We start from the raw sequence: 57671 nt of genomic DNA, 5'->3' as shown, positions 1-57671 counted from the left end.
TTCATGGATTTTCCCGATCTGCTCGCAGTCCCTTTTCGCCAAGTAGTCGTTGACAGTGATGACATGGACCCCTTTACCTTCTAAAGCCCTTACATAGCAGGGGAGGGAAGCGACAAGCGTTTTTCCTTCACCAGTTGCCATCTCAGAGATATTTCCTTCGGCAAGGACCAGTCCGCCAATCAACTGAACGTCGTAATGCCTCATGCCAAGAACGCGCTTCCCGGCTTCGCGGACGACAGCAAAAGCATCCAGTTTGATATCATCGACGGTTTTTCCGTTTTGAAGCTGTTTTTTGAACTCCCCGGTTATATTTTTCAGGTCCTCATCAGAGAAAGAGGAGTATTTATCTTCAAGGTTATTAATCTTTTCAACCATTTTATAGTACTTTTTGAGGTACCTAGAATCATTGGATGTGGCTTTTTGAAAAATCTTCAGCATTTTCTAATTCTCTCCTTAATATACAGGTGTAAGCCATCGTTACTTAATCTTATCAAAATCGACAATAAAAGACTATAGACTTCAATAATTAGTAAAATTATGCAACTTTTTGGACTTTTAAACGTCTATATATTATGTGAAAGGTTTCATATTACATAATTCGGGATAAAAGTATGATAGAATGCAACGAAATTGTAAAAAAATTTTATATGAAACTACGAAGTTAAATGATATAATCATCAAGGAATATTTTTATAAAGGCCAGTCTTTAAAACAATGGTTTACAAAAATATAGCAATATAAATTCAAAACAAACTGGATATGATATGTACGAGGAGGTTACGCATGATTTACTTCACTCTGGTGTTATGTTTCATTGCCTCTATTGTGTTGACACCAATCGTAAAAAAATTCGCACTTGCAATCGGTGCTACTGATGCCCCGAATCACCGCAAGGTCCATCAAAAAGTTATGCCACGACTTGGTGGTCTGGCTATCTATATAAGCTTCCTCATCGGATTATTTTTCCTTAAGCCCGAAGGCGGACCATTCATGCCGATTCTAATCGGCAGCATCATCATCATTGCAACTGGTATGCTGGATGATCTGGTTGAACTCTCAGCTAAACTGAAGCTGCTCGGCCAGCTGGTCGCAGCATGCATTGTTGTTTTCGGAGGGGTGCAGCTTGAATACATCAACCTTCCTTTCGGTGGAGAGCTTCATTTTGGATTCCTAAGTATTCCGATGACAATTATCTGGATCGTGGGGATTACAAATGCCATCAATTTGATTGACGGGCTTGACGGCCTGGCAGCAGGCGTCTCATCCATAGCGCTGATCATCATCAGCTTTATGGCGTTCCTGAAAGGCGATCCTTTTGTAATGAGTGTCGCACTGATTGTTCTGGGAAGTACAGTAGGATTTTTGTTCTATAATTTCCACCCGGCAAAAATTTTCATGGGGGATACGGGAGCTTTATTCTTAGGCTACATCATATCCGTATTATCCCTGCTCGGGTTCAAAAATATTACAATGTTCTCATTAATCATCCCTGTTATTATTCTCGGGGTGCCGATTTCTGATACCATCTTTGCCATCATTCGAAGATTCGTGAACAAGCAGCCATTATCCGCGCCGGATAAATCGCATTTGCACCATTGCTTGCTCCGTATCGGATTTACGCACAGGCAGACTGTTTTGGTAATCTACGCAATCGCAGCAATGTTCGGTATGGCAGCCATCATTTTCTCCATGGCAAAACTTTGGGGAGCAGTCATTGTCTTAGCCGTTCTAACACTTGCCATCGAATTGTTTGTGGAAAGTGTAGGATTGGTCGGAAAAGATTATCAGCCGATTTTAAAATTCGTGAGAACACGAAATGCGAATATGAGAAACCGATAAAAACCCGCAGCTGCGGGTTTTTTCTTTTGAAGCCACAGTATTTGATGCTGTGGCTTTTTGGTGCAATTACACACTTAAGGAAAGGAGGGAGGAATAATGTATTCAAACTGGGCGGGAATAGACACGTGATGTAGTGAAAGAAGGGACGAAGTGTTTATTCAGCGTAAATATGAACACAAAATGTGATAAGAGGTGGGGGAAGTGTTTGGACCGAGTGGGAATGGACGTTAAATGCGGTGGGAGGAGTAATAATGTGTTCAATTTGAGCAGAAACTAAGGTGGTCGGGGATCATGCCATCAGTGGCTTTGAATTTGGGGCTGGGCAGGGCGAATTCTTGAAGGATATCATGAAAAAAGCATTCCCGAAGGCCAAAGTTGAAGCGGTTTTTGATATTAATGGATAGGACCGGGTGGTTTTTTGTGAATTATAGCCTTCTTGCCCGTATAGGAGGAGGTTTTTTGGGAGCTATGCGCCGGAAATTGGGGTCTATGCGCGGGAAACGGATTCTTATGAGCCGTCTCATGTCCTCTATGCGCGAGAGTTATCTCCCTATGCGCTAAAACCCCCACGCTATGTGCTACTTAGAATAATTCTAATCTAGACCCAGCCTCGCCCAAACCCACCGCACCGCCCAGGCAAACACCGTCAACTCTTAAATCTGATACCCGCTATCCAATATCTCTGCATTTTCCCCAATAACTATGGACAAAATAAAAAAAACCGCTGGATGCCCAGCGGCCTTCATTCTTACCTAATGTTGTTTTCGTATAGAGCTTAATTATTCGAATCGAAATCGGAATTATTCTGTGCACTTTCTGATGGATCTGAATCTGTAGAAGATGAATCTTGGTCATCTGCATTCGCATAGCCGTCGCCTGCATTGATGCCAAGCTGCTGCTTCAGCATTTCTTTTGTTGTATCCAGTTTATCTTCATCCAACTCATAATAGTAAACCCCATCAATTGTTGCATCATTACCTGCAAGAGTGAAACTTTGGATATCAAGGCTGCCTTTCGTTGCGTAGCTTGCAAATGATTTCATTTCACTGAACGTCATGTTGGTTGTCATGTTATCGCCGATTGCTTGAATGATATCGTCGTATTTAGAGACTGCACCAACAGATGTAGCTTTTTTCATTACAGCTTTCATGATCTCTTGCTGTCGCTGCCCGCGTTGGATGTCGCTGTCCTGCTTTCTTGTCCTGGCCAATGCAAGAGCTTCTTCGCCATTTAATAGCTGTCTTCCAGGCTGAAGGTTGATGGCATTATGGTTGTCTTCAGAATCTTTTTCATGGAGTGTATAAGGCACGTCGGCTTCAACTCCACCTAACGCATCCACAACATCCATAAACGCGTAGAAATTCATCCTCACGTAGTAGTCGACCGGGATATCCAGTAAATTTTCCACTGTATCAATTGTAGCCTTAGGTCCACCATATGCATGGGCGTGTGTAATTTTCGTCTTTTCTTGAATCTTAGGGACATATACATAAGAATCCCGGGGGATGCTCAATAATTTTACGGAATTGTTCTTTTTATTCAAAGTTGCGAGAATCAATGCATCAGATCGTGTGCCTTTACCGAAATGGCGGGATTTACTGTCATCGATCCCAATGAATAGAATGGAGACATTATCTTCTCTTGGGTCAACCTTTGCTTGTCTAAGAGGTGATTTTTCACGATTAATCTCTTCGTGGGATTCATTGAAGACGGTTTCTGTTTTCTTGTAAAGGTAGGCAGCATATGTCGCTGCTGAAGATCCGAGTAAGAGAATCGGAAAAATTAAAAACCAAAAAATTCTTCTTCTACGCTTCTTTTTCCGGATTTGTTTCTTCGTCATTCTATCCATTAAGTAATGCTCCTTTTTGAAGTATTCACATTTCAGAAAAAAACCAATATTTTGTCAATTAAAAGCGCCAAAGGAAGGAGCCGATCAAAAATGGCCCTAAAGTATTTGGCGAAAAATGACACTTCATGATAATTTTACTATGTTTTGGGTGGTTCGTAAAATAGAACTTTTTACAGATGTGCCTGCAAATCGTTCAATCACTTCACATCTTCCTCCAAATACACCACATCCCCTTCAGTAAGGATGGCTTGGCCATTGGTGAGTTCTGTCATCCATTCGACAAATTTTTCTTTTTCCTGCTCAACGGCATACGTTTCCACTTCGACTTGATCGAGGTAATGGATTTCCTTGATGGGGTAGATGGATGAGCGGAGTTCGTTCTCCACTTTTCCAAGCCATGTGTAGTCGATCTTCGTACGCATGAGGCGCATGAGCCGGCGCTCGACGACGCCTGTAGCGTTGATGCCTTCAGACGTGGCTTTCCCGTAGGCGCGGATCAGTCCGCCTCCACCTAATTTTATGCCTCCGAAGTATCTGGTTACGACAACAACCGTATCCTTTAAATCGCGCTTTTTCAACACTTCGAGCATGGGGACTCCGGCTGTTCCGGAAGGCTCTCCATCGTCGTTTGCCTTTTGGATTTGATTGTGCTCGCCAATCATGTAAGCGGAGCAGTTGTGGTTTGCGTTGGGGTGCATTTTCTTGATCTTAGCGATGAAAGCTTGAGCGTCTTCCTCGGATTCTACTCGATTTATATAGGAAATGAAACGAGACTTTTGAATGATAATTTCATGGTCGCCTCTGCCTTTGACGGTATAGTAGCTTTGTAGCAAGAGAGGTTCTCCTTTCAATCACCGTGTAGCTTGAATACTTGCAAATTCGACAAGATCCGGTGCGGAATTTGTAAAAAAACATTACTTTTAATACTATACAAATTTCACCCCGATAAATAAAGGCATGTAACCGAATCTAAATGTATTTTCCTTTTTCAGGAATGAGATATTATAGATAGAACACTTTTCTGGAATAATAAGGATAAGTTTCAAAATTGATAATAGAATGTAATGAAACTTTAATCTTATGAAATTCCTGGCATGATATAATGTCCCTGTGCAGTTGAAGGACTTTTGCTGGAATAATAAATCCTGTCTGTACAGCGGCTATCATGGGATGGAACAGATAAATCGACAGGATTCCCCATATCTAAATGAAATGTTTTAAACTTGGAATTATTGGATATAGGAAATAAGTCCTACTAATGATAAAATAATTTTTATCTACCTATTTCGATAGACCTAACTTTTATAATTCCATAACTGAATAATAGTTTAGGAGATCATTTCGATATAAAATAGGAATAACCTGAGGGCAATCCTTGGAGGAAATCCCATGTCTTTGAAAAAAGTTGACACAAAAGCACTAGATGGAATAGTAGAAAAAATGATTGAAACAGTTGATGCAAGCAAGGGAGAGATCTTCCATATCGGCGAACAGTGCCGAAAAGACTATGAATCAATCATTGAAGAATTGAAAAATGTGAAAGCATTGGTCATCCAGGTGATCAATGAAGGCGACGACCTAGATGTAAAGGTCCGTTTTGCAAGAAAGCGGCTATTAGAAGTCAGTCAGCATTTCAACCAATATTCAGAAGATCAGGTTCGCGATGCCTACGAGAAGGCGCATGAACTTCAAATGAAATTCACAATGAATAGACAGATGGAAAAGCAATTAAGGGAACGCCGTGATGATTTAGAAAGAAGACTGCGCAGCTTGCAAGAAACGATTGACCGGGCCGAAAATCTTATATCGCAAATAACGATTGTCCTCAACTATCTGCTAAGTGATATGAAGCAAGTCGGCCAGGCACTCGAAGACGCCAAGCAGAAGCAGGATTTCGGATTGAAAATCATCGAGGCGCAGGAAGATGAGCGGAAGAGGCTGTCGCGTGAAATCCACGATGGTCCGGCTCAAATGCTGGCGAACGTCCTGATGCGCTCCGATCTTATCGAGAGGGTATATAAGGAAAGCGGTCCCGGCGAAGCATTAAAAGAAGTGAACAGTTTGAAACATATGGTTCGATCTGCATTATATGAGGTACGCCGAATCATCTACGATCTGCGTCCGATGGCGCTGGATGATTTAGGTTTGGTTCCTACCCTCAAAAAATATTTGCATACCATCGAAGAATATAACAAACTGACATCTATATTATTTACAAATATTGGACAAGAAAACAGGCTCCCTTCTAAATATGAAGTTGCCTTGTTCCGTTTAATCCAGGAATCGGTCCAAAACGCCCTGAAGCATGCAGAAGCAAAGGAAATCCATGTGAAGCTCGAAGTTCGCCCGAATCATGTCCTTGTCATTGTGAAGGATAATGGGAAAGGATTCGATGCATCAATGAAAAAACAGGGATCCTTTGGCATTATGGGCATGAAGGAGCGTGTGGAGTTGTTAGACGGCGAAATCAGCATCGATTCGAAAGAAGGCCAAGGAACACTCGTCATCATCCAAGTTCCGCTGGCCGCTTAATTGTTTGAAGAGGTAAGGGAGGCGTAGTCATTGACAACAAAAATCGTAATCATTGACGATCATCAATTATTCCGTGAAGGAGTAAAGAGAATTTTAGACTTTGAAAAAACATTCACTGTCGTAGCAGAAGGCGATGACGGAAGTGAAGCGCTCGAACTTTATGAAAAACATAATCCAGATGTCGTCATCATGGATATCAATATGCCGAATACGAACGGAGTAGATGCTACTCGCCAATTAGTGGACGAGTTTCCAGATTCCAAGGTCATCATCCTATCCATCCACGATGATGAAAATTACGTATCCCACGCATTGAAATCCGGTGCGCTCGGATATTTATTGAAAGAAATGGACGCAGATGCTCTTGTACAAGCTGTCAAAGTAGTAGCAGACGGAGGCTCATACCTGCATCCAAAAGTAACGCACAACCTGGTGAGCGAATTCCGCCGCCTGGCAAGCGAAAATCAAGTCGGCAGCGGCTATCAGCAGCCTGAAATCCGCCGTCCACTGCACTTGTTGACGCGCAGGGAATGCGAAGTCCTTCAGCTTTTGGCTGACGGAAAAAGCAACCGCGGTATCGGCGAAGCATTATACATCAGTGAAAAAACGGTCAAAAACCACGTCAGCAACATCTTGCAGAAGATGAACGTAAATGACCGTACACAAGCAGTCGTACTCGGAATTAAGAACGGCTGGGTAGAAGTTCGATAAAGTTTGCTTGCAGATGACTCTCTGGATCGCCAGAGAGTTGTTTCTTTTTTGTGGAAGTATTTTGGTAAACTATGAGGTATTAATGGTTTACAAAAATCTGTGAATTTTGGCTAATTATTATTCCTTTTTGTTTATTTTTATGTAATAATGGGAGAAAATAGGATAAAAGACTGAGGTGAGTAGTTTGGACACAAAAATGGCGATGGAAATGGATATTGAAGCTGTCAGGAGAAAAATGATCCAAACCGGCCTTGAAAAAGGTTTGACTCATTCCGATACCGTCCAGCTCAGCAAAGAACTGGACAAGCTACTGCACCGTGTTCAGTTATTCGTAAGTGGTATGAAATTGAAAAGATGATAGATATGTTGCGGCCTTCCTTTGGGATAGGCCGCTTTTTAGATTGGAGAGCTGATTGATGGGGGGCCTGCAGTGGAAACGGGGCGAATTTTGAGTATATTTGTGGTGAAATAGGGGGAGGCGGCGCCAATTCGGGCTTGATTCAGTCCAATTTTGTGGAATATCTAGAAAAAGAATGTGTAAACCATCGCGAATTAGGTCCGGGAGGGTCTGAATATGGGGTCCGATTGCCCCTATGCGCCAGTTCGGGAGCGCTATGCGCAAAAAGTTTCCGCTTATGCGCGAGACCAGACCGCCTATGCGCCGGCTGACCTCGCCTATGCGCCAAACCACCAATCCTATACGCGACCGCCCCAAATACAACAAACTAAAAAAGCAGCCCGCAAGCTGCTTTTTAATGTTTCCGCCGCGCAAAATCCACAAATCGAAATTTGTCCAATCTGTGCCGCGATTCGGTATATTGGAAGAGGGTTGCATCATCGAGATAGACATAGTTTTTCACGACTACAATATGATCATAGTCAGCCAAATCGAGGTACTTGCGGTCATCTTCTGTACATGGCTCGACGGTTATTTCTTTCTTCGCGAAGCTGATGGTCATGTTCAGCTCATTTTCCAAGTATTCATAAATGGAGTTTTCGCAGATTTCCTTCGTCAAAAGAGGGACGTGCTTCTTTTGGAAATAATCCTTGTCCAAAATGATTTTTTCCCCCTGGATGGAACGGGCGCGGAAAACTTTCCAAATTTCTTCCCCTGTAGTGACGTTCATTTGTTGTGCAATGCGTTCGTCTGCATTGACGAGCCCGAATTCATAGACAATCGTATGAATGTCGCGACCCAAAGAGTGCTGCAGCTCCTTGAAGCTGACGAGGCCGGAAATCGGAAAGCTCATTTTTGATATATCAAGGACGATGGACCCTTTGCCCCGGATTTTCTGGATGAATCCTTTTTGAGAGAGAAGGGTCAAGGCTTTTCGGATAGTTTCCCTTGACGTTTCATACATCTCACTGAGTTCATTTTCAGAAGGGAGCGTCTCCATAGCCTTGTACTTTCCATCAAGAATCTGCTGGGAAAGCTCCTCGTATATTTGTTTATATTTATTCTGCTTTGTCATATTATCACCAACTCCATTTTAGCACAGGTCCTATTGGAAGAAGACAACCGATTGGTGAAATGGTTGTGAATACGCCTTCTTTTCTTTAAAATAAGATTGCGGATTGTATAAGAAAGGTGTGTCTACATTGAAAATACATAAATGGCTCGCAGCCGGAACGATGTCAGCGGCGCTGCTGGTTTCATTGGCAGCTTGCAGCAGCGACGAAAAAGAAGATAAGAAATCATCTGCTCCAAAAACAGAGCAAAAAGCATCGGAAGGGGATGCTTCTGTGCCAAGCGATGGCAAGATGCAGAAACCTCCGATTAAAGAAGCTTCCAATATCCCGAAAGAAGAAAGTTTGGCGCTTCTGAAAGTGGTGGACGAGCATTTCCAAGCCTTCAACAATGAAGATTTGGATGCCTACATGAATACTATTTCCAAGAATCCGAAGTCCTTCAATTACGATGAGGAAAAGAAATATTTGAAAAATACATTCGACCATATGGATATCAAAATGAATCCGAAAAACACGATCATCATGAAATATGATGAGAAAAAACAGGAAGCCAACGTGTTTTCAGAAATTGCCACGACTGTTACAGATCCTCAATCCAAGCAAACCGTCAACAGCCTTACAAGGCAGATCAACACGTTCCATAAAGAAGATGGAGAGTGGAAAATGATTGCGACCTATGCCATGGAAGAAGGCTCCGGCCAAACAGGAAAATAATACTCGATATAAGAAATGGTGCCAGTTCAAGCTGGCACCATTTTTCTGCATTTATCGACAAAAACCGGGGCGTGTCCAGCTTCAGCGCCAAGCCCCTCGAAGTCATAAGTCCAAACTCTACGGAAATCAGGATTTCCTACGAGTTCCGTCTTAAGCTGGACGGGGCTTTCAGGGCGCTTCCGCTTTTTTTGGTGCCTGGTCACTTTTTCAATCGATATACAATCGACTCGTATGGGCGCAGGCTGATTTTACGGAAATCGTCTGATGAATCTTTGTAGTTAGAGATCAGGATTTCGCTGTCACGGCCCTCAACGTCTACCTCGCTTGGCAGCTCAAACACTGTTTCTTTTTCGTAGAAATTGTTCACGACTAGGAGTGTTTCTTCCTCTGTGTTTCGTGTGTATGCAAAAAGCTGTGGATCGTCGGCTAAAAGCAGCTGATAGTCGCCATCTGTGATGACATCGTATTGTTTCCGGAGTTCAGTCAGTTTTTGATAGTGATAGAAAATGGAGTCCGCGTCAGCTACAGCTTTTTCTACGTTGATTTCTTTATAGTTGGAAGCAGGTTCAATCCATGGCGTTCCATCAGTGAATCCAGCGTTTGCAGTGTCATCCCACTGGACAGGCGTCCGTGAATTATCACGGGATTTGTGGCGCAGAATCTCCAGGATTTCTTCTCTCGATTTCCCCTGCTCGAGCAGAATATTATAGATGTTCAAGGATTCCACATCGCGATACTCCTCAATAGAGTTGAATTTCGGGTTGGTCATCCCGATTTCTTCCCCTTGATAGATGTAAGGAGTTCCTTGCAGCATGTGCATGGCAGTCGCGAGCATTTTTGCTGACTCCACCCGATACTCTCCGTCATTTCCATAGCGCGAAACAATCCTTGGCTGGTCATGGTTGCACCAGAATAGGGCATTCCATCCGCCGCCTTCATGCATTGCAGTCTGCCATTCCGACAAGATTTCTTTCAGTTTGAGGAAATCAAAGTCAGCAACGCTCCATTTTTCACCGTTAGGATAATCGACCTTTAAATGATGGAAATTGAAGGTCATGCTCAGTTCATCTTCCGCTGGATTTGAATACCGAATACAATGCGGGATGGAGGTAGATGACATTTCACCGACCGTCAGCATGTCATATTTCGAAAAGACTTCCTTATTCATTTCCTTCATGAATTCATGCACACGCGGGCCGTCTGTGTAGAATTTGCGTCCGTCCCCTGGAGCAGTGGAGCCGTCGTCATCCGGGAACTCCTGATCTTTTGATATCAAATTGATGACATCCAGCCTGAATCCGTCGACGCCTTTTTCCGCCCAGAATCTCATCATGTCATAGATCTTGCTTCTGAGCTCTTCATTCTCCCAATTCAAGTCCGCCTGTGTGACATCGAATAGATGGAGGTAGTACTGGCCTGACTCTTCATCATACTGCCAAGCGTTCCCGCCGAATTTCGACTGCCAATTCGTCGGTTCCGATCCATCCGCTTTTGGATCCTTCCAAATGTAGAAATCACGGAAAGGGTTGTCCTTTGATTGCTTTGCCTGCTGGAACCATTCATGGTCAGTCGATGTATGATTGACGACGATGTCCATGATGATTTTCAGACCGCGTTTATGGGCTTCATCAAGAAGTTCGTTGAAATCTTCCATCGTTCCATACTCTTCGTGAATGCCAAAATAGTCGCTGATATCGTATCCATTGTCATGCTGTGGAGATTTATAGATCGGTGTGAGCCAAATGACTTCGACGCCTAGTTCCTTTAAGTAATCGAGCTTCTCTGTGATTCCTTTGATGTCCCCAACGCCATTGCCGGTCGTATCATTGAAGCTTTTCGGATAAATTTGATAAACAACAGCTTTTTTCCACCATGGTTGTTGATTCATTGATTTTCACCTCGTTGTTAAACTGTGTTTTGCTATTTTTAATAGGAAAAAGGGAAGCGGCTGCCTCCCAGTTTCATTTTTGAAAATTAAGCTTCTACATCATTTTTAGCGAATTTCGACCAGATGATCGTCAATACAAATGGGACAACGATTGCAACGGCCATGCCGATGAAGAAGACGCCCCAGTATTCATGCATGATGGAAAGGAATCCTGGAATTCCGCCAACCCCGATGGAGAAGGCTTTTACACCGCTGATGGCCAAAATCATTCCGGCAATAGCAGATCCGATCAATGCACTGATGAATGGATAGCGGAAGCGAAGGTTGACCCCGAACATCGCTGGCTCTGTAATGCCAAGGTAGGCAGAAAGAGCAGATGTACCCGCGAGTCCGCGCAGTTTTTCGTTTTCTTTTTTAACAACGAACAGCATGGCTAAGGCAGCTGAACCTTGTGCTATATTCGATAGTGCTAAAATCGGCCATAAGAATGTTCCTCCTTTATCGCCGACCAATTGTAGATCGACCGCAAGGAATGTATGATGCATCCCAGTGATAACCATCACTGCATACAAGCCACCGTAGATTAGACCGCCCAACCAAGCGAAATGATTGAAAATCCACACAACACCATCCGTTAAATTTGTGCCGATCCAGAATGTTACTGGACCGATTACAATGAATGTTGCAAAACCAGTGATCAATAATGCAACGGGTGCCACGACAAGTAGTTTAATCGAATCATGGACGCGTTTATTTAAGAACATTTCTATTTTTGCAAGTAAGTAGGAAGCAAATAATATCGGAAGGACTTGTCCTTGATATCCAATAGCTTGAACTTTAAGTCCAAATAGGTTCCAGTAAGGAATTTCGCCTTTTGCCTGTGCATCCCCGTAGGACCATGCATTCAAAAGGTCAGGATGGACGAGCATAAGCCCTAGTACAATCCCGAGCAGCGGACTTCCACCGAATCGTTTGACGGCTGACCATCCGATCAACCCTGGCAGGAAGACGAAGGCCGTATTTGCGATGAGGTTAATCATGCTAGCTAAGTCTTTCCAGTTTTTATGGACATCGATGAATGATTTTCCGTCGTAGAAAATATCCTGGCCAGTCAGGATGTTGTTCAGACCCATCAATAGACCGGCTGTTACGATTGCCGGCAGGATCGGAATGAAGATGTCCGCCAATACTTTGATCGCACGCTGAAGCGGGTTCAGGTTTTGAGCCGCGGCATCTTTGACATCCTGCTTGGATGCTTCGCCGATTCCTGTTTCTACAACTAAAATCTTGTATGCCTTATCGACAAGACCCTGGCCAATGACGACTTGGAACTGTCCATTGGAAGAGAAGGACCCTTTGACAATATCGATGTTCTCGAGTTTCTTTTTATCTACAATGCTTTCATCCTTCAGCACAAGGCGAAGGCGAGTGACACAGTGAGTAGCGGTCTGAATGTTTTCTTTTCCGCCAATTGCTTCAACGATTTGATGAACAGACTCTCTGCTTACGCTCACGAAAATTCCTCCCTTTGTTAAATAAAGTAACCGTTTTCAATTCTTTTATAAAAAAAGTTCCCTATAATAGCAGCTTGCAAACTTCAAAAATAATGCGCTTTCATAAAAGAATTGAAGTTGGATTTGTATATACATGTTATGAGCTTATTGTAATCCTGTATATACAAGTTGTCAACATAGAAATTACAAAGAGTTGAAATTCTCAATTGGAAATAAAGAGCACCTATTCAAATATTTAAATACACTGTAATATTTTTGAGAAATCATTTTTCTTTAATGGAGGATTACTATTTTGGCTAAAAAAGATCTGGTCATTGCATATGTTTTACTGATTTTCTTGGGGTCTCTCGGAATTCATAAATTCTATCTTGGAAAAGTAGGAATGGGCATTGCGTACATTTTCACACTTGGCTTCCTGGGCATCGGCTGCCTCATAGATTTATTTACACTGCCAGGTCAGGTTAGAAAGTATAACGAAGGTCAATAAGTTATAGAATAATATTATGGTGCCTTTGGCGCCCCGAAATATTTCGAGAGTAGACATATTTCGGGGAGTCGCAGGCACTTTTTGTATTAGTAAAAAACTAGTGCAAAGCCCATTCAATTCAGATAAAATGGAAAACATATATATCAGTACATGCCCATTAAAGATAAAGAGAGGTACTCCTATGAAAACGGCAATTGTTACGGATAGTACAGCGTATATTCCGAAAGAATTGCGTGAACAGTTCGATATACATATGATCTCCCTGAATGTCGTGATGGGAGGGGAGTCCTACCGCGAGGAAGTCGACCTTCATGCAGAGGATTTCTTCCAGGAAGTCAAGAAAGAGAATAAGCTGCCGACGACATCCCAGCCAGCCATCGGGGATTTCGTCGACCTTTTTGAAAAATTAAGCACGAACTATGATGCGGTCATCAGCATCCATTTATCCAGCGGGATCAGCGGCACCTATCAAGGAGCGGTTACTGCAGGAGAGATGGTCGAAGGAATTGAAGTCTACGCTTTTGATTCCGAAATCAGCTGTATGGCTCAGGGATTCTATGTCCTGGAGGCAGCCAAAATGGCGAAGCAAGGGGAATTGCCAACTGTCATCATTGACCGCTTAAATGAAATGAAGAAAACCCTCCGTGCCTATTTCATGGTGGATGACCTTGTCCATCTTCAGCGCGGTGGAAGGCTTTCTGGCGCACAGGCCTTTATCGGAAGCCTGCTTCAAGTGAAGCCGCTCCTGTATTTCCAGGACAAAGTCATCGTTCCTTTTGAAAAAATCCGTACTCGGAAAAAAGCGATGAAGCGGATTGAAGATCTCCTTGCAGAAGACGCTCAGTCTGGCAGCGAGTACCAAGCCTGCATCATCCATGCGAATCGCGAAGCAGAAGCGAACGAGTGGAGAAATGAACTGAAAGAAAAATATCCGAATGTAGAATTCATGATCGGCTATTTCGGAGCGGTCATCGGGACACATCTTGGCGAAGGCGCCATGGGCCTCACTTGGGTGAAAAAATAATCAACAGCAGCGCCAGTGCCGACCAAGCCTGGCGCTTATTTTTAACAAAAGGAGCTGAAATATTGAGATTCATTGTTCAAAATGAAACATTAATCCCCGAGCCGCTTGCCCCAAAGGAATTACCCCATGAATTAAAACCCATCGCACAATATGAGGAACTCCCTCACAAACCTCAGCAGCCATACCATTTCTCAAAGGAACTCCAGAACCTCCTGACAGGAAAAGCCCTCCTTCTTGATGAAATTCCATTTCCAATTGAACTGCTACACGACCACTACCTCCATGGTTATGTCTCCTATCAAAAAGGTATCGAAAACGGTTGTTGCCAGCGATGCGGCACAAGCAAACTCCATCTAATCACAAAAATGCAGTGCTCCCGCTGCCATCACAAGTGCCGCTACTGCCGCAACTGCATCATGATGGGAAGGGTCTCAGAATGCACCCCGCTCATAACATGGACCGGACCTCCCCCGGAACAGCAATATGAAAACATTCTCCAATGGGAAGGACATCTCTCACCTGGACAGCAGGAAGCATCCGATAAACTCATTAAAGCTATTCATAAGAACACAAATCTTCTCGTCTGGGCCGTGTGCGGAGCGGGAAAGACGGAAGTTCTCTTCGCGGGAATTGAAGAAGCAATCACAACAGGAATGCGTGTCTGCATCGCAAGTCCGCGAACCGATGTCATCCATGAATTGACGCCTCGCCTTCAACGAGCATTTCCGGAAGTCCCGGTCGTTTCACTTTATGGGGGAAGCGAACAGAAGTGGGACTACTCTCCGCTGACCATCGCTACTACCCACCAGCTGCTTCGATTCCGATCTGCTTTTGATGTCATGGTCATCGATGAAGTCGACGCTTTTCCCTTCAGTATGGATGCGGCGTTGAAATTCGCGGCAGCCAAAGCACAAAAACCCGAATCAAGCACTATCTACCTCACTGCAACGCCCAACCGCAGTCTGCAGCAGCAAGCCAATCTAGGAAAGCTTCCATATGTAAGGATCCCCGTCCGTTACCACGGTCATCCGCTCCCTGTCCCTGTTTTTAAATGGGGGACCGATTGGCAGAAGAAGTTCTCCAAAGGAAAAATTCCACTCCCATTAAGAAAATGGACAGAACAACGGCTTGCAAGCAAAACACAAGCTTTCATTTTCTTTCCAAATATCGAAACGATGCAAAAAGCACTTCCTTTATTTCAAAAACTAAATCCTTCTATAGAATCTGTACACGCTGAAGATCCAGAGAGAAAAGAAAAGGTCCAAAAAATGAGAAACGGAGAGATTCCGATTCTCTTGACGACCACAATCCTGGAAAGGGGAGTGACAATCCCGGGCCTGGATGTGGCGGTTGTAGGAACGGATGATCCGACATTCAAAGAAGCAGCGCTCGTCCAAATCTCCGGCCGGGTGGGAAGAAGTGCATCTCAGCCAACAGGAAACATTACGTTTTTTCACTTCGGAAGGACATATGCAATGGAAAAAGCCAAGCTTCATATTTTAAAAATGAATAATGAAGCGAAAAAGAGGGGGTGGCTCAAAGAATGAGCGGACATTGCCTGTACTGCCATGAACCCGTCTATCCTAATTTCAACTGGACAGCCATGATTAAAGTCTGCGACATCGAACCTTTTTGCCCGGCTTGCCAGGACGAACTCCAATTAATAGAAGGAGAACGGTGCAAAACGTGCTCACGTCCTCAGAAGGAAAGCGGACAATGCCAGGATTGCATCCAATGGGAAGAAGGGGAATGGAGCGGATCCCTCAGTCAAAATCACTCATTTTATGTGTACAATGACTTTTTCAAAGAAGTCTTGGCCAAGTATAAATATCGGGGAGATTACTTGATATCAAAGGCTTTTTCAAATTTAATCAAACGTTTGATTAAGAAAGAAAAGCCTGATATCATCGCGCCAATCCCGCTTAGCGCAGAGAGGTTATACGAGAGGGGATTCAACCAATCGGAAGCGCTGATTATTGAAGCAGGATTCCAGCCAGCACATCTGCTTGAAAGAACCCACTCGGAAAAACAGTCTAAGAAATCACGGAGAGAACGGATTGAAGCTGAACAGGTTTTTCGGCTAAATCCAGAATGCGCCACTATCATTGAAAAAAAATCAATCCTCCTTATCGACGATATCTACACAACTGGCGCCACTCTCCGCCATGCCGCAAAGGTCCTGAAAGACAATGGGGCCAAAAAAGTTTCTTCCTTAACAATAGCGAGAAGCATTTAACTGTCATCGAAACCTGCCGATATAAAGAACAGAAAGAATTGTGCAGGGAGAGATGACAGATGGCAGAATTAACGAACTGTCCTACATGTGACAGCATTTTCGTGAAAAATGCGTTCCGCGATGTATGCGAAAAATGCTTCAAAGAAGAAGAAAAACAATATGATACGGTCTATGCCTTTTTAAGAAAGCGTGAGAACCGGGCAGCCACAATCCCGACAATTGTCGCACAGACGGGAGTTTCCGAGGACCTGGTCCATAAATTTGTCCGCAAAGGTCGATTTAACATCGCCAATTTCCCGAATCTAGGCTACCCTTGCGATAAATGTGGCTCTATCATCAAGCAGGGGAAAATTTGCGAAAACTGTTCTTCCACACTGCGAGCGGATCTTAAAACATTCCAAAACGAACAGAAGCGTGCGATTGAAATCAGGGAAAAAGAAAAAGCTACGTATTACTCAAATAAAGACTAAGGTAAAAGGCTCGTTTATGGGCCTTTTTTATTGGAAAAAGATTAGTATCAACGAACTATGGATATACACTAAACAAATATAAAAATCTTCCGATATAATGTATATAAGAAAAGCGGACGGAGAAAAGAGAGGTGTTAAAATTGAAGATCAATCCATTTAATAATTCTGGAATTAACCCTTACAAGAAGCAAGCGGAGAAATATGAAAAGACTGCCCAGACAAGAGGGATGGGCAATGACAAAGTGGAGATTTCTACTGCCGCAAAGGAAATGCAGCAGTCTTCCCAGCTGATCATAGAGCGCCAGGCAAAAGTGGAAGAATTGAAGCAGAAAGTAGAAAGCGGCGAATATAAAGCCGATCCAAAAGAGACGGCAAAGGCAATGTTGAAATTTTTTCGAAAATAAAAACCAACACACACGGATGGATCTAAGAGCTCAAGGATGAGCGCAGATGAAAGAATCCCTTAAAAGTGTGGAGCGTGAACAGACATGCAAGTGGCAAACGAACAGAAATTGACGAACTTCGCCCCTTCAGATAAGGCAATCACGTTGAAGGAAGGGGATATTTATCATGCCTTCATTAAGGAGAAGCTCCCAAATGACGAGGCCATCCTCCAAATAAGAAATCAGGATTTCAAAGTAAAGTTTGAAAATCCTGCATCAACCCAGGGCAAAACGATGATTCAGGTCGTCGACGCCAATCAATCCCCGCCTTTAGTAAAGAGTGCGGCATCTGCAGATAATGGAAAAGGAACCGGTCAAAAAGCTGATCTCGATAAAACCCTTCTCCAGCTTAATGACGGAAAGCCTGTATCAGATGGCATTAAATCAGCAGCTGCCATTCTTCAGCAAAAAGGCATCCCGCTCACAAAACAAACCTTTCAGGATTTGAAAAAATTCATAGAATCAGAGCCAGGAAACATCAATCAAAAACTCGAAACCATTGCAGTTATGGCGAAAAAAGGGTTGGATTTCACCCCGGCACAAATGAAGTCCGTCCATGAAGCCCTATTTGGTTCATCTTATGGCAAGGAATTGGCGCAGCTTGCGAAAGAAATTGACGGCCAGTTTTCATTCACGAAAGTGGAGAGTGCTCCATATGGCAAGCCTACGGATGTTTTAAAAGCGGCAATCGATGAAATCAAGCATGGTGACATCGCAAAAGCCATCGCCATGTTAAAGGACGAGCTAAGAAAGGATCCTTCTCTTTCTGGAATCAAGAAGAGTCTTACACAAAGCGAACAGCTGCTTCGCTTGGCTGAGAACAAAAATAACGGAGACAGCCAAAAGCTCCTTAAGCTTGCAGCTAATCTTCTTCTCTCTACATTGAAGCAAGATGGGGCTGTTCAAATATCACAGAATCCTGTCCTGGCAGAAGACAATCGATTAAACGAAATCGCAAAACTGATGAAGTCTATCCAAAAAGACCCGGATTTATCTAAAATCCTTCAAAACCTGAATGGATTGACAGATAAACTGTCGGATGGACAAGCCGGCATCCTGCAAAATGCAATTCAAAATGCCAATCAACTTTCTTCTATAGGAAAAGAAATGGCTGCCCGCCAGGAACTGATGAATGCAATGAAAAGAATAGAAGGGGAGATTAAGCAGTCACTGCCTTCCCAGGACATCACTAATACTCAAGACTTCTATCAGCTTAATGATGATTTGTTTGCTTCCATCCCATTTCAATCGAAGGATTTCATTGTAAGTAAGATTACGCTGAAGCTTTCACAAGCTGCAATTGATTTTAAGTCATTCAAACAGGATGTCACCCGGAATCTCCAAACAGTCGAGCAAAACATTGGAAAAGCATCAGCGAAACCTCTGCTTGAAGCAACAATCAAACAGCTCGATCAGACCATTTTAAAAAGTGACTTTATGCTTTATACCGATATGAAGACGGAGAAGAAGCTCATGACGGCGAGCACGCAGCTTGCCCAAGCTAAGCAGCTTCTTGCAGATGGCGACTATCCAGGTGCAAAAAAAATCGTCTCTGACATCAAAATGATGATTGATAAAATAACGTTCAAACCATCCGACACGCGCGTTCAGCATTTTGTTTCAAAAGAATTGACACAGCTTGATGGGGCAGCACCGGAAAAGCAGCTGCTTCAGCAGTTTGATCAAGCCCAGGCAGCGTTCAAACAGCAGCCGACAGCCCGTGGAGCATTCGAATATTTGAAACAGATGGGATTGACGCATGACGCGGACCACGCCCAGGCACTTGTCCAAAGTTCAAAGAATGAAAGTGCCTTGGATACTAACATGAAGAATATCTTAATGAAGCTGCAGAACGAAGCGGATGGCATTTCCCAATCCTCGTTGAAGGTTGATGGATTGATGCAGAACCTGACAGGGCAGCAGCTTCTTAGCAAGAATGACCCATCCGGGCTGCAGAGCATGATGTTCTCGCTGCCGCTTGTGCTGAAAGACCAAGTAGAAAACGTAAAGGTCTTTATCAACTCTAATAATAGCTCGCAAAAAATAGATTGGGAGAATTGCAGCCTCTTCTTTTTACTGGAAACGAAGAAGCTTGGGGATCTGGGAATTTCTTTAAAAACAACGAACCGCAATCTTTCTATTAATATTAAAAATGACAGCCCCGGCTTCAAAGAAAAAATGGCTCCGTTAACGGATATCGCGAAGGAACGTCTAGAGGAAATCGGCTATGGAATCGGCAGCGTCCAGTTCTCTTCTTTACATACAGCTCCAGCAAAAGAACAGTCAAAAGCCGAGAAGCCGTCAATCAAAAATCCTGCCTTTACAGAGAAAGGATACGATTTTTCGATATGATGCCGCATTATTTTAATCAGAAAAACAAGAGAGCCATGAACGGACCGACTGCTGCAGTCATCCGCTACGATGAAGGGGAAGGTGGCTCGCCGACCGTTGTTGCACAGGGCTCCGGTGTTCTTGCAGCAAAAATTATTGAACTGGCCAAGCAGCACAACATCCAGATGCAGGAGGATGAGAGCCTGGTCAAGCATTTGCTGGACATCGACTTGGGAGACAACATTCCTCCACAGCTGTACTCGGTTATTGCGGAAATCCTGCTGCTGATCGAGGAAATGGAAAAAACGTATTAATAACATTCTTTTTGAACCGATAAAACAAATAGCGGGAGGATTAAAAAATGGATTTTATAACAAAAGAATTGATTTACCAGAAATCATCCCAGGAGATTACGTCGCTTTTATATGAGGCGGCCATTGATGACTTAACGTATGCAATTGATGATATTCATCAAAAAAAATATATCGACTCCAACATTAAACTGAAAAATGTTAATGATATTTTGCAGCGGCTCGGGGTTGGATTGAATTACGACGCGGGAATCATTGCGGATCAGCTCGATGCCCTCTACAACTATATGGCGGATCGGGTCATTGAAGGAAATCTTCAGAAAGATCCTGCCATTTTAAGAGAAGTGCTTGAAATTCTGACCAGGATTTCAGACGCCTGGAACACAGCGCTTAAAGAGAAGCCAAGCACAAAAGCTGACTTGAAGAGACAGAAAGCCAATGCCTACGAAAAGCATATTTTAGTATACGAGCGCGACGAGAATACGGTAGAAGAGGGGAAATAACAGATGAGAATCAACCATAATATCCAAGCATTGAATGCATACCGAAACCTATCCCAAACAATGTCCAATACATCAAAAAATCTTGAGAAGCTTTCTTCAGGCCTCCGCATTAACCGTGCAGCAGATGACGCAGCAGGTCTGGCGATTTCCGAAAAAATGCGTTCCCAAATCCGCGGCCTGGACATGGCTGAGCGAAATGCATTGGATGGGATTTCCCTCATCCAAACCGGTGAAGGCGCCTTGAACGAAACCCACAGCATCCTTCAGCGTATGAGGGAATTATCGGTGCAGGCTTCAAACGGAACGTTGACTGATGAAGACCGGGGAGCAATTCAGAAAGAAATGGATCAGCTCACATTTGAGGTTGACCGAATTGCGGATACTACCCAGTTTAACCAGAAGAAATTGTTAAGCGGAGATCCCGCTGCTACTGGAGATGATTTGAAAGTGTCTCTCCAAATTGGTGCAAATGAATCAGAAACAATGGAGTTCTCGTTGAGTGTAATGGACGCTGTAAACCTCGGAATTGCAACAGATGATAAATACAATCCTTTAGCAACAGCAGGAGAGAAAGCTGTCCATGGGGTTTATGTAAGTACAGCAGAGGACGCAAGCGCTGCAATAACAAAGATTGATAAAGCAATTCAAAAGGTATCGGACGAGCGAAGTAAACTTGGTGCCATTCAAAATCGTCTGGAGCATACCGTTACAAACATCCAGACAGCCAACGAAAACCTGACATCTGCTGAATCCCGCATCCGCGATGTGGATATGGCGAAAGAAATGTCAGAGTTCACGAAGAACAACATTTTGAACCAAGCTGGACAAGCCATGCTTGCGCAAGCGAACCAGCTGCCGCAAGGAGTTCTTCAACTTTTGAAATAATATAAGCGAGGAGATATCAATCTTTTGACATCTCCTCTTTTTTCTTCTATTTACATGATTTAGAATAGTAGTAATTGAAGAAATTAATAGAACGGGTGAACAAACATGGAAGTTCAAAAAGTAGGAAAAGCGGGCATGCAGAAGTTGTCCAAAAAAGAACAGGTTGCCTCTGAATCTATTTCCTTTTCGGAAGTGATGGCCAATAAACGAGGCAGCGGGCTCTATGATCGTTTTGCCAAGCTGGCATCAGATATTGAAGATCAAGGGAAAGTCTTGGCTGAATCCAGAACTGTTGACGATCTTCGCAAGTATAAAAAAATGGTGAAATCCTTTTTGGAGGATACTATAAAGAATGGCATGCAGCTTGAAGAGCAGAGAGGCTTCAATCGAAGAGGCCGTACGAAAATCTACAAGATTGTGAAAGAGGTAGATTCCAAGCTGATGAACCTCACGAAAGATGTCCTCAATAAAGAGAAAAAAGGACTCGAAATCCTCAGCCAAGTCGGAGAAATCCAAGGAATGCTGATCAATATCTATACGTAAATAGTCCTAAATTCAATTCACACATAAAAAAGTCGCCATTTTTGCCGATATAACGATTAGAACAGCAGGAGGAGTTTTAATGTCTATCCAACTTTCAATCATTGAGTTTATGGAAAAATTAATCAAGCTTCATGGCAGTCTCCATCAACTGGCCAAGAAAAAAACGGATGTAATAAAAGTTGGAGACATCGAAACTCTTACTCAGCTGATGAAGGACGAACAAAAGCATGTGAAAGCGATTGAGATGCTGAATGGGAAGCTGGTAGGCATCTGCGAGGAAGCTGCACCGGGTAGAACCCTCACTGAATTCATAAATTCGCTTGATGAAAAAGATCGTAGTCAGTTAATCGAACTGCAAAAACAATTAACTGGTGAAGCTAAAAAACTAAAAGAAGTAAATGACTTAAATCAGGAACTCTTAGAGCAGTCACTTCAATATATTTGGCTCAATCTTGATTTGTTTAGCGGTGATATTTTGTCGCTTCAATATTCTAAGTCTTTAACGAATCAAGAAGAATCGCCTTCTGCATCTATATTCGAATCAAAAGCATAATGGAGGTCTACCGATGACATCTACTTTTCATGGTCTTGAAACGGCAAGGCGCGGGCTGGTCACACAGCAAAATGCTCTATACGTAACAGGACATAATATATCGAATGCGAATACTCCAGGGTTTTCCCGACAGCGTGTCAACTTTGTCCAAACGGAGCCATATCCGGCAGCAGCCATGAACAGGCCGCAGATCCCTGGACAGATGGGAACGGGCGTTGAAGCCGGTTCCATACAACGTGTTAGGGAAAGCTTTCTCGATTATCAATATCAGGGGGAAAACAATAAGCTCGGCTACTGGTCATCCCGTGCCACTTCTTTAAGCAAAATGGAAAGCATCATGAATGAGCCGAGTGAAGACGGATTGTCTGCCGTTATGGGACAGTTCTGGCAGTCGCTGCAGGATTTAAGCGTCTATCCGGAAAACCAAGGGACGCGCTCCGTTGTGTTGGAACGTGGACAGGCCGTTGTGGACACCTTTCATTATCTTCACGATTCCCTTACTTCTATTAAAGATGATCTAGGAAATGAAGTTAGCGTAGGGCTTAGGGACATTAACTCCATTTTGAAAAAAATCGGGGATATCAACGAATCGATTGCGTCCGTTGAACCTCATGGCTATTTGCCAAATGATCTATACGACGAGCGGGACAACCTTGTCGATCAGCTTTCCGAATACGTAAATATCAAAGTAGAAAAAGTTTCTTCAGGTGGAAACTCTTTAGATATAGCAGAGGGAAAATACAACATTAAACTGTTGGATGCTTCCGGAAAAGATACAGGAGTATTTCTTGTAAATGGCGCGGATTATTCGCAAATGGGCTTCCAAGGGGGAGACGACAAGATTGCGTATAATCCAAGCGGCAGCATTGAAAAAGGAGACTTGAAACTTTTCGATGCAAAAGGCGAAGTCAAGTTGAAGGATCTCTCCTTGGTGGATGACAATGGAGCTATGAATTTCTCCCAAGGAAAACTCCGGGGCCTCATTGAATCCTATGGGTACAAAACATATGATGCCAGTGGAACGGAAACTGGGGAAAAAGGAATTTACCCAGATATGCTGGATAACCTTGATAAGTTGGCTTTCACTTTTGGAAATGTTTTCAATGCCGTTCAAAAAGAAGGCTATGGATTACCGGGAACGGCCAAAGCGGATAACTTCTTTAATCTCGGAAGCCTCTCGACGAGTAATTACAAAGGAGCTTCGTCTTCCATCCAAATGGCAGATCTCCTTCCTGAACAAATTGCAGCTTCCACAATTGAGGACAACGCAGGTGATGGAACTAATGCGATCAATATGAGCAACATCCAAGGATGGGAGCTTTCATCAACTACACCAAAAGAGTTAGAAGGATTAAGCGCAACACTTAATCTACCATCATTAAGTGCAATCGGAAACGGAACGATGAAGTCATTCTACGAAGGAATGATTGGGAAGCTTGGCGTCGATGCCCAGCAGGCAAACCGACTTCAAAACAACAGTCAGACGCTTCGCCAATCCGTAGATGAAAACCGGCAGTCCGTCAGTTCGGTTTCACTTGATGAAGAAATGACCAACATGATTAAATTCCAGGCAGCCTACAATGCGGCTGCACGAAATATTACCATAATCGATGAAATGCTCGATAAAATCATCAACGGCTTGGGAACAGGCGGAAGATAGGAGGTTGAATAAGTAATGCGAATCACACAGAATATGCTCGCCACTAACATGCTGAGAAACTTGACAAACAGCTACGACAAAATGGGAACGCTCCAAGACCAGCTGGCGACAGGCAAGAAAATCAACCGGCCTTCCGATGACCCGGTTGTTGCAATGAAAGGCGTCTCTTACCGAGACAGCCTGATGCAAATCGACCAGTTTAAAAGGAACTTCGGTGAAGCCTACAACTGGGTAGAGAATTCTGATTCTGCTTTGGATAAAGCGACGCAGGCTCTTCAAAGAATCCGCGAGCTGGCTGTGCAGGCATCCAATGATACATATGATGCAACACAGCGCGACGCTATCAATCAGGAAGTCGTACAACTTAAGGAGCAGCTTGTTCAGCTCGGCAACACCAAGTTTGGAGAGAAATATCTTTTCAACGGAACGGATACTTTATCACAGCCGATTGATTTGGCTGCCACTCCGCCAAAAGTTTCAACAAACACCAATCCGGTCAAGCTGGAGCTTTCAAAAGGCGTATATATACAAGTGAACGCAGACCCGACCAAGGTATTTACTTTGGACAACTCAACAAATCCTCCATCCGGATTATTCGGCGATATCGATCAGCTGATCACGAAGTTGTCTGATCCGAACTCAACAGGCGATGACATCAATGATTCATTGAAGCAGCTGGACGGCCATATCCAAAATGTGACTTACGCCCGTTCGGAGCTTGGCGCGAGAATGAACCGTGTTGAATTGATGGAAAATCGAATCGATGAGCAGCAGGTCATTGCCAACAAAGTCCTCTCTGACAATGAAGATGCGGATATGGAAAAGGTTATCACAGATCTTAAAGTACAAGAAAGCGTCATGCGGGCAGCCATGGGAGTGGGTGCACGGATTATACAGCCGAGTTTGATGGATTTCTTAAGGTAAGCCCCAGACTAATGACAAGCGCTTTCATTTAGTCTGAATATAGATAATATTAAAGCTATCTCATTAGGGATAGTTTTTATTATAAGGTGATTCCAATGAACATACCCCAAATCAGAATACAATCGCAATCAGCCAAAATCGCCATGGAAACGAGTGCGCCTGTCCAGACGATTGAACAGCCTCATGCACAGATGCAGCTTCACCAGGAGAATGCCCATATTACTATGGAAACAATAAAGCCGAGGCTGACAATCGATCAGTCGCAGGCATGGGCTGATATGAACCTGAAAAGTGTTTTTCGGATGAATGCTGAAGCGGCCCAGCGGAGCGAGCAGGAGTGGTTCCAGGAGATGGCGGAAAGTTCACAGGAAGGGGACGAGCTGATGATGATTGAACATGGTGGAAATGTTATGGCCGCACAGGCAGAACGACACGGCGAACTTCCAACCTATGATTTTAATATCGGCTACATTCCTTCTAATTTTTCAGTGAAAGTCCATTTTGAACCCGGACGACTATACATGGACGTTACCCCGCAAAAGGTTGTGAATAATACTCAAGTACGCAAGCCATACATCGATTCTCAGCGTGGACATGTTTCCATCGGTATGAGGCAGCAGGCAAATCTGCAGATTGATTTTGTAAACCTTCAAGTATAAAGAAAAGGAATGGTAGAAATGAGTATCAGTACAAAATATCACGGAGAAATGGAAGTTGCCCAAGAAGAGATTTGGCATTTTGACAGTGGGATTCCGGGCTTCTTAAATGAAAAGACATTCGTTCTTCTTCCATTAGAAGACAATCCTCTTTTTCAAATTCTTCAATCCACTGAAAACAAGAACTTGGCATTCGTTTTAACCAATCCATTTTATTTTAATAAAAACTATGATTTTAAAATTGACGAGGGTACTCTTGAACAGCTGTCGCTTCAAAATGAAAAAGATGTTGCCGCTATGGTGATCGTGACGGTTAAAGATCCTTTCGAAAAGAGCACTGCCAACCTTCAAGCACCGGTCATCTTCAATCTATCAAACCAAAAAGCGAAGCAGATGATTCTCACACAGACGGAATACAAGACGCGAGAATTTATCTTTCAACAGCTTCCAGCTTCGAAGGGGTGACGAAAAATGCTAGTTTTGACGAGAAAAAACGGTGAAAGCATTCAAATCGGGGATGACATTGAAATTACGGTGATTGGAATCAAAGGTGATCAAGTGAAAATCGGCATCAATGCCCCCAAACACATAGAAGTGCATAGGAAAGAAATCTACTTAGAGATCGGTCAGGAAAACGAGCAGGCGTCCACTGGGCTGGCCAATCTACTAAACATTTTGCCGAAAAAAGAAAAATAAATAAAAAATTTATCAAAAACTATTAAAGACCCTCGAACCATGTCGATATAACTAATGTAAGGAAATTCAACGGACGGCCGCCGTTGAATCTCTAAAAATTCCAACGGTTCACAAGGACGTGAGCCATACATTCAAGGAGGAAAAATAAATGCAAATCAATCATAATATTGCTGCATTAAATACTTACAACAGATTGAACGCAGCTTCTAACGCCCAATCTAGATCTATGGAAAAATTATCTTCAGGTATGCGTATCAACCGTGCTGGAGATGATGCTGCAGGTCTAGCAATTTCTGAAAAAATGCGCGGTCAAATTCGTGGTTTAGATCAAGCTTCAGCAAACGCACAAGATGGAATTTCTATGATTCAAACTGCTGAAGGCGCTTTGAATGAAACACATAGTATTCTACAACGTATGCGTGAACTTTCCGTTCAGGCTTCAAACGATACAAACACTAGCACTGACCGTGATGCTATTCAAAAGGAAATGGACCAGTTAACTAGTGAGATTGACCGTATAGGTAATACTACGCAATTTAATAATAAGAATTTATTAGATGGTTCTCAATCTCAAAGTGTGACTTTGGACTCGGCGAATACGAAAGTATTAAAGGCTGAAGTATTAACAAGTACAGATACAGGGACATATTCACTTCAAGTTGCTTCAAAGAGTACTACAGCAGCAAACTTGGCTGCAAATGGAACTGGTGTTACTAGCGCTGACATCACAATTAATGATACTGGTTTCGATGTAAACCAATCATATTCAATTAAGGTAGAAGATGGTACTTCGGGTGGCGGATTAAAGAAGTTAACTTTCATGGCAGAAGACGGAACAGTTATTGATACGCAAGATGATGTAGATGTATCAAATGCAGTTTCTTTAGATGCAGCCGGTGCAACAACATTAGGAATTGGTGCTGGTAAAATTACTGGTAACGGTACTATGAAGTTCGATGTTGGTATTAAGGCTGATTATACTGTAACAAATACGTCAACAAATGAAGCGACAACTAAGACTGTTACAACGACTGATGGAACAGTTAATGTAGGAGCCTTCCAATTAACAGTTGATAAAACTTTAACTGCTGCTACTGATGCTACTGCCTTTAAAGTGAGTGGTGAAGCTGTTCAATTGCAAATTGGTGCAAATGAAGACCAAAATATGAGAGTTGCTATAAGAGATATGCGCGCACAGAATTTAGGTGTGGATAATATTGATGTCTCTTCCTATGCAAATGCCAAGGCTGCAATTACAACTATTGACAAAGCTATTAAAACCGTATCGGAAGAACGTTCAAAATTAGGTGCATACCAAAACCGTTTAGACCATACTATCAACAACCTAGGTACATCTTCTGAAAACTTAACAGCTGCTGAATCTCGTATTCGTGACGTAGATATGGCGAAAGAAATGATGAATCAAACTAAGAACTCTATCCTTTCTCAAGCTGCACAAGCAATGTTGGCTCAAGCTAACCAACAGCCACAAGGTGTTCTTCAGTTGTTACGTTAATTTTTCAAAGAAAGAGGATTCCGTTTTGGAATTCTCTTTTTTCTTTTAAACTTCTATAATTTTTCCCCTTAACTCTTCCATTATTTATCCGATATAGTTAATAGAACAATTGAATAAAGGAGAATCATTACTATGATTGAACGGGTGCAAGGGCAAACGCCTACTTTACTATCTAATTCAGGAACAGTTCAAAAAGAGTCTACAGAATCTAAGTCATCCGAACTAGTTCAATCACAAAAGCAAGAAGAAAAGCAGCAGGAAGTAACAAAAGAAAAGCTGGAAAAGGTCATCAACAGCATGAATGACTTTGTGTCAGCATCTAATACGCATTTGAAATTTGAGTTTCATGATAAATTGAAAGAATACTATGTGACGATCATCGATGATAAGACGCAGGAAGTAGTAAAGGAAATCCCATCAAAAAAAATGCTGGATATGTATGCAGCGATGACGGAATTTCTTGGTTTGATGGTAGATAAAAAGATATAAAGGGGTTGTTTTCACTTGAGTACAATGCGACTCAGCGGGTTGGCAAGCGGCATGGATATTGATCAAATGGTCAAAGATTTAATGAAAGCTGAAAAAATGCCGCTTGATAAAATGACTCAAAAAAAGCAGTATATGGAATGGCAGCGGGATGATTACCGGGAAGTAAATAAATCTCTATTTGATTTCAATAATCTTATTTTTGATGGAGTTATGAAGCAGAGCACCTATGTTCAAAAAACAATCAATTCCTCAAATGAGAGTGTCGCTTCAATTCGAAATCTAAGTTCCACATCTGACTTTTCAGGATCCTTAAATGTTACTTCACTCGCAAGTGCTGCTACTATGCACAGTAAAAGTAAAATACAATATAATGCTGCTGCTATTGACCCAACTAAAAAACTAAGCGACTACGGCATTACTGGGACACAAACCATTAAGATAGATGCGATTGGTACTGACGGCAAACTTGATACCTCAAGTAAGTCCCTTAGTTTTGATCCGACACAGGAAACGTTAAACAGCGTAATCGATAAAATCAATAAACAGTTCGGTATAACGATGTTCTATGATAGTGCTACTCAAAATGTGGCGTTGACATCTAAAAATACTGGAGATGCTAAAGATGCAGCTAATACGGATGTTGCCGAAATATCCTTAACAGAAACTGCAGGGACTTTTTTAACAGGCTTCTTACAGTTAGACAGCGATAATAAAACCGCAGAAACGAATGGGGAAGGAACATTAGGAACAGATGCTGCCTTTACATATAATGGTCTAACAACAACCCGTTCTACAAATACTTTTAACATCAATGGAGTCGAGTTTACGGTGAAAAATTTAGGCTCTACCACATTTTCCTCATCACCTGATGTTGATAAAATACTAGACTCGATTACGAAGTTTGTGGACGAATACAACAAGCTGATTGAAAACGTGAACGGGCAACTGGATGAAAAGCGCTACCGTGACTATCAGCCTCTAACCTCTGATCAAAGAGAAGCGATGTCTGATAAAGAAGCAGAGCTATGGGATGAGAAGGCTAAAAGCGGAACGCTAAGAGGTGACTCTGTTCTTTCCAGTGGGTTGAACCAAATGCGCAACGATTTTTACTCTCCTGTCAGCGGTATTACTGGATTTGATCAGCTTGCAAAAATCGGGATTACAACCTCCAGTAATTTTATGGATAAAGGGAAACTGGTTATTAATCCAGATAAATTGAAAGAGGCTATTTCGAGTGACCCTAATGGAATTTATCAGCTGTTTGCGAAAGATGGCACAACTACTGCTGATAAAGGAATTGCACGACGCTTGCGTGATACCATTCAAAAAACAATGGATGGTATTGATCAAAAAGCAGGGAAGGCATCCAGTACAAATAATACCTTTACCATTGGAAGAGATCTGAACAGTCTGAATGATCAAATTGACCGTTTCAATGATCGCCTTTCACAAGTTGAAGACCGCTACTACCGCCAGTTCACTGCAATGGAGCAGGCAATTCAAAAATCGAACCAGCAGGCTACATACCTGATGCAGCAGTTCGGCGGCGGACAGTAATTTTAGCAATAAAGAAGGAGTGCAATGATGGCTATCAATAACCCTTACCAGACATATCAAAATAATTCTGTGAGTACAGCATCCCCAGGAGAACTTACGCTTATGTTATACAACGGCTGCTTGAAGTTCATCAATCAGGCGAAGCAAGCTATGGTCTCAAAAAATATTGAAGCGCGGAATACAAGCATTTTGAAGGCCCAAAAGATCGTCCAGGAATTAATGGTGACATTGAATATGGATCTGAAAGTCTCTCAAAATATGATGGCTCTTTATGATTATATCAATCGTCGTTTGATAGAAGCGAATGTGAATAGTGACACTGCTATTTTAGAAGAGGTAGAAGGCATGGTGACGGAGTTCCGCGATACGTGGAAACAGGTCATCCAAATGAATCGCCAGCAGGTACACGCCGGGCAGGGCGGCCAAGTGTAATGAGTGCCGTCCTTCAATGTTTTGTAGTAACAAAAAAACTGTATGAATTAACTCAGGAAGACATAGATTCTAATCGCGAGGAAACTATTTCTGAAATAGAGAAGCTGCTCGAAGAACGCGAAGTCTTGCTTCCTAAAATCCTCCCTCCATTTTCAGCTGATGAAGAGAAGATGGGAAAGCAGATGCTCCTCTGGAACGAAGCGATCAATGAAAAGCTTTTATTAATCAAACGTTTGATTAATAAAGATATCAACGGCTTGGAAAAGAAAAAAACAACTGCAAAGCGCTATTCGAATCCATACGAGAACATGAATTTTGACGGCATGTTTTACGATAAACGAAAATAGGTGGACAGCATGAAAACGTTAGAAATGACCAAAGAACAATTGGAGTTCTGCAAACAGTATACTGGGCTGATTGAGACAGTAAACGAAGCACTTGACTATGTAGTTGCTAGCTTTTCTGATTTTGAAAAAACAGAAGGGGATGTCGTCTTGAACGACGTCATACAAGCATTCGTTCAGATTGCGCAAAGCCATGTCTCACTGGAAGTTTTGTTTCAGGATGACAAAGAGGTGGTCCAAGGCATTCAATCATTTTCAAATGTCTTGAATCAGTTAGAGCGACTTGAAGGTAAAATGGATGATCTTACTTTACGATCAGATATCATTACGAATGATGTTGCTCCGGCTTACCGCTCATGGAGCACCGACATGCTATCCAAACTCCAACCCTATATCACGGTATGAAAGAAGCACGGGAGACGGTTCCCGTGCTTCTTTCCTGTTTCTGTAGGAGCAGATCCGATCCTCTGCTTCCTAATTCCTCTCTTCTAACTCTTTCACACGCTTCTCCAATTTCTTCACCTTTGACTCCACATTCATTGCAAATGTCATGGCCACGATCGCGAATACAAATCCAATTGTCCCCATATAATCCACACACCTTTCATATCTTATATCTACGATTGAAAACTGAAATCGTTTCAAGTAGTTTTCCTTTTCCCCACCAGTCGCTGACATATCCCAAGTTATGTGCGAATAAGGTAGCGATAGAACGAAATCCATTCGCGAAGAGGCGGAGCCATTATGGAACAAACGAAACAATCCCGCACGATACTCGTGACCGGCGGGGCGGGGTTCATTGGGTCTCATTTTATCCACCGTTGGCATGCGCACTATCCACATGATCACATTTTGAATGTTGATAAGCTCGGTTATGCTTCCAATTTGGACTATGTGAAAGGGTTATCCCCAGGATCCTATACGTTTTTGCATGCTGATTTGGCGGATAAGGAGAAAATCCACAACCTCCTCGTGCGATACGAGCCGGATCATATTTTTCATTTCGCAGCAGAGTCTCATGTGGATCAATCCATTAAATCGCCCGAAGCCTTTGTTTCCTCCAATATTAACGGGACTTTTCATTTGCTTGAAGCTGTCCGCCATCTATGGACCATTCAAAACCGCCTTCATGAAGCTCGTTTTGTCCACATATCAACAGATGAAGTTTACGGCAGCCTCCGATTAGATGAACCAGCATTCATAGAGGAATCGCTCATCAAACCCAATTCTCCCTATTCGGCATCTAAAGCAGCAAGCGACCACCTGGTCCGGGCCTACCATAAAACGTATGGACTTCAGACGCTTACTACTAGATGCAGCAACAATTTCGGTCCACATCAGCATCAGGAAAAATTGATTCCCACCATTATCCACAGAGCGATCCACCATCAGCCGATCCCGATTTACGGGGAAGGGAAGCAGATCCGCGATTGGCTTTATGTCCTTGACCATTGTGAGGCAATCAATCTCGTTTTCAATAAAGGAAGAGCGGGGGAAGTCTACAATCTAGGTGCGAGCAATGAATGGGCAAATCTCCAATTGACCAGCTATATTTGCGATCAGCTTAATGAAATCAAGCCGAGCAAAAAATTGAAAGATTATAAGGAACTCATCACGTTCACCGATGACCGGGCAGGACACGATTTCCGCTACGGAATGGATGCGTCCAAAGCCGCGTCAGAATTAAACTGGAAACCCCGGTACTCCTTTAAGGAAGCGATGAAGACCACCATAGATTGGTACTTAGCAAAGTATGAAGGCGAAAGGGAGATCGATTCGTGAAAAAGAAGAAGCTGCTTATTTATGGATCACAGGATTTTGGATGGACCGTCCGTCAGATTGCCCTCGATTCAGGCTATACCATTGCGGGGTTCATCGATGATATCCACCCGGGAGATGGGGTGCTCGGGGATTTTTCCAAAGTGAAGGAATCTCATTCACCGGAAGAATATGAAGTCGCAATGGCCATCGGCTACGGGAACTTGAAAGCCCGCCTGAAAGTGATGGAGCGTGTGAAGGAATATGGCTATACGCTTGCGACTCTCATTCATCCAAGGGCTTATGTGTGTTCCACTGCCACAATCGAAGAAGGCGCCATCATCATGAATAATGCTGTCATTGATATGCGGACGCGGATTGGGGAGGGAGCTGTTGTTTGGCCAGGTGTTGTCGTGAACCATGACTCTGTAGTGGAAGGCAACACGTTCATTTCCCCGAATGCCACGATCTGCGGCCACTGCATGATCGGGAAGAACTGCTTTGTGGGTGCCGGATCGGTTGTGGCCGACCACCGCACTGTCCCTCCTGAGAGCTTTGTGAAAGCTGGGAGTGTGTTTGTTTGAAGAAAGCGGCCATCATCCAGTCGAATTACATCCCTTGGAAAGGCTATTTTGACATTATCCATGATGTAGATGTATTTGTGTTTTTGGATGATGTCCAGTTTACGAAGAACGATTGGCGGAACCGCAATCAAATTAAGACTCCGAATGGCGTGAAGTGGCTGAGCATCCCGGTGGGACAGCATATTCACCGCAATATCAATGAAGTGGAGCTGACAGATAGCAGGTGGCAGAAGAAGCATTGGGATGCTTTGAAAAACAGCTATGGGAAGGCTCCTTTTTTTCGCTTGTATGAGGATTTTTTTGAGCATATCTATTTGGAAAGTACGTGGTCCTCTTTATCGGAGATCAACCAATTTTTGATTGCCCACATATCCACAAACTTCCTGCAGTGCAAAACAGAATTCATCGATTCACGCCAGGTGGCGGCAGAAGGGAAAAAGCAGGATAAATTGATCGGTATATTAAAAAAACTTGGGGCTGGCAGCTATCTATCAGGGCCGGCTGCCATGTCGTACCTTAACGAAGAAGGTTTTGCACAGGAAGGGATCAAGCTTGTGTATAAAAATTACGAAGGCTATCCTGCTTATCCACAAAGTTATCCTCCATTTGCACATGGGGTCTCTATCGTAGACCTGCTTTTCCACACAGGACCGGATGCGTCGTACTACATTTGGGGATGGCGGGAAAATGGGGTGAAGGAATGAAGGGAGTCATTCTGGCCGGCGGGACGGGGACGAGGCTTTATCCCCTGACGAAAATCACGAATAAGCATCTGCTGCCAGTGGGGAAGGAACCGATGATTTTCAATCCGATCAAGCAGTTGAAATCAGCGGGCATCAAGGAAATTTTAATCATTACAAGCATGAATCATATGGGCGAAATCGTCCGGCTGCTTGGAAGCGGCAAGGATTTTGGATGCGATTTTACGTTTAAGGTCCAGGAAGAAGCAAAAGGGGTGGCACATGCCCTGTATTTGGCCAAAGCGTTTGCAGAGTGTGGGAAGATTGCCGTCATCCTTGGAGATAACATCGCAACACATAGCATCAAGCCGTTCGTTGAGGAATTTGAACAGCAGAAGAAAGGGGCGAAGGTGCTGCTCCGGAAAGTGAGCGATCCCGAACGATACGGCATCGCTGCTTTGGATGAAAAGAAAGTGATCGAAATCGAAGAAAAGCCGAAGCAGCCGAAAAGCAGCTACGCCGTCGTCGGGATTTATATGTATGATGCTGATGTTTTCCGCTTAATCGAAGGGATTGAACCGTCTGCAAGGGGTGAGTATGAGATCACCGCGGTGAACAACATTTATATCGACAGGGGCGAACTGACCTACAACATCCTTGAAGGTGACTGGACGGATGCTGGGACATTTGCCTCGTTCCGTTATGCCAATAAGATTTTGACGAAGACGAATAACCGTATCATCGAATGAGTGGAAAGGGAAGTGATGAAGTTGCAGGCCATCCCTTTTAATGTGCCGCTCGTGACGGGCCGGGAGCGTACTTATGTAGAGCAGGTCATTTCGTCGGGGAAATTCTCCGGGGATCAGCCTTTTACAAAATTGTGCAGCGAATGGCTGGAGCAAAAGCTGGGCTGCCAAAAAGCCCTGCTGACACCGTCCTGCACGCATTCGCTTGAAATGGCAGCAATTCTTGCAAATATCGGGGAAGGCGACGAAGTGATCATGCCTTCCTATACGTTTGTTTCAACAGCTAATGCTTTCGTTTTGCGTGGTGCGAAAATCGTTTTCGTCGATATCGAGCCTCAAACTATGAATATCGATTCTGCATTGATTGAAAATGCAGTTACGGAGCGGACAAAGGCGATCGTCGTCGTGCATTATGGAGGAGTTTCCTGTGAGATGGAGACCATCATGGAGCTCGCTCGAAAGCACTCACTGCTCGTCATTGAGGATGCTGCGCAGGCACTCATGGCGGAGTATAAAGGGAATCCGCTCGGAACCATCGGTGATATTGGTTGCCTCAGCTTCCATGAAACGAAGAACTATCACTGCGGCGAGGGAGGGGCCTTGCTGATAAACCGCCCAGTGCTTGTTGACCGGGCGGAAATCATCCGGGAAAAAGGCACTAACCGCTCCCGGTTTTTCCGCGGCCAGATTGATAAATATACATGGGTCGATATCGGTTCTTCCTATTTAATGAACGAACTGAGTGCGGCTTTTTTGTATGCGCAGCTGGAGGAAGCGGAGAAGGTGAATGAAGTCCGGAAACGTCTTTGGGTGCAGTACAGGGAGGCTCTTTTGCCATTGGTGGAAAAAGGGTGGATTGAAATTGCAGAGATTCCGGAGGGCTGCAGCCACAATGCACATCTATTTTTTTTGAAGGCAAAAGATCTTGAAGAAAGATCGAACCTGATTGCTTTTTTGAAAAAGGCAGGCATCGGTGCAGTCTTTCATTATATCCCCCTTCACTCAACGGAAATCGGTAGGAGAGTCGGGCGCTTTCATGGGGAAGATCTTTTTACTACGAAGGAAAGTGAGCGGCTTGTTCGGCTGCCTATGTATTACGGATTAAAACAGGATGATATCGAACAGGTTGTGAAGGCAATTCGTACGTTTTATGAAAAGCATTGGGGTGTAAAAGGATGAGCAATCAAGTGCTTCTTGTCGTGAAAAAAGAAGGGGCAAAGGATCCCCGGGTGGCGGAACTTTGCCGTGAATTTAAAAAGCGCGGCTATGAAATCCGTCATGTCTCCATGAAGAATCTCATTTTATTTTCATTGGGAACCACCATTCAAACCATTCGAAAAAAGCGGCAGCGAAGACTCTGTTTCCTCTCCAACCACCGCAGCCTTCTTTTCAGCAGCTACCGCGCCTATAACGGGCAAATCGATGATTTCATCTACCTCCCATCCCGGGATGATAAGGATTCTTTCAGCAGCGAGCCGGTGAAATCATTGGCAAATCTGAACGGGATCGAAACGGAGACGCTCCATGGGAAAATCTATGTCCAAATGGGTTTTGAACAAGCTGATTTGCTATTTCCTCTGCTTCTCCTACATCATCGGTTTGTCTATTTTACAAGGATGGAGGAATTTGACTGGGATACTCCGAAAACAAAGAAATCCATCGGAAAGGAATACAAACTCGGCAATCGGACGTTTTCTTTTAAAGGGGAAGGGGAGAAGGCGGAAACCGTTTCGATCGATCCAGTGGCATCGAAGCCGTTCGCTTTTGATCAGGACTTTTTTCAAGCCGCAGCTGCTGCCCCGCAGTGGACGGTCTACTTAACCCGGACTGTTCTGAAAATGGGCATTCCCGCGGACATCAAGGGAAAGGTAGCGACCGCGCTTTTTCATCTCCATCGTGATTCTCCTTTAAAAGAAAGGATATTCGAGCAAATTCAGGATTATATAAAGTGGGGCAAGGATTCGTTTCCGGAGAAAGTGAATCTGCTAACGGCGAGCCTTGCGCTGAAAAAAGAAGATGGTCTCCTGAAGCTCATTCATCAGACGCTCCTTGAAGACCGGACCTACATAGCTTTTCACTATCCTCTTCTTGCTTCAACTCTTGGGTTTGTCAGTTACCATGGTCTTCAAAAATATAAGGGGATTTATCAAGATCAAAGGGTCATCATGGCACGGATTGTGGAATTTTATCAGGGACATGTGAAGGCTGCATCCGGTGAAAAGAAAAAAGGCAAAGTCGTCATCATCGCCGGGCAGCTTCTTGCTCAACAGCATGCGCCTACTGCTGTCGTGTTGAATTATGCCAAACAATTGAAATTGGTCTATCCTGAGTTGGAAATAAAGATATTTGTGGATGACACCTTTGTCTATAGCCCGGGAGAGGTGATTTTTTCGAATGCTTTTTCAGCGGCTGCATCCCGCAATTTCAAAGAAACCCATCTCAAAATGCTTGGCGGCAGCGGAATTGATCTCATTTATTCGGATCCATCTTTACCGAGAATGGAGCGGCTCAAAAGGGACTTGGCTTTTTTTGAAAAAGAGAAACCGGAAGTGATCTGGTCAATCGGCGCTAATTTCAGCTTGGTGGGGGCGATGCTATTTCAGCATTATCCTATTTTCTCCACATCCCTTGGCGGTGAGGAGGCACTTCCGTTTGCCCATGTCTTCTCAGGTGGGCTGAATCGAGAAACGATTGAAAAGGAATGGAATAAATTCGGAGGGGAAAGCAGGACCTATTTGCCGATTCATCATGGGATTGATTTGAAGAAAGCGGAGAGCATAGAATCTCGCAAGGCGCATGGTTTTGCTGAAGACGATATCGTTCTGGTGACGGTTGGCAATAGGCTTGATGCCGACTTGTCAGGAGAGTTTGTGGAAATCATGAAGGAGTGCTTAGAGAAAAATACTTCTGTGGAATGGTGTGTAATTGGGAAAGGTGAATTTTCACTTATTCATGATGGTTGTTCGGACTTGATTGATAATGGACGGATTCACTTTATCGACTACCACCCTGACTTGCCTGCTTTTTATCAACTATGCGATGTGTATGTGAATCCATTCCGCAAAGGGGGAGGGATCAGTGCAGCCATGGCAATGGATGCCGGAATTCCGGTGGTCACATTGAAGAGCAGTGCGGATACTGCGTTTTATGTTGGAAATGAAGCAGTGGAAGATGAGGAGTTTTCGGGTGAACTATACAAACTATGCAGGGATTCAGAATATCGTAAGAAGAAAGGTGCGGTAATGAAAGACGCCATCCAGAAATTTTTTGATTTCAGCGGGGCAGTGGATGATATTTCGAGAGGTTTTGAAATGGCGAAAACTTCCTTTGATAGCCTATCGTCAGACACGGGAAAATAATTTTCTGCCTGCATCTAGGTCTGTAGACCCCTTGTTCCGACAGGATTTGACGGAAAGTTTTTTAATTTGACAAAATTTTTAGAAAGTTTAAGCAGGAATATTCCTGGGAATATCGAATACTATATACAAGCTTTAATTAAAGGAGGATTCCACATATGCTAACTTACAACATTCGAGGCGAAAACATTGAGGTTACTCCAGCAATCCGCGAGTACTTGGAAAAGAAGGTAGGAAAGCTTGAGCGCTACTTCAATGATACTCCAGATGCGAACGTACACGTAAACTTGAAAGTTTATCAGGACAAAACGGCTAAAGTAGAGGTAACGATTCCGATGCCGCATCTCGTCCTTCGCGCGGAGGAGCACAATGCTGACATGTATGCCGGAATTGACCTTATTGTTGATAAATTAGAGCGTCAAATTCGAAAACATAAAACAAAAGTAAACCGCAAATTCCGTGAAAAAGGAAGCCCGGGCGAATACTTCGCTTCCTTGGATGATCCAACAGGCGGAGCGGCTCCTGAGAAGAAAGAAGACGATCAGGATATGGAAATCGTCCGTACGAAGCAGTTCGACTTGAAGCCGATGGACTCTGAAGAAGCCGTTCTTCAAATGAACCTTCTCGGCCATAGCTTCTTCATCTACACAGATGCAGAATCCAACGCCACAAACATCGTCTACAAGCGCCGCGACGGCAAATACGGTTTGATTGAAACAACATATTAATAAATTGAAAAGGCATCATCCTCGCTTTGGGGATGATGTCTTTTTTGCTTTGATGGGGAGGCGGAATTGGACACGAAAATAAGTGGGAGACATGCTGAAGTGCTCAAATGAACAGGGATTGAACACATAAATAGCTTCCACACTTTAGCAAGTGTTCATTAAGCACTTGAACGAATACTAAAAAGGTTTACAACCATAATGAAGTGTTCAATCAGTTGTGCAATGAACACGAAAGCAGCTGTCACTCCAAAGTAAGTGTTTATTTAAAGTCCTATTGAACATATAAAGAGCAATCCTATCGAATAAAGTGTTCATTCACCGCCAATAAACTCTCATCATAAAAGAATATTCACGAATTAATCGAATAATAATCAATAAGACTACTACTCTCTGCAATTAATTATTGAAAAATTCCTACTATTATTACTATAATGGTAGACAAGTTGTTATTTCGATAATCGAAGTATTGAAAAGGGGAGTATATACATATGAATCTGGACTATTTATATCATCCGTATCCGTCCCAGCGGAATACGGTTTTTGCGAAGAATGGGATGGTAGCAACGTCTCAGCCACTGGCAGCGCAGGCGGGGTTGGAAATTCTACAAAAAGGCGGGAATGCAGTGGATGCAGCGATTGCTACGGCTGCTGCATTGACAGTGGTCGAACCCACCTCAAATGGCATCGGGGGAGACGCTTTTGCCCTGGTGTGGATGAAAGACGAGCTGCATGGATTGAACGCGAGCGGACAGGCTCCGGCGTCCATTTCCATTGAGGCGGTGAAAGCTAAGGGACACGAGAAAATGCCGGTCCATGGGATGATCCCTATTACCATCCCTGGGGTGCCTGCCGCATGGGGAGAACTTTCCCGTAAATTTGGCAAGCTGCCGCTGACCGAGGTATTGCAGCCGGCAATCCGGTATGCGGAGGAAGGGTATCCGATCTCCCCTATTCTCGGGAAGTATTGGGATTATGCTTTCAGACGCTTCAAGGAAATTTTCAAAGGCGAAGAATACAAGGCATGGTTCGATACATTTGCGCCGGAAGGAAGGGCTCCGAAAATCGGAGAGATGTGGAAGTCCCCTGGACATGCGGCGACATTGAGGTCCATTGCAGAAACGAATGGTGAGAGCTTCTACAAAGGGGAGCTCGCGGAAAAAATAGATTCCTTCATGAAAGAGCACGATGGATTTTTGACCAAAGAGGATCTTGCCGGCTTCGAGCCTGAGTGGGTCGATCCGATTTCCGTGAATTACAAAGGATACGATGTTTGGGAAATCCCGCCGAATGGCCAGGGAATCATTGCCCTAATGGCGCTGAATATCGCAAAGGGAATGGAGTTCAAGGAGAAAGACAGCATTGATACATTTCATAAACAAATTGAGGCGATGAAGCTTGCCTTCACAGATGGAAAGGCCCATGTGACGGATATTAAACATATGACGACAGCGGTTGAGGAATTGCTGTCAGAGGGCTACGGGAATGCAAGGCGGTCATTGATCGGGGATGAGGCAATTCTCCCGGATCCTTATACACCTCCAAAAGGCGGAACGGTCTACTTGGCTGCTGCGGATGGAGACGGCAATATGATCTCTTACATTCAAAGCAATTATATGGGGTTCGGGTCCGGGATCGTCATTCCGGGAACAGGGATTTCACTGCAAAATCGCGGGGCTGATTTTTCGTTGGATGAGTCGCATCCGAATGCATTGAAGCCGGGGAAACGGACATACCATACGATCATTCCGGGATTTTTGACCAAGGATGGAAAAGCAGTCGGTCCGTTTGGCGTCATGGGCGGCTATATGCAGCCGCAGGGGCATTTCCAGGTCGTCATGAACACGGTGGATTTCCATTTGAATCCGCAGGCAGCACTGGATGCACCGCGCTGGCAGTGGATGGAAGGAAAGAAAATACTTGTTGAGCCGCATTTCCCGAATCATTTGGCACAGGGGCTTGCAAGAAAAGGCCATCAAATCCAAGTCGCGACCGATACCGGAAGCTTCGGGCGCGGACAGATTATCTGGCGCGATGAGAAAACGGGCGTCCTGATGGGCGGCACGGAGTCCAGGACAGACGGCGCCATCGCGGCATGGTAAAATAGAAGGAAATTCAGCATAGGGGAATGAGGCAATGTGAAGCTTTGGAACTTGTTCCTCGCCTTTTTCAGGGTGGGGATTTTAGGATACGGAGGCGGTCCTGCCGCCATTCCGCTCGTTCATAAAGAAGTAGTCGAAAAATGTAAATGGATGAGCGACGATGATTTTTCAGATGTACTGGCTCTCGGAAACGCGCTGCCAGGTCCGATTGCGACGAAGCTTGCCGGCTACATCGGCTGGAGGGTGAGCGGATTGCTTGGGATGGTTGTTTCAGTCTTGGCGACAATTGTCCCGACGATCATTTTGATGATCCTGCTGCTGACAGTTCTGAATGCCTACCGTGAAAAGCCGTGGGTGCAGGGGATGTCAAAAGCCGTTGTCCCTGTAGTAGGCGTGATGCTTGCCGTCATGACATGGGATTTTATCGCGAAGTCGACTTCAGGGCTGGGTAAAGTTTGGGGCATCGCTCTTATTGTTATCAGCTTTGTAGTGCTTGAGCTGATCGGAATCCATCCGGCCATTTTGATAGGGATATTGATTGTCGGTGCGCTTCTGTCGCCAGGGAAGCGTAAAGAAAGGAAGGTGAAGGCTTCATGATTTATTGGAAGATCTTCCTCGCCTTCTTTATTCCGGGGGTATTGGGATACGGAGGCGGCCCGGCTTCGATTCCGCTTGTAGAAAATGAAGTTGTCGACCGCTACCACTGGCTTTCCGTCAATGAATTCAGTGAAGTGCTAGCACTCGGCAACGCACTTCCGGGTCCGATTGCCACTAAGATGTCCGGGTACATCGGCTATGAAGTGGGCGGCGTCTTCGGTGCATTTGTCGGCGTGTTTGCCACTATTGCACCTTCGTTGATTTTGATGATCGCACTATTAGCTCTTTTGATGAAATTTAAAAATTCACCGAAAGTCAAATTGTTGACGAATCTAGTAAGACCGGCGATTGCTGTGCTGCTTGGCATCATGGCCTATGATTTTTTCAAAGATTCCTATCACGGGATCGGCTGGCTGCAGACACTTGCGATTGTCGTCGTCAGCTTCCTGCTTCTGCAAAAATGGAAAGTGCACCCCGCCTATGTCATCGGGGCCGCACTCGTATATGGTGCCATATTTTTAGGATGAGCTCGCCGGATGGCGGGTTTTTTTTGATTCATTCGACAAAAATCGAGGTAATTCGGGGAGTGCCTGTCACTTTTCTGGAGGGGGAGCGGCGGTTTGCTCTCAACTTTGTGCCTGGACCCCCGCACTTTCGCGTTTAACCCCGCAACTTTAGGCGGTGACCGCCGCACATTTCCGGTTGACCCCTCAACTTTTCGCCTCAACCGCTCAACTCCACATTTTATGGGAGTTTTTCGAGGACGCTGACCCGCATTTGCCAAATATCGGCGCCAGCCGGACAAATTATGTTGGTTTTCCGTTCTTTGCATTGGCTCGTGGCGGTTTGCTCTCAACTTTCGGCCGCGACCGCCGAACTTTCGCGTTTAACCCCGCAACTTTCGGCGACGACCGCCGCACTTTCCCGGTTGACCTCGCAACTTTTCGCCTCAACCGCTCAACTACCCATAAAATGGAAGTTGAGGAACCCGTTCAACCGCGGAAGAAGCTTCCATTTGATTGGAATCTATCATTTCCTATACAATAGATTGGGATTATCAGAGACAAGTGCTATATATAACAGGAGTGAAATTTGAAATGACAGTAACTGTAGGACGAAACGAACCATGTCCGTGTGGAAGCGGAAAAAAATATAAGAAATGCTGTGAAAAGAATAATGCGGTTTCAATCGAGACGCTGGTGAATGAAGAGCTGATCGGTCTGGAAGAGGAGCTTATTGAACATTTTGTTCAGTATTACCTCACTTCCTTTAACCGTTTCTTTTTATATGAGAAAGCTAATTTTCCTCATTTAGCTGAGTTTGAAAATGAGCCATTCTCGATTATGGACCAGGTATATCATTGGTACATATTTACCCAGGAAGCACAGGATGGAAAGACTGTCGCGGAAGAATTCATCGATCGCCGCTTGCCGACTGTTCAAAGGCAGCGCACAAAGGATGTTTTTAAATCATGGAAAGATTACACCATTGTCGTGGGAACGGTTTCTCATTGCATGGGTGAAAATCTTGAAGTGACAGATGCTCTAACTGGCGAAACGTATTCTATCATTGAGCCTGAGCATCAATTTGACGTGGATCATACTAAAGGGCAAATGGTCATCGGAATCAAGATTGGCAAATTGTTCTTTGGGATCGACCACGACTTCCCGCTGCACCTTGCTGAAGCGCAAAAAGCATGGGTAGCAGAAGACTTTGCCAAGTCCGGCGAGAAGGACGAACAAGAATATTTGAAGAAAAACTTCATGAAAGTAGCAGAAGCCTTCCAGAAAATGAAAAATGAAGAAGGCGACCGTCTTGTAAAACTGACGCCTGAACAAGAGGAAGTAGCGGAAGAACTAGAAGCTTACTTGAACAGCCTTGAGGTTGAGCCAGATGATATGGCAGTGCCTGCAGGTCTTGCTGTTTGGGAGATCTTCTGTGATAACGCCAATCCGAAAATCCAGAATCCGAATATTTACGTGGGAGCGATTTATTATCTGCTTTCCCAGCAAAACTTCGGCCTGGAAAAACGTTCTCAAAAGTTGGTTGCGGAAATTTTCGAAACGTCGCCGGGAAGCATTTCCAAGCGATCAAAAGAAATCGCAGCAGTGCTTGATGAAGTTGGATTTAAATTTTAATTCCTGTCCTAATTTCTGCTTGAATATGGTAGAATAATGGAAAAGGAAGAGGTGGTGTTTTGTTGGAAGATAAATTGAATTTAATCTTAGAAAAACTTACCAACCTCGAAGAAGGACAGACGAAGCTTGAAAAAGGGCAGTTGACACTGGCTGAAAGACAACGGACGCTTGAAGAAGGTCAGTTGAACTTAAGCGAGAGGCAAAGTAGACTGGAAGATGGACAACTTAATTTGATCGATAGACAAGGAAAGTTGGAAGAAGGCCAGCTGACTTTGATCGATAGACAAGGAAAGTTGGAAGAAGGCCAGCTGACTTTGATCGATAGACAAGGAAAGTTGGAAGAAGGCCAGCTGAATTTGATCGAGAGACAAAGCAAGTTGGAAGAAGGCCAGCTGAATTTGATCGAGAGGCAAAGCAAGCTTGAAGAAGGTCAACTGAATCTAGAAAGCCGATTTATTTCTTTAGAGGATAAGATCGATAACCATGCCTCAGAGTTTCGAGCTTATTTCAAGCATATCAATTCCAAATTGGATGAGCACCATCAAGTTTTCCAAGTTGTTTCTACCGAGATGAAAAACTTAAAAATTGATAGTGATTTTCAAAGTGGGAAATTAGGCAGACACGATACAGAAATAAATAATCTTAAAAAGAGAATCCAGTCCTGAGCACAGGGCTGGTTTTTCTTTTGCCATAACAACAGCATCTCCCGGTGAAAGTTGTCCTCACTCCTTAGTAGTGGTAAGATTAAAGGAGGCGTATCTATGTCCCTTGGAAATGCGGTTGCTATTTTATCGCTATTTTCAGAATATTTTTAGAGGATTATTGCTTTTTTTCGAGAATTACTGTTAGAGATGATTAAACCTTCACTTTTTACAACGATGAGGTGGATAAATATGTCCGCCCACTTGATAAAGGAGCGTTATAGATGCTTGGTATTTTAAATAAAGTTTTCGACGATAACAAAAGAACGCTGAAACGCCTTGAGAAATTGGCTGATCAAATTGATGCTCTTGGTCCAGAAATGGAGAAGCTGTCAGATGATCAGCTTCGTGAAAAAACGGAAGAATTTCAGCAGCGCTATCAAAAAGGGGAATCCTTGGACGAATTGCTTGTGGAAGCATTCGCAGTTGTCCGCGAAGGTTCCCGCCGCGTGCTTGGCCTTTACCCATACAAGGTCCAGTTGATGGGTGGTATTTCCCTGCATGAAGGGAATATCTCCGAGATGAAGACCGGGGAAGGTAAAACGTTGACAGCGACCATGCCTGTTTATTTAAATGCGATTTCCGGCAAAGGCGTCCACGTCATCACGGTCAATGAATACTTGGCAAGCCGTGACGCGACTGAAATGGGAGAGCTTTACGAATTCCTCGGATTGACTGTCGGCTTGAATTTGAACAGCATGTCCAAGGAAGAGAAGCAGCAGGCTTATAATGCTGATATCACTTATGGTACAAACAATGAGTTTGGCTTCGATTACCTGCGCGACAACATGGTGCTGTATAAAGAGCAAATGGTTCAGCGCCCGCTGCATTTTGCTGTAATCGATGAAGTCGACTCCATTTTGATTGATGAAGCGCGTACGCCATTGATCATTTCAGGACAGGCGGCCAAATCGACTCAGCTTTATATCCAAGCGAATGCGTTTGTCCGTACGCTGAAAAAAGAAGAAGACTACACATATGATGAAAAAACGAAAGGCGTCCAGCTGACTGAAGAAGGAATCAACAAATCAGAGCGCGCTTTCGGAATAGATAATTTGTTTGACATCACGCATGTCACATTGAACCATCACATCAATCAGGCATTGAAGGCACATGTCAGTATGCATCTGGATGTCGATTATGTGGTTCAGGAAGGCGAAATCATCATCGTTGACCAATTTACGGGACGTTTGATGAAAGGGCGCCGATACAGCGACGGGCTTCACCAAGCGATTGAAGCGAAGGAAGGCCTTGAGGTTCAAAACGAAAGCATGACGATGGCGACGATCACATTCCAGAACTACTTCCGTATGTACGAAAAGCTTTCCGGTATGACTGGTACAGCGAAGACGGAAGAAGAGGAATTCCGCAATATCTACAACATGCGTGTTGTGGTCATTCCGACGAACCGTCCGATTACACGTGATGATCGTCCTGACTTGATTTTTGCCAGCATGGAAGGGAAGTTCCGTGCAGTTGTCGAGGAAATTGCTGAGAGACATAAAAAAGGCCAGCCGGTCCTTGTCGGTACGGTTGCTATTGAAACGTCGGAGCTTATTTCCAAGCTCTTGACGAAAAAAGGCGTCCGCCACAATGTCTTGAATGCGAAAAATCATGGACGTGAAGCTGAAATCATCCTTGATGCCGGCCAGCCGGGTGTGGTAACCATCGCAACGAACATGGCAGGACGCGGTACGGATATCAAGCTTGGAGAAGGCGTGAAGGAACTTGGCGGCCTTGCTGTCGTTGGTACAGAACGCCACGAATCCCGCCGTATTGATAACCAGCTCCGCGGACGTTCCGGACGTCAAGGAGACCCTGGTGTCACTCAATTCTATCTTTCCATGGAAGATGAATTGATGAGACGATTCGGCTCCGACAATATGAAAGCCATGATGGAGCGGCTTGGTATGGATGATTCCCAGCCAATCCAAAGCAAAATGGTTTCTCGTGCAGTCGAGTCCGCTCAGAAGCGAGTGGAAGGAAACAACTTCGATGCACGTAAACAGCTTCTACAATACGACGATGTCCTTCGCCAGCAGCGCGAAATCATCTACAAACAGCGTAATGAAGTGCTTGAAGCAGAAGACCTGCGCGTGATTGTGGAAAATATGATCAAAGCAGTCATCGGCCGTGCCGTTGATTCCCACGCTTCACTTGCTGAAGATGAGGAAAACTGGAATCTACAAGGTCTTGTTGACTATGTCAATGCCACCCTTCTTCATGAAGGCGACGTAACAGTTGCTGACCTTCGCGGAAAAGACCCGGAAGAAATGTCCGAGCTTATCTTTGCGAAAGTAACTGAACGCTATGATGAGAAGGAAGAGCTTTTGAGCGAAGAGCAAATGATCGAGTTCCAAAAAGTCATCCTTCTTCGTGCGGTTGATACGAAATGGATCGACCACATCGATGCAATGGAGCAGCTTCGCCAAGGTATCCACCTTCGTGCTTACGGGCAGATCGATCCGCTTCGTGAATATCAAAGCGAAGGCTTCGCGATGTTTGAAACTATGATCGAAGCAATCGAAGAAGATGCTGCGAAATACGTCATGAAAGCGGAAATCCGCAACAACCTGGAGCGCCAAGAGGTTGCAAAAGGACAAGCGGTCAACCCGAAAGAAGACGGCGGCGAAGTGAAGAAGAAGCCTGTGAAGAAACAGGAAGAAGTAGGACGCAATGAACCTTGCCCTTGCGGAAGCGGCAAGAAATATAAAAACTGCCACGGAAAATTGGCTTAATCGATTTTTCGGTCTAAGCCCGGTTTGCGGACTGCCAGCCGGCATAGTATACTTTTAAAAGAGGGTGAAGGAGAATTTGTTCTCCTTCACTTTTTGATGCGATAGAAACACACTGATGCACGGCATCGGTTAATTATATTTAGAGGTGATCAGAATGGAATTATCAGAAATCAGATCAGAGCTTGAAAAAACAGCTAGAGTATTAGCGGACTTCAGGGGGTCTCTTTGACTTAGAAAACAAAGAGGCGCGCATTGCCGAATTGGATGAAGTCATGCTGCAGCCGGACTTCTGGAATGACCAGCAGCAGGCGCAGGGCGTCATCAATGAAAGCAACGGATTGAAGGACCTTGTCAACGAATACAATGATATGGTCGAAACGCAGGAAAACCTTGAATTGACTTATGAATTGGTCAAAGAAGAGGACGATCCTGAACTGCAGGAAGAGCTTGAGAGCGAAATGAAGGACCTCGTCAACCGTTTGAATGACTATGAGCTTCAGCTATTGTTGAGCGAAGAATATGATAAAAACAACGCAATCCTTGAATTGCACCCGGGTGCCGGCGGAACGGAATCCCAGGACTGGGGCTCCATGCTGCTTCGCATGTATACGCGCTGGGCTGAGAAAAAAGGCTTCAAGGTGGAAACGATGGACTACCTTCCAGGTGATGAAGCAGGAATCAAGAGTGTTACATTATTGATTAAAGGGCACAATGCTTACGGATATTTGAAAGCGGAAAAAGGAGTACATCGTTTGGTCCGGATCTCTCCATTTGATTCATCCGGACGCCGCCATACTTCATTCGTTTCCTGCGAAGTTATGCCGGAATTCGATAATGAAATCGAAATTGACATCCGTACAGAAGATCTTAAAATCGATACGTACCGTGCGAGCGGTGCCGGCGGTCAGCATATCAATACAACCGATTCTGCCGTCCGTATTACTCATACGCCCACTGGGGTCGTGGTGACATGCCAGTCCGAGCGCTCTCAGATTAAGAACCGTGATGCGGCCATGAAAATGTTGAAAGCCAAGCTTTATCAGCGCGAGATTGAACAGCAGGAAAAAGAGCTGCTTGAAATCCGCGGTGAGCAAAAAGAAATCGGATGGGGAAGCCAGATTCGCTCTTACGTCTTCCATCCATATTCCATGGTGAAAGACCACCGCACCAATACAGAATCCGGAAACGTCCAAGGTGTCATGGATGGAGACTTAGACAACTTCATCAATGCGTACCTGCGTTCACGAATTTCTTAAGGTGTCGTAAAATATGCGAGGAAATATTGAAGCCCTGATGCATATGCATTGGGGCTTTTTTGGTGCACTGAATTCTTTTTCGGCAATGGTAAATGATAATTTTAAGGATTTAGCACTTTAACACGTTATCTGATTGGCATTTACACCCATTCATCTCCGTGCTATACTCACTTCGGCAATTATCGACAAATGCATCAAAGGAGCACAAAAAACATGAAAAAAAACAGAGTAAATCAACCGGCACATCCTGTGTACCAAAAGGTTTCAGAATATATCCAGGTGATTATCGGATCCGCGATTGTCGCGATCGCCTTCAATGTATTTTTGCTGCCGAATGAAGTCGCTTCAGGCGGAGTGAGCGGAATCAGTACGATTTTGCACGGCCTCTTAGGCTGGGAGCCTGCCTATGTACAGTGGGCATTGAATATTCCACTTTTCATTGCAGGACTTATTTTTCTTGGCCTTCAATTTGGCTATAAAACACTGGTCGGCACTATTTTCCTTCCATTGGTCGTTTATTTTACGAAAGAGTGGGAGCCTTGGACGCTTAACCCTTTATTGGGCGCTTTGTTTGGCGGAATCGGCGTTGGGTTTGGGCTCGGAATTGTATTCAGAGGGAAAGCATCAACAGGCGGAACCGACCTGGCTGCACAGATCATTACGAAATTCACTGGTTTTTCTCTCGGGAAATCCGTTGCCATTATCGACGGAATGATTGTATTATCCGCAGCAATCGTTTTTGATATTGAAAAAGGTCTTTACGCTTTGATCGGATTGTTCGTTACAAGCAAAACGATCGACCTTGTCCAGGTTGGATTCGGCCGTTCGAAAATGGCGTTGATCATCACGGACCATAAAGAAGAAGTCCGCGAAGGGATTTTGAATAAAATTGACCGTGGTGTGACAAAACTATCAGCATATGGCGGATATACGGACAGCGAAAAACCAGTCCTCATGTGCGTCGTGGATCAGACAGAATTTACAAAACTGAAACAATTGGTCAGAAGCATTGACCCTGCTGCATTTATCATTGTGACGGATGCATCTGAAGTTGTAGGGGAAGGTTTTAGAGAAGCCTAATCCTGGTATACTATAAGGAGAAGAAATTTTTTCCTAGGGGGAAAGATATGAAGAAACTAATGGCGCTGCTATTGGGATCTGCTCTTGTCCTTGGACTTGCAGCCTGCGGAGGCGGCAACGACGAGTCAAAAAATAAGGGCAATGAATCCACAGAAACGGCAAGCTCCGGTGATCCGGCAGCAAAGATTTTTCAACAAAAATGCTCCACATGCCATGGCGGCAACCTGGAAGGCGGATTCGGTCCAAGCCTTAAGAAAATCGGCGGCGAACTTAGCCAGGACCAAATTTTGAAGACCATCCAAAACGGAAAAGGACAGATGCCTCCTAACGTCATCAAAGGCGACGATGCCAAAATGGTAGCGGAATGGCTGTCCAAGAAAAAATAATGTGTGAAAAGCTTTCTCTTCTATAATGGGGAGAAAGCTTTTTTATTTCATTTTCGAGGCGCAAACAACCCACTTTTATTCTTTTATGCATTAAATTAAAAATCGCACCTTCTACCTCTTGCGCAAGGAACAATCCACCTTTATAGGATGAATTATCCATATTATTTCGACCCTTGAAATGAAACTGTAATAAAAATTACCCTTAACATGACATCCTAGGATGTTATAATGGGTCTGTGCCAAATTTTCGATAGCATTCAACAAGGAATTTTGCTCAATGCTGTCGAAATATAAAAGTCTGGTAAATTTTTGTATATAAGATTAACAGACTATTGAAAAAAGTGAGCATGATTCGATAAGACTATTTACTTCACGGACCAAACACATAATTAGAATAATAGGTGATTAATAATGATTGATATGAAGGATGTCCATAAAAAGTATCCGAATGGCATCATGGCTGTCAACGGGATAAACGTCCATATAAAACAAGGTGAGTTTGTTTATGTGGTCGGGCCGAGTGGGGCTGGAAAATCCACTTTCATTAAAATGATGTACCGCGAGGAAAGGCCGACACAAGGAGACATTGTGGTAAGCGGCGTCAACCTTGCAAAATTAAAAAATAACCGGGTTCCATATTTAAGAAGGAACATCGGAGTCGTCTTCCAGGACTTTAAGCTTCTTCCAACATTGACCGTTTATGAAAACATCGCATATGCCCTAGAGGTTATTGAAGAACAGCCTAAATACATAAAGAAACGCGTCATGGAAGTACTGGACCTGGTTGGACTTAAGCATAAAGCACGCATGCTTCCGAATGAATTATCCGGAGGAGAGCAGCAGCGGATTTCCATTGCGCGCTCGATCGTCAACACACCGAAAGTGGTGATTGCTGATGAGCCGACAGGAAATCTTGACCCGGAAACTTCTTGGGATATCATGAATCTCTTTGAAGAAATCAACAGCAGAGGGACAACAGTGGTTATGGCAACGCACAACCGTGAGATTGTAAACACGATCAAGCATCGCGTTATTGCAATTGAAAACGGTAAGATTGTCCGTGATGAACAGCGGGGGGATTACGGATATGAAGATTAGAACAATTGGAAGGCACTTCCGCGAAAGTTTCAAAAGCTTAAGCCGGAACGGATGGATGACATTCGCATCTGTCAGTGCCGTAACAGTAACTCTTTTATTAGTCGGTGTATTCTTCGTCATTATGATGAACATGAATAAAGTGGCTACAGACATTGAAAAAGATGTAGAGATTCGTGTCCACGTTGATTTGACGGCGAAAGAAAAAGACAAAGATCTATTGAAGCGCCAGATTGACAACATTCCTCAAGTACAGAGCATCAAGTATTCTTCTAAACAAGCAGAATTGAAGAATCTGATTAAGGATATGGGAAGCGACTTTAAATTATTCGAACAGGATAATCCGTTGTATGACGTGTTTATCGTAAAAACGAAGAATCCGACAGATACGAAAATTGCAGCAAATAAGATCGAGCGGTTCAAAAACGTAGCCAAAGTGGAATACGGCGCAGGTAAAGTGGACAAGCTCTTTAAATTCTTGAAATACAGCCGGAACGTAGGACTTGTACTGATCATTGGACTCCTGTTCACAGCGATGTTCCTGATCTCCAATACAATTAAAATTACTATTTTCGCCAGAAGAACTGAGATTGAGATCATGAAGCTTGTCGGTGCGACCAACTGGTTCATCCGCTGGCCGTTCCTGTTAGAAGGTTTCTGGCTTGGGATACTCGGATCAGTATTCCCGATCATCATTGTGATCACAGGCTATAAATATGCTTACGATTACATCTCTCCAAAGCTGACGTCACATTTCATCAAAGTTCTCGACTTTGCACCGTTCGTATATGAAGTGAGCGGCATCTTGATCTTGATGGGCGCCATCATCGGAGGATGGGGAAGCATGATGAGCATCAGACGCTTCCTGAAAGTATAAACTTCAAGGGAATCAAGCTTCGGTTTACTAGTTCCCTATTAATATTGACGTAAAACATAGATAGAAAGTTTCATAGAAAAAGAGAAAGCGTAAGGACGGAAAGGGGAAAAAACGTGAGAAGACGCAACATTCTTTCATTCACTTTAGCTACGACTCTTGGGGTAACAAGTTTATTCGCTGCCAATGGGATGGCAACTGCATCAACTTTATCAAATTTACAAAAACAACAGCAGGAAAACCATAACAAACAAAACAGTGTAAAATCTAATATCAATACGAAAAGTTCTGCTATTGATAAAGTAAAAGGCGATCAGCAAGATGTAAAAGCTGAAATTGCCAAACTGGATCAGGCAATTGCTGAAACTGATCAAAAAATCAAAGATAAGCAAACTGAAATTGCCAATACTCAAGCAGAAATCGAAAAGCTTAAGGGTGAAATCGAGGAGCTTAAAAAGCGCATCGCTGAACGCAATGAATTGTTGAAGCAGCGTGCACGTGCTATCCAGACGCAAGGCGGATCCGTAAACTATCTTGACGTTCTTTTAGGTGCTGAAAGCTTCAGTGACTTTATTGACCGTGCTTCTGCAGTGACAACTCTTGTCAATGCGGACAAGCAGATCATTGAAGAACAAAAAAGAGATAAAGCGGATTTAGAAGAAAAGCAAGCTTCTGTCGAAAAGAAATTGGCTGATCTTCAATCCATGCTTCAAGACTTGAACAATATGAAATCTAAATTCAACTCTCAAAAAGCACAAAGAAATGAATTGTTGAAAGAACTTCATAAACAGCAGAAATCTCTTGAGGCTGAAAAGCTGAACCTTCAAGAAGAACAAGAATTGCTAAAGGGTCAGGATGCAGCATTCGCTAAAGCCATCCAATTGGAAAAAGGCCGATTAGCTGAACTTGAACGCCAACGCAAAGCAGCGGCAGCAGAGCGTGCAAGACAAGCAGCAGCAGCTGCGGCTCACTCTTCCAGTGGCGGCGGAGGCAGTGTAAGTGAAAGTCTTCCAGCAGTGACTTCCGGCGACTTCATGCGCCCTGCAGAAGGATATGTTTCTTCTGAATTCGGCGGACGCTGGGGTGAAATCCACTACGGTATGGATATTGCAAAAGGCGGAAGTGTACCTGTAGTTGCAGCAGCTGACGGTGTCGTCATCCGTTCTTACCTTTCTTCCAGTTATGGAAACTGTATCTTTGTAGCACATTCCGTCAATGGAAAGCAGTACACAACTGTTTACGCACACATGTCCACTCGCTTGATTGGAACTGGTGCGACAGTTGCTAAAGGCCAAAAAATCGGCTACATGGGAAGCACAGGCGAATCCACTGGTCAGCATTTGCACTTCGAACTTCACGAAGGACCATGGACAGCAGACAAGCGAAACGCTGTGAACCCACGCAGATACATCAACTTCTAATAACTAATATTGAGTTATTCAACACCACTCATCAATGATGAGTGGTGTTTTTTTTTTACATAAATCTAGTGGATGACAGGAAAAATTAGTAAGGAAGGTATTTTTTAATTTGAAACGAGGTTCTGTTGTGAAGGAACAAATTCTATCAATGCCGCATTTGATTCAGATCATCACTGCCATCTTGGGTGGGACGGCTGCCCGTTTGTTTGTACTGCGGGAGGACTTTCGGCAATACCCCACATATCCAAATGGATACTTAAGCCATGCTGTGATGGGGTTTGTGGCAGCGACACTTGGCGCGGTGCTGGTTCCTGCCCTCATGACCAATAATTTGACCAGCGTCACATTTTTGACGCTCGCCATCACGCAGTTTCAAAATGTGAGGAAAATCGAACAGGCAAGCCTCCAATTATTAGAGGAAACAGAGTATACGAAACGTGGAAATGCCTATATTGATGGGATTTCTAAGACCTTTGAGGCGAGGAATTATATTGCCCTCATTGTCTCGCTGGTGATTGCCGCCATCATGGAAATCATGGATGACAACATAACTTGGATCAGGATTCCGGCTGGACTGGCAGCTGGTGGAATCGTCTATATTTGGATGAAGAACTTTTCTAAAGGAAAAGTGATTTCTGACATCGCTTCTGTTTCAGCTGGGGAAATTTCTATCAAAAATAATGAATTGTATGTGGATGATATATTTGTCTCCAACCGCATCGGCATCGAAAGAGGTCAGGAGATGATTTTAAAGGAGGGCTTGGCAGTAGTACTCACTCCGAAATCGGATCATTTCCGGATTTCCTTGGATAATTACGGACAGCGTCAAGCGATTTTGTTTGAAATCACCAGGTCGCTGGGAATCAAACGATATCATTACACACGGAAGGATTACATTGACGGAAGGATTGTGTTTGTCGTCGTCCCGATTCTACAGAATATCGACCGGATGATTACATCCGTGGAAAATACTCCGCTTCTCGAAAGCATCCAGAAGAATCATAAATTTTTAAAGGACAGGAGCGAGGATTATGAATGACTTGAAAATTTATGCCTTCATTGGATTGCCGAAGCATACAGAAGAAGTGATCTATCCTGGGGATGCAGTGCTGCTGCTGGCAAAGGATGAAGATGAGCAGCAGGTGCTAATGAGGGATGTGGCGCTTGCTGTCAGGGGAGATGTCGTGAAGCTCAGTAATGGGCTGATAATGATTGTTACGGCTGATAGGTAGGTGGTAATGTTTGAAACATACTATGCAGGGTATTTGTGAAATAGACAGTTAGTTAAGATTAACTTGAAATTCTAAAAGAGGAGTGAGCAGTATGTCATTTGGCTACACTGTTGAAACATCAAAAGGAATGGACGATGCGGTACAGGCGCTTGAACAGGCTCTTAAAGAAGAGAAATTCGGAGTTCTTTGGGACTTTGATCTAGCTGGAAAACTTCGCGAAAAGGGAAAGGATTTTCCGTCTGGATACAGGGTTTTGGAGGTATGCAACCCGGATGAAGCTGAGAAAGTATTAAGCAAAGATAAGCAAGTGGGATATTTCCTGCCTTGTAAAATTGTTGTTTACGAAGAAGATGGCAAAACAAAAATCGGGATGCCGAACCCAACCACTCTGATTGAGCTCGCCAATGATCCTGAGTTGAATGAAATTGCCGCTGACGTAGAAAACAGACTGAAAAAAAGCATTGATAACGCGAAATAAATTGAAAAGTGAAGAACCGGGCGCAATTTGCCCGGTTCTTATTTTGTTTACTGAAGGTGCTTGATGTCGCTTCAGCCTGGCTCTGGAGGAAGGTATCACCAGTGCAATTTATGTTTGAATATTGCTCTGTGAGGAAATAAGTAAACTAGTTGTTATTTTCGTTTAGATCTCAAAGGAGGATGTTCATGAGTCTGCAAAGCAGTTTGAATCATAAGCTTGGTTCCAAGTATCACAATATACGATCGTTTACTGAAAAGATTACGGCACCGCTGGAAACAGAGGACTATGTCGTTCAAGCAGGACCGGATGTCCGACCGCCAAAATGGCATTTGCTGCATACGACCAGGTTCTTTGAAAAGAATATATTAATGGAATATGTTCCACGCTATAGCCCGTATAACGAACATTTTAGTTCTCTTTTCACACACGAGAGAGGCCATTCCGGACAGCTGGGAGCTTCGTTTTCACGTCCTACGGTAAAAGAGGTTATCTCCTATCGCCACCATGTGGATGAACACATGATGAAGCTGATAGAGAAACTCAATCCGGATGACCACCGTGATATCAACCGTTTGATTGAAATGGGCTTGCAGAATGAACAGAAGCATCAAGAACAGCTGCTGGCTGATATCAAATATCTTTTTTCAACGAATCCATTGGCTCCATCCTATATGAAGGAACCAGAGGACTTTTCTGAATCCATTCCATTCCAGGAGCCTTCGATGATTGAAATGGAAGGTGGACTCGTTGAATTCGGTTTCGCGGGTGAAGGGGATGCACACGAATATGAAGGGGTGCGGCAGAAGGTTTGGCTGAATCCTTATTCGCTCTCTTCCCATCCAGTCTTGAACGCTGAATATATGCAGTTCATTGAGGATGGTGGATATGAGCGTCCTGAGCTATGGCTTGCCGATGGCTGGGAGCTTGTGCAACGAGAGGGATGGAATGCCCCGCTTTATTGGAGGGGCAATGGCGGTGATTGGCAGCTTTATACGATGAGCGGCGAGCGGAAGCTGGAAAAGTATGAACCTGTCTGCCACATCAGCTATTTTGAAGCAGATGCCTATGCACGCTGGAAAGGAATGCGCCTTCCGACAGAAGCAGAATGGGAAAATGCGTTTGAATTAGTACAACGAGAGGGGAATTTTGCAGAAAAAGGACTTTATCATCCTTCATGGAAGGATGTATCCATGCAAGGTCCTTTCAACAAGGCATTCGGAGATGTGTGGGAATGGACTTCAAGCCTTTACGCCACACGTCCAAAGGCAACACATGCAGCGGGCCTTTCTATGCAGGAGCAGCCTTACAGCAGATCTAATCAGTTTGTTCTTAAAGGCGGTTCCTGTGCCACCCCTTCTTCCTTTATCCGACCGAGCTCAAGACTTGTATCAGAGCCGGCAAAACGCGTGCAGTTCAGCGGGTTCCGACTGGCTAAGGATTTATAGGAAGACAAGCCTTGATAAACTTGTTAATACAGAAATCAATAAAATCCCCTTCCCGCACCAAAGGAAGGGGATTTTATGCGTAAACGCCGCAGCAGTGGCATTTTTGGGAAACATTGCCGACAACGGACTTGCTAATTTCATTTATTTTTAATGTTTTTTTAATATGAGGGTATTCTTCATATTGTATGATGGTTTTGTAAGATTTTTTGGCAAAAAGTGAACCTTTTTTGGTTTTCATTCGTCTGTTATTTGTATGGGATTTACCAGAGTAAAAAATGTGATAAGATATAGATAAAACGATTTGGTTAAAATAAACAATTCCTGTTTAGGATTTATCGCAGGAATAAGGAGTTGTAGAAATGAAAAAGGTCTTATTTCTACCATTATTTCAAATGCAATCAGGACATCACCAAGTTTCTGAGACCATGATGAATTTATTAAAGAAACGGAACCCTTCCGCTGAATATAAAAAAATAGAACTTTTCACATATATCAATGAATCGCTTGGCGAGACGGTTACAAAAGGGTATTTGACGTGGATCAATGATTTCCCGAAAGCCTACGAATGGATTTATAAAAAAGCCGGCTATTCCGAAGAAAAAAAGGATAAGCCTAAACGTACATTGGAATTCTTTTTCCTCCGTAAAATGGAGCAGCTGCTTGAAGAGGAAAAGCCGGATTTGGTTGTATGTACGCAGGCGTTCTCTTCGTATCTTGTCAGCAGGCTGAAGATGTATGGCCGTACGCAGGTTGCAGCCATTAATGTGTATACAGATTTCTTCGTCAACCATTTCTGGGGAAAAGAAGGAATCGACTTGCACTTTGTCCCGACCGCCGATGTGAAAGAATATCTGGTCCGGGAACACCGCCTTTCACCGAATCAAATACAGGTGACGGGAATCCCGATTCACAGTGAATTTAAAAGAGGTCAGGCAAATGTGAAAAAGGATCAGAAGGAAAACCAGGTTCTGATCGCAGGCGGAAGCAGCGGCCTCGGCGATATCGTGGATCTCATCCCGAGGGAGCAAAAAGATCAATCGATTTCGTATCTGGTCCTCTGTGGAAGCAACAAAAAGCTTTATCAGGAACTGAAGGCCATGAATCTTCCGCATGTGAAGCCGCTGTCCTACATCTCATCAAGAAAAGAGATGAACGACTTGTATGACAAGGTGGACGCCATCATTACGAAGCCTGGCGGCGTGACGATCAGCGAAGTCCTTTACAAGGAAATCCCGATTTTCGTCTACTCATCCCTGCCAGGACAGGAAACGATCAACCTGGATTACTTGAAAAAGCACGGACTTGTTACGGAGCTGTCCAAACAGTCTCCAATCGAAGCGCAGTTGAAGGCAGTGCTCGAAAATGCTGAATCCATCGCAGATTATAAAGAAAGTCTGCAGCTCTATCATGATTCCAAAGAGCAGGCCACTCACGCTGAGATGTACCAATCTGTCATCAAAATGATGGATGAAGTCCGCAACCGGAGTTATCGTTTTGCACCTGCGGCAAAATCTACATGGTATAAAGTGGTTGGAAAGTATATTAAAGAAAAGATTTTATATAATTAAATTTCGAAGAGTGAAAAGTGCGGGCACTATTGCCTGCGCTTTTGTGCGCTTGGCAGCGCATCGGACTAATGGGTGAAAGTCCCTGACACACCGCAGTGGCGGAAGTGTCTAGCTGACAGGTAGTGCATTGTCTG

At 43.9% G+C, this 57671-nt stretch carries 59 protein-coding genes (1 of these 59 running past the window's edge); 53 read left to right on the top strand and 6 right to left on the bottom strand.

Annotation, left to right across the window (positions count from 1 at the left end):
- Positions 1-438: the 5' end (the start) of an accessory Sec system translocase SecA2 gene (secA2, locus tag DFR59_RS15255; RefSeq protein WP_114746531.1), read on the bottom strand. Its footprint begins 1902 nt before the window's first position; only the first 438 of its 2340 coding nucleotides appear in the window; it begins with the start codon at positions 436-438; the stop codon falls past the left edge of the window.
- A gap of 345 nt (positions 439-783) precedes the next feature.
- Between secA2 and DFR59_RS15250 the strand changes: the two genes are divergently transcribed.
- A complete protein-coding gene (locus tag DFR59_RS15250; RefSeq protein ID WP_114746530.1) occupies positions 784-1839 on the top strand; it encodes a glycosyltransferase family 4 protein in 1056 nt (351 codons plus the stop codon).
- Between the two features lie 278 nt (positions 1840-2117).
- A complete protein-coding gene (locus DFR59_RS20420) occupies positions 2118-2243 on the top strand; it encodes a hypothetical protein (protein WP_425454715.1) in 126 nt (41 codons plus the stop codon).
- A 371-nt stretch (positions 2244-2614) separates the two neighbouring features.
- Here DFR59_RS20420 and DFR59_RS15245 read toward each other — a convergent pair whose 3' ends face one another.
- Positions 2615-3679, bottom strand: coding sequence for an LCP family protein (locus tag DFR59_RS15245; RefSeq protein ID WP_114746559.1), 1065 nt, complete (start codon positions 3677-3679; stop codon positions 2615-2617).
- Between the two features lie 206 nt (positions 3680-3885).
- Positions 3886-4521, bottom strand: coding sequence for a YigZ family protein (locus DFR59_RS15240; protein WP_114746529.1), 636 nt, complete (start codon positions 4519-4521; stop codon positions 3886-3888).
- A gap of 556 nt (positions 4522-5077) precedes the next feature.
- Here DFR59_RS15240 and DFR59_RS15235 point away from each other — a divergent pair.
- From DFR59_RS15235 to DFR59_RS15225, 3 genes are all read left to right on the top strand, one after another.
- Positions 5078-6220 (top strand): sensor histidine kinase, encoded by a 1143-nt coding sequence (locus tag DFR59_RS15235; protein ID WP_114746528.1) that lies wholly within the window; start codon positions 5078-5080, stop codon positions 6218-6220.
- A 30-nt stretch (positions 6221-6250) separates the two neighbouring features.
- A complete protein-coding gene (locus DFR59_RS15230; RefSeq protein WP_114746527.1) occupies positions 6251-6931 on the top strand; it encodes a response regulator in 681 nt (226 codons plus the stop codon).
- Between the two features lie 184 nt (positions 6932-7115).
- Complete coding sequence (locus tag DFR59_RS15225; protein ID WP_245948498.1) at positions 7116-7289, top strand: aspartyl-phosphate phosphatase Spo0E family protein; 174 nt, start codon at positions 7116-7118, stop codon at positions 7287-7289.
- 394 nt (positions 7290-7683) lie between these two features.
- Here the strand turns inward: DFR59_RS15225 and treR are convergent, their stop codons facing one another.
- On the bottom strand, positions 7684-8403 hold the full coding sequence (gene treR, locus DFR59_RS15220) for a trehalose operon repressor (protein WP_114746526.1): 720 nt from the start codon (positions 8401-8403) through the stop codon (positions 7684-7686).
- Positions 8404-8530: 127 nt separating this feature from the next.
- On the opposite strand from treR, the gene DFR59_RS15215 reads away from it, so the two are divergent.
- Positions 8531-9115, top strand: coding sequence for a Cif family virulence factor (locus tag DFR59_RS15215; RefSeq protein WP_114746525.1), 585 nt, complete (start codon positions 8531-8533; stop codon positions 9113-9115).
- A gap of 199 nt (positions 9116-9314) precedes the next feature.
- On the opposite strand, the gene treC is transcribed toward DFR59_RS15215, so the two are convergent.
- Positions 9315-11003 carry an alpha,alpha-phosphotrehalase gene (gene treC, locus DFR59_RS15210; RefSeq protein WP_114746524.1) on the bottom strand — a complete coding sequence of 563 codons (1689 nt, stop codon included), beginning with the start codon at positions 11001-11003 and terminating at the stop codon, positions 9315-9317.
- Between the two features lie 86 nt (positions 11004-11089).
- A complete protein-coding gene (treP, locus tag DFR59_RS15205; RefSeq protein WP_114746523.1) occupies positions 11090-12517 on the bottom strand; it encodes a PTS system trehalose-specific EIIBC component in 1428 nt (475 codons plus the stop codon).
- 292 nt (positions 12518-12809) lie between these two features.
- Here treP and DFR59_RS15200 point away from each other — a divergent pair, with 292 nt between their 5' ends.
- From DFR59_RS15200 to DFR59_RS14970, 47 genes are all read left to right on the top strand, one after another.
- Positions 12810-13004, top strand: a complete 195-nt coding sequence (locus DFR59_RS15200) for a TM2 domain-containing protein (RefSeq protein ID WP_211318568.1) — start codon at positions 12810-12812, stop codon at positions 13002-13004.
- 181 nt (positions 13005-13185) lie between these two features.
- Positions 13186-14028, top strand: a complete 843-nt coding sequence (locus DFR59_RS15195) for a DegV family protein (protein ID WP_114746521.1) — start codon at positions 13186-13188, stop codon at positions 14026-14028.
- Positions 14029-14090: 62 nt separating this feature from the next.
- The gene (locus tag DFR59_RS15190; RefSeq protein WP_114746557.1) at positions 14091-15575 is read left to right on the top strand and encodes an ATP-dependent helicase ComFA; all 1485 of its coding nucleotides are present in this window, start codon (positions 14091-14093) and stop codon (positions 15573-15575) included.
- Complete coding sequence (locus DFR59_RS15185; RefSeq protein ID WP_114746520.1) at positions 15572-16264, top strand: ComFC family protein; 693 nt, start codon at positions 15572-15574, stop codon at positions 16262-16264. Before DFR59_RS15190 ends, DFR59_RS15185 begins: the two co-directional genes overlap by 4 nt.
- 59 nt (positions 16265-16323) lie before the next feature.
- The gene (locus tag DFR59_RS15180) at positions 16324-16734 is read left to right on the top strand and encodes a TIGR03826 family flagellar region protein (protein ID WP_114746519.1); all 411 of its coding nucleotides are present in this window, start codon (positions 16324-16326) and stop codon (positions 16732-16734) included.
- Positions 16735-16865: 131 nt separating this feature from the next.
- Positions 16866-17138 (top strand): flagellar biosynthesis anti-sigma factor FlgM, encoded by a 273-nt coding sequence (flgM, locus tag DFR59_RS15175; RefSeq protein WP_342768319.1) that lies wholly within the window; start codon positions 16866-16868, stop codon positions 17136-17138.
- Between the two features lie 84 nt (positions 17139-17222).
- Positions 17223-19529 carry a hypothetical protein gene (locus DFR59_RS15170; RefSeq protein WP_114746518.1) on the top strand — a complete coding sequence of 769 codons (2307 nt, stop codon included), beginning with the start codon at positions 17223-17225 and terminating at the stop codon, positions 19527-19529.
- The gene (locus tag DFR59_RS15165; protein WP_114746517.1) at positions 19526-19822 is read left to right on the top strand and encodes an EscU/YscU/HrcU family type III secretion system export apparatus switch protein; all 297 of its coding nucleotides are present in this window, start codon (positions 19526-19528) and stop codon (positions 19820-19822) included. The genes DFR59_RS15170 and DFR59_RS15165 overlap by 4 nt, the downstream gene beginning before the upstream one ends.
- A gap of 47 nt (positions 19823-19869) precedes the next feature.
- Positions 19870-20322 carry a flagellar export chaperone FliS gene (locus tag DFR59_RS15160; protein WP_114746516.1) on the top strand — a complete coding sequence of 151 codons (453 nt, stop codon included), beginning with the start codon at positions 19870-19872 and terminating at the stop codon, positions 20320-20322.
- 3 nt (positions 20323-20325) lie between these two features.
- Complete coding sequence (gene hag, locus DFR59_RS15155) at positions 20326-21207, top strand: flagellin Hag (protein WP_114746515.1); 882 nt, start codon at positions 20326-20328, stop codon at positions 21205-21207.
- A gap of 105 nt (positions 21208-21312) precedes the next feature.
- Positions 21313-21750: a YaaR family protein gene (locus DFR59_RS15150; RefSeq protein WP_114746514.1), complete on the top strand. Its 438-nt coding sequence runs from the start codon at positions 21313-21315 to the stop codon at positions 21748-21750.
- A 79-nt stretch (positions 21751-21829) separates the two neighbouring features.
- Positions 21830-22303, top strand: a complete 474-nt coding sequence (locus DFR59_RS15145) for a flagellar protein FlgN (RefSeq protein WP_114746513.1) — start codon at positions 21830-21832, stop codon at positions 22301-22303.
- Positions 22304-22316: 13 nt separating this feature from the next.
- Complete coding sequence (gene flgK / locus DFR59_RS15140) at positions 22317-23963, top strand: flagellar hook-associated protein FlgK (protein ID WP_114746512.1); 1647 nt, start codon at positions 22317-22319, stop codon at positions 23961-23963.
- Positions 23964-23978: 15 nt separating this feature from the next.
- A complete protein-coding gene (gene flgL / locus DFR59_RS15135) occupies positions 23979-24887 on the top strand; it encodes a flagellar hook-associated protein FlgL (RefSeq protein WP_114746511.1) in 909 nt (302 codons plus the stop codon).
- A 95-nt stretch (positions 24888-24982) separates the two neighbouring features.
- Positions 24983-25546, top strand: coding sequence for a DUF6470 family protein (locus DFR59_RS15130; RefSeq protein ID WP_114746510.1), 564 nt, complete (start codon positions 24983-24985; stop codon positions 25544-25546).
- 18 nt (positions 25547-25564) lie between these two features.
- On the top strand, positions 25565-26008 hold the full coding sequence (gene fliW, locus DFR59_RS15125; protein WP_114746509.1) for a flagellar assembly protein FliW: 444 nt from the start codon (positions 25565-25567) through the stop codon (positions 26006-26008).
- Positions 26009-26014: 6 nt separating this feature from the next.
- Positions 26015-26239 (top strand): carbon storage regulator CsrA, encoded by a 225-nt coding sequence (gene csrA / locus DFR59_RS15120; protein ID WP_114746508.1) that lies wholly within the window; start codon positions 26015-26017, stop codon positions 26237-26239.
- 148 nt (positions 26240-26387) lie between these two features.
- Entirely contained in the window at positions 26388-27755 is a 1368-nt protein-coding gene (locus DFR59_RS15115; protein ID WP_114746507.1) for a flagellin N-terminal helical domain-containing protein, read from the top strand.
- A gap of 132 nt (positions 27756-27887) precedes the next feature.
- Entirely contained in the window at positions 27888-28244 is a 357-nt protein-coding gene (gene flaG / locus DFR59_RS15110) for a flagellar protein FlaG (RefSeq protein WP_114746506.1), read from the top strand.
- A 24-nt stretch (positions 28245-28268) separates the two neighbouring features.
- Positions 28269-29801, top strand: coding sequence for a flagellar hook-associated protein 2 (locus tag DFR59_RS15105; RefSeq protein ID WP_114746555.1), 1533 nt, complete (start codon positions 28269-28271; stop codon positions 29799-29801).
- A gap of 27 nt (positions 29802-29828) precedes the next feature.
- Positions 29829-30233 carry a flagellar export chaperone FliS gene (gene fliS, locus DFR59_RS15100; protein ID WP_114746505.1) on the top strand — a complete coding sequence of 135 codons (405 nt, stop codon included), beginning with the start codon at positions 29829-29831 and terminating at the stop codon, positions 30231-30233.
- Entirely contained in the window at positions 30233-30580 is a 348-nt protein-coding gene (gene fliT, locus DFR59_RS15095) for a flagellar protein FliT (RefSeq protein ID WP_114746504.1), read from the top strand. Before fliS ends, fliT begins: the two co-directional genes overlap by 1 nt.
- Positions 30581-30589: 9 nt before the next feature.
- Positions 30590-30982 carry a DUF8042 domain-containing protein gene (locus DFR59_RS15090; protein ID WP_114746503.1) on the top strand — a complete coding sequence of 131 codons (393 nt, stop codon included), beginning with the start codon at positions 30590-30592 and terminating at the stop codon, positions 30980-30982.
- A gap of 339 nt (positions 30983-31321) precedes the next feature.
- On the top strand, positions 31322-32359 hold the full coding sequence (gene rfbB, locus DFR59_RS15085; protein WP_114746502.1) for a dTDP-glucose 4,6-dehydratase: 1038 nt from the start codon (positions 31322-31324) through the stop codon (positions 32357-32359).
- Complete coding sequence (locus tag DFR59_RS15080) at positions 32356-32919, top strand: PglD-related sugar-binding protein (RefSeq protein ID WP_114746501.1); 564 nt, start codon at positions 32356-32358, stop codon at positions 32917-32919. Before rfbB ends, DFR59_RS15080 begins: the two co-directional genes overlap by 4 nt.
- Complete coding sequence (locus DFR59_RS15075) at positions 32916-33623, top strand: WbqC family protein (RefSeq protein ID WP_114746500.1); 708 nt, start codon at positions 32916-32918, stop codon at positions 33621-33623. Before DFR59_RS15080 ends, DFR59_RS15075 begins: the two co-directional genes overlap by 4 nt.
- The gene (locus DFR59_RS15070) at positions 33620-34348 is read left to right on the top strand and encodes a sugar phosphate nucleotidyltransferase (protein WP_114746499.1); all 729 of its coding nucleotides are present in this window, start codon (positions 33620-33622) and stop codon (positions 34346-34348) included. Before DFR59_RS15075 ends, DFR59_RS15070 begins: the two co-directional genes overlap by 4 nt.
- Before the next feature lie 15 nt (positions 34349-34363).
- Complete coding sequence (rffA, locus tag DFR59_RS15065) at positions 34364-35524, top strand: dTDP-4-amino-4,6-dideoxygalactose transaminase (protein WP_114746498.1); 1161 nt, start codon at positions 34364-34366, stop codon at positions 35522-35524.
- A complete protein-coding gene (locus tag DFR59_RS15060) occupies positions 35521-37704 on the top strand; it encodes a glycosyltransferase (protein ID WP_114746497.1) in 2184 nt (727 codons plus the stop codon). The genes rffA and DFR59_RS15060 overlap by 4 nt, the downstream gene beginning before the upstream one ends.
- A gap of 155 nt (positions 37705-37859) precedes the next feature.
- The gene (hpf, locus tag DFR59_RS15055) at positions 37860-38429 is read left to right on the top strand and encodes a ribosome hibernation-promoting factor, HPF/YfiA family (RefSeq protein WP_114746496.1); all 570 of its coding nucleotides are present in this window, start codon (positions 37860-37862) and stop codon (positions 38427-38429) included.
- A gap of 488 nt (positions 38430-38917) precedes the next feature.
- Complete coding sequence (locus tag DFR59_RS15050; RefSeq protein WP_114746495.1) at positions 38918-40528, top strand: gamma-glutamyltransferase family protein; 1611 nt, start codon at positions 38918-38920, stop codon at positions 40526-40528.
- Positions 40529-40564: 36 nt separating this feature from the next.
- On the top strand, positions 40565-41125 hold the full coding sequence (locus DFR59_RS15045; RefSeq protein ID WP_114746494.1) for a chromate transporter: 561 nt from the start codon (positions 40565-40567) through the stop codon (positions 41123-41125).
- Positions 41122-41652: a chromate transporter gene (locus DFR59_RS15040; RefSeq protein WP_114746493.1), complete on the top strand. Its 531-nt coding sequence runs from the start codon at positions 41122-41124 to the stop codon at positions 41650-41652. Before DFR59_RS15045 ends, DFR59_RS15040 begins: the two co-directional genes overlap by 4 nt.
- Before the next feature lie 570 nt (positions 41653-42222).
- Entirely contained in the window at positions 42223-43263 is a 1041-nt protein-coding gene (locus DFR59_RS20345; protein ID WP_211318567.1) for a YecA family protein, read from the top strand.
- A gap of 62 nt (positions 43264-43325) precedes the next feature.
- On the top strand, positions 43326-43928 hold the full coding sequence (locus DFR59_RS15030; protein ID WP_114746492.1) for a hypothetical protein: 603 nt from the start codon (positions 43326-43328) through the stop codon (positions 43926-43928).
- Positions 43929-44188: 260 nt separating this feature from the next.
- Positions 44189-46702: a preprotein translocase subunit SecA gene (gene secA, locus DFR59_RS15025; protein WP_114746491.1), complete on the top strand. Its 2514-nt coding sequence runs from the start codon at positions 44189-44191 to the stop codon at positions 46700-46702.
- A 154-nt stretch (positions 46703-46856) separates the two neighbouring features.
- A protein-coding gene (gene prfB / locus DFR59_RS15020; RefSeq protein WP_114746490.1) for a peptide chain release factor 2 occupies positions 46857-47958 on the top strand; the annotation gives its coding sequence in 2 pieces (ribosomal slippage) (positions 46857-46928 and positions 46930-47958; 1101 coding nt in all).
- 213 nt (positions 47959-48171) lie between these two features.
- On the top strand, positions 48172-49038 hold the full coding sequence (locus DFR59_RS15015; protein ID WP_114746489.1) for a YitT family protein: 867 nt from the start codon (positions 48172-48174) through the stop codon (positions 49036-49038).
- Between the two features lie 47 nt (positions 49039-49085).
- Complete coding sequence (gene cccB / locus DFR59_RS15010; protein ID WP_114746488.1) at positions 49086-49424, top strand: cytochrome c551; 339 nt, start codon at positions 49086-49088, stop codon at positions 49422-49424.
- A gap of 411 nt (positions 49425-49835) precedes the next feature.
- On the top strand, positions 49836-50522 hold the full coding sequence (ftsE, locus tag DFR59_RS15005) for a cell division ATP-binding protein FtsE (RefSeq protein ID WP_114746487.1): 687 nt from the start codon (positions 49836-49838) through the stop codon (positions 50520-50522).
- Positions 50512-51396, top strand: a complete 885-nt coding sequence (ftsX, locus tag DFR59_RS15000) for a permease-like cell division protein FtsX (protein ID WP_114746486.1) — start codon at positions 50512-50514, stop codon at positions 51394-51396. Before ftsE ends, ftsX begins: the two co-directional genes overlap by 11 nt.
- A 113-nt stretch (positions 51397-51509) precedes the next feature.
- A complete protein-coding gene (locus tag DFR59_RS14995; RefSeq protein WP_245948497.1) occupies positions 51510-52814 on the top strand; it encodes a murein hydrolase activator EnvC family protein in 1305 nt (434 codons plus the stop codon).
- Positions 52815-52941: 127 nt separating this feature from the next.
- Positions 52942-53853, top strand: a complete 912-nt coding sequence (locus tag DFR59_RS14990) for a YIEGIA domain-containing protein (RefSeq protein ID WP_114746485.1) — start codon at positions 52942-52944, stop codon at positions 53851-53853.
- Complete coding sequence (locus DFR59_RS14985) at positions 53846-54046, top strand: capping complex subunit for YIEGIA (RefSeq protein ID WP_114746484.1); 201 nt, start codon at positions 53846-53848, stop codon at positions 54044-54046. Before DFR59_RS14990 ends, DFR59_RS14985 begins: the two co-directional genes overlap by 8 nt.
- Positions 54047-54137: 91 nt before the next feature.
- The gene (locus DFR59_RS14980; protein ID WP_114746483.1) at positions 54138-54524 is read left to right on the top strand and encodes a DUF302 domain-containing protein; all 387 of its coding nucleotides are present in this window, start codon (positions 54138-54140) and stop codon (positions 54522-54524) included.
- A 185-nt stretch (positions 54525-54709) separates the two neighbouring features.
- The gene (gene egtB, locus DFR59_RS14975) at positions 54710-55969 is read left to right on the top strand and encodes an ergothioneine biosynthesis protein EgtB (protein WP_114746482.1); all 1260 of its coding nucleotides are present in this window, start codon (positions 54710-54712) and stop codon (positions 55967-55969) included.
- A gap of 359 nt (positions 55970-56328) precedes the next feature.
- Positions 56329-57537: an MGDG synthase family glycosyltransferase gene (locus tag DFR59_RS14970; RefSeq protein WP_114746481.1), complete on the top strand. Its 1209-nt coding sequence runs from the start codon at positions 56329-56331 to the stop codon at positions 57535-57537.
- Positions 57538-57671 lie beyond the last annotated feature (134 nt).

The organism is Falsibacillus pallidus (assembly GCF_003350505.1).
Classification (GTDB): domain Bacteria; phylum Bacillota; class Bacilli; order Bacillales; family DSM-25281; genus Falsibacillus; species Falsibacillus pallidus.
This window is presented reverse-complemented; position numbering and strand designations above follow the sequence as displayed.

What these genes read in the sequence shown, in the direction of transcription:
- DFR59_RS15250 (WP_114746530.1), top strand. Translation starts at nt 784, where the DNA reads ATGATTTACTTCACTCTGGTGTTATGTTTCATTGCCTCTATTGTGTTG.
- DFR59_RS15245 (WP_114746559.1), bottom strand. Translation starts at nt 3,679, where the DNA reads ATGACGAAGAAACAAATCCGGAAAAAGAAGCGTAGAAGAAGAATTTTT.
- DFR59_RS15235 (WP_114746528.1), top strand. Translation starts at nt 5,078, where the DNA reads ATGTCTTTGAAAAAAGTTGACACAAAAGCACTAGATGGAATAGTAGAA.
- treR (WP_114746526.1), bottom strand. Translation starts at nt 8,403, where the DNA reads ATGACAAAGCAGAATAAATATAAACAAATATACGAGGAGCTTTCCCAG.
- treC (WP_114746524.1), bottom strand. Translation starts at nt 11,003, where the DNA reads ATGAATCAACAACCATGGTGGAAAAAAGCTGTTGTTTATCAAATTTAT.
- DFR59_RS15195 (WP_114746521.1), top strand. Translation starts at nt 13,186, where the DNA reads ATGAAAACGGCAATTGTTACGGATAGTACAGCGTATATTCCGAAAGAA.
- DFR59_RS15185 (WP_114746520.1), top strand. Translation starts at nt 15,572, where the DNA reads ATGAGCGGACATTGCCTGTACTGCCATGAACCCGTCTATCCTAATTTC.
- DFR59_RS15180 (WP_114746519.1), top strand. Translation starts at nt 16,324, where the DNA reads ATGGCAGAATTAACGAACTGTCCTACATGTGACAGCATTTTCGTGAAA.
- DFR59_RS15170 (WP_114746518.1), top strand. Translation starts at nt 17,223, where the DNA reads ATGCAAGTGGCAAACGAACAGAAATTGACGAACTTCGCCCCTTCAGAT.
- DFR59_RS15165 (WP_114746517.1), top strand. Translation starts at nt 19,526, where the DNA reads ATGATGCCGCATTATTTTAATCAGAAAAACAAGAGAGCCATGAACGGA.
- DFR59_RS15160 (WP_114746516.1), top strand. Translation starts at nt 19,870, where the DNA reads ATGGATTTTATAACAAAAGAATTGATTTACCAGAAATCATCCCAGGAG.
- hag (WP_114746515.1), top strand. Translation starts at nt 20,326, where the DNA reads ATGAGAATCAACCATAATATCCAAGCATTGAATGCATACCGAAACCTA.
- DFR59_RS15150 (WP_114746514.1), top strand. Translation starts at nt 21,313, where the DNA reads ATGGAAGTTCAAAAAGTAGGAAAAGCGGGCATGCAGAAGTTGTCCAAA.
- DFR59_RS15145 (WP_114746513.1), top strand. Translation starts at nt 21,830, where the DNA reads ATGTCTATCCAACTTTCAATCATTGAGTTTATGGAAAAATTAATCAAG.
- flgK (WP_114746512.1), top strand. Translation starts at nt 22,317, where the DNA reads ATGACATCTACTTTTCATGGTCTTGAAACGGCAAGGCGCGGGCTGGTC.
- flgL (WP_114746511.1), top strand. Translation starts at nt 23,979, where the DNA reads ATGCGAATCACACAGAATATGCTCGCCACTAACATGCTGAGAAACTTG.
- DFR59_RS15130 (WP_114746510.1), top strand. Translation starts at nt 24,983, where the DNA reads ATGAACATACCCCAAATCAGAATACAATCGCAATCAGCCAAAATCGCC.
- fliW (WP_114746509.1), top strand. Translation starts at nt 25,565, where the DNA reads ATGAGTATCAGTACAAAATATCACGGAGAAATGGAAGTTGCCCAAGAA.
- csrA (WP_114746508.1), top strand. Translation starts at nt 26,015, where the DNA reads ATGCTAGTTTTGACGAGAAAAAACGGTGAAAGCATTCAAATCGGGGAT.
- DFR59_RS15115 (WP_114746507.1), top strand. Translation starts at nt 26,388, where the DNA reads ATGCAAATCAATCATAATATTGCTGCATTAAATACTTACAACAGATTG.
- flaG (WP_114746506.1), top strand. Translation starts at nt 27,888, where the DNA reads ATGATTGAACGGGTGCAAGGGCAAACGCCTACTTTACTATCTAATTCA.
- DFR59_RS15105 (WP_114746555.1), top strand. Translation starts at nt 28,269, where the DNA reads ATGCGACTCAGCGGGTTGGCAAGCGGCATGGATATTGATCAAATGGTC.
- fliS (WP_114746505.1), top strand. Translation starts at nt 29,829, where the DNA reads ATGGCTATCAATAACCCTTACCAGACATATCAAAATAATTCTGTGAGT.
- fliT (WP_114746504.1), top strand. Translation starts at nt 30,233, where the DNA reads ATGAGTGCCGTCCTTCAATGTTTTGTAGTAACAAAAAAACTGTATGAA.
- DFR59_RS15090 (WP_114746503.1), top strand. Translation starts at nt 30,590, where the DNA reads ATGAAAACGTTAGAAATGACCAAAGAACAATTGGAGTTCTGCAAACAG.
- rfbB (WP_114746502.1), top strand. Translation starts at nt 31,322, where the DNA reads ATGGAACAAACGAAACAATCCCGCACGATACTCGTGACCGGCGGGGCG.
- DFR59_RS15070 (WP_114746499.1), top strand. Translation starts at nt 33,620, where the DNA reads ATGAAGGGAGTCATTCTGGCCGGCGGGACGGGGACGAGGCTTTATCCC.
- rffA (WP_114746498.1), top strand. Translation starts at nt 34,364, where the DNA reads ATGAAGTTGCAGGCCATCCCTTTTAATGTGCCGCTCGTGACGGGCCGG.
- DFR59_RS15060 (WP_114746497.1), top strand. Translation starts at nt 35,521, where the DNA reads ATGAGCAATCAAGTGCTTCTTGTCGTGAAAAAAGAAGGGGCAAAGGAT.
- hpf (WP_114746496.1), top strand. Translation starts at nt 37,860, where the DNA reads ATGCTAACTTACAACATTCGAGGCGAAAACATTGAGGTTACTCCAGCA.
- DFR59_RS15050 (WP_114746495.1), top strand. Translation starts at nt 38,918, where the DNA reads ATGAATCTGGACTATTTATATCATCCGTATCCGTCCCAGCGGAATACG.
- DFR59_RS15040 (WP_114746493.1), top strand. Translation starts at nt 41,122, where the DNA reads ATGATTTATTGGAAGATCTTCCTCGCCTTCTTTATTCCGGGGGTATTG.
- DFR59_RS20345 (WP_211318567.1), top strand. Translation starts at nt 42,223, where the DNA reads ATGACAGTAACTGTAGGACGAAACGAACCATGTCCGTGTGGAAGCGGA.
- secA (WP_114746491.1), top strand. Translation starts at nt 44,189, where the DNA reads ATGCTTGGTATTTTAAATAAAGTTTTCGACGATAACAAAAGAACGCTG.
- DFR59_RS15015 (WP_114746489.1), top strand. Translation starts at nt 48,172, where the DNA reads ATGAAAAAAAACAGAGTAAATCAACCGGCACATCCTGTGTACCAAAAG.
- cccB (WP_114746488.1), top strand. Translation starts at nt 49,086, where the DNA reads ATGAAGAAACTAATGGCGCTGCTATTGGGATCTGCTCTTGTCCTTGGA.
- ftsE (WP_114746487.1), top strand. Translation starts at nt 49,836, where the DNA reads ATGATTGATATGAAGGATGTCCATAAAAAGTATCCGAATGGCATCATG.
- ftsX (WP_114746486.1), top strand. Translation starts at nt 50,512, where the DNA reads ATGAAGATTAGAACAATTGGAAGGCACTTCCGCGAAAGTTTCAAAAGC.
- DFR59_RS14985 (WP_114746484.1), top strand. Translation starts at nt 53,846, where the DNA reads ATGAATGACTTGAAAATTTATGCCTTCATTGGATTGCCGAAGCATACA.
- DFR59_RS14980 (WP_114746483.1), top strand. Translation starts at nt 54,138, where the DNA reads ATGTCATTTGGCTACACTGTTGAAACATCAAAAGGAATGGACGATGCG.
- egtB (WP_114746482.1), top strand. Translation starts at nt 54,710, where the DNA reads ATGAGTCTGCAAAGCAGTTTGAATCATAAGCTTGGTTCCAAGTATCAC.
- DFR59_RS14970 (WP_114746481.1), top strand. Translation starts at nt 56,329, where the DNA reads ATGAAAAAGGTCTTATTTCTACCATTATTTCAAATGCAATCAGGACAT.